The organism is Enterococcus sp. (genome assembly GCF_022711995.1).
Taxonomy (GTDB): Bacteria; Bacillota; Bacilli; order Lactobacillales; family Enterococcaceae; genus Enterococcus_D.
Genome location: NZ_JALAHI010000073.1, coordinates 1 through 57,671, shown reverse-complemented (window position 1 = coordinate 57,671; position 57,671 = coordinate 1). Strand labels below are relative to the sequence as shown.

51 protein-coding genes (1 of these 51 running past the window's edge) are annotated in these 57,671 nt (G+C 42.8%); 41 read left to right on the top strand and 10 right to left on the bottom strand.

What is annotated here, in order from left to right:
* The 8 genes from Q0A12_RS07180 to Q0A12_RS07145 all read left to right on the top strand — a co-directional run.
* A protein-coding gene (locus Q0A12_RS07180) for a carbohydrate ABC transporter permease (protein WP_291291978.1) crosses the window boundary here: on the top strand, nt 1–14 show its final stretch. 820 nt of this gene lie to the left of the window's left edge; 14 of the gene's 834 nt are visible here — the last part of the coding sequence; its start codon lies off the left edge, out of view; the stop codon is at nt 12–14.
* 67 nt (nt 15–81) lie between these two features.
* Entirely contained in the window at nt 82–1,206 is a 1,125-nt protein-coding gene (locus Q0A12_RS07175; RefSeq protein WP_291291977.1) for a glycoside hydrolase family 88 protein, read from the top strand.
* Between the two features lie 15 nt (nt 1,207–1,221).
* Nucleotides 1,222–3,078, top strand: a complete 1,857-nt coding sequence (locus Q0A12_RS07170; protein WP_291291976.1) for a DUF2264 domain-containing protein — start codon at nt 1,222–1,224, stop codon at nt 3,076–3,078.
* Nucleotides 3,079–3,090: 12 nt separating this feature from the next.
* Complete coding sequence (locus tag Q0A12_RS07165; RefSeq protein ID WP_291291975.1) at nt 3,091–4,281, top strand: glycoside hydrolase family 88 protein; 1,191 nt, start codon at nt 3,091–3,093, stop codon at nt 4,279–4,281.
* A gap of 16 nt (nt 4,282–4,297) precedes the next feature.
* Nucleotides 4,298–5,128, top strand: a complete 831-nt coding sequence (locus Q0A12_RS07160; protein WP_291291974.1) for a sugar phosphate isomerase/epimerase — start codon at nt 4,298–4,300, stop codon at nt 5,126–5,128.
* A 215-nt stretch (nt 5,129–5,343) separates the two neighbouring features.
* Entirely contained in the window at nt 5,344–6,180 is an 837-nt protein-coding gene (gene licT, locus Q0A12_RS07155; protein WP_291291973.1) for a BglG family transcription antiterminator LicT, read from the top strand.
* 23 nt (nt 6,181–6,203) lie between these two features.
* The gene (locus tag Q0A12_RS07150) at nt 6,204–8,036 is read left to right on the top strand and encodes a beta-glucoside-specific PTS transporter subunit IIABC (RefSeq protein WP_291291972.1); all 1,833 of its coding nucleotides are present in this window, start codon (nt 6,204–6,206) and stop codon (nt 8,034–8,036) included.
* A 28-nt stretch (nt 8,037–8,064) separates the two neighbouring features.
* Complete coding sequence (locus Q0A12_RS07145) at nt 8,065–9,498, top strand: glycoside hydrolase family 1 protein (protein ID WP_291291971.1); 1,434 nt, start codon at nt 8,065–8,067, stop codon at nt 9,496–9,498.
* A 179-nt stretch (nt 9,499–9,677) separates the two neighbouring features.
* Here Q0A12_RS07145 and add read toward each other — a convergent pair whose 3' ends face one another.
* The 4 genes from add to Q0A12_RS07125 all read right to left on the bottom strand — a co-directional run bounded on the left by add (nt 9,678) and on the right by Q0A12_RS07125 (nt 14,941).
* Nucleotides 9,678–10,688, bottom strand: a complete 1,011-nt coding sequence (add, locus tag Q0A12_RS07140; protein WP_291291970.1) for an adenosine deaminase — start codon at nt 10,686–10,688, stop codon at nt 9,678–9,680.
* Nucleotides 10,689–10,877: 189 nt separating this feature from the next.
* Complete coding sequence (ald, locus tag Q0A12_RS07135) at nt 10,878–11,987, bottom strand: alanine dehydrogenase (protein WP_291291981.1); 1,110 nt, start codon at nt 11,985–11,987, stop codon at nt 10,878–10,880.
* A gap of 205 nt (nt 11,988–12,192) precedes the next feature.
* Nucleotides 12,193–12,924, bottom strand: a complete 732-nt coding sequence (locus Q0A12_RS07130; protein WP_291291969.1) for a C39 family peptidase — start codon at nt 12,922–12,924, stop codon at nt 12,193–12,195.
* Between the two features lie 61 nt (nt 12,925–12,985).
* Nucleotides 12,986–14,941 carry an ABC-F family ATP-binding cassette domain-containing protein gene (locus tag Q0A12_RS07125; protein WP_291291968.1) on the bottom strand — a complete coding sequence of 652 codons (1,956 nt, stop codon included), beginning with the start codon at nt 14,939–14,941 and terminating at the stop codon, nt 12,986–12,988.
* Nucleotides 14,942–15,156: 215 nt separating this feature from the next.
* Between Q0A12_RS07125 and Q0A12_RS07120 the strand changes: the two genes are divergently transcribed.
* Nucleotides 15,157–15,834, top strand: coding sequence for a redox-sensing transcriptional repressor Rex (locus Q0A12_RS07120; protein ID WP_291291967.1), 678 nt, complete (start codon nt 15,157–15,159; stop codon nt 15,832–15,834).
* Nucleotides 15,835–15,900: 66 nt separating this feature from the next.
* Here Q0A12_RS07120 and Q0A12_RS07115 read toward each other — a convergent pair whose 3' ends face one another.
* A complete protein-coding gene (locus Q0A12_RS07115; RefSeq protein WP_291291966.1) occupies nt 15,901–16,269 on the bottom strand; it encodes a thioredoxin family protein in 369 nt (122 codons plus the stop codon).
* Nucleotides 16,270–16,471: 202 nt separating this feature from the next.
* Here Q0A12_RS07115 and Q0A12_RS07110 point away from each other — a divergent pair, with 202 nt between their 5' ends.
* The 6 genes from Q0A12_RS07110 (at nt 16,472) to Q0A12_RS07085 (ending at nt 20,403) form a co-directional block, all read left to right on the top strand.
* Complete coding sequence (locus Q0A12_RS07110; protein WP_291291965.1) at nt 16,472–17,410, top strand: permease; 939 nt, start codon at nt 16,472–16,474, stop codon at nt 17,408–17,410.
* A 3-nt stretch (nt 17,411–17,413) separates the two neighbouring features.
* Entirely contained in the window at nt 17,414–18,241 is an 828-nt protein-coding gene (locus Q0A12_RS07105; protein ID WP_291291964.1) for a TIGR03943 family protein, read from the top strand.
* Between the two features lie 165 nt (nt 18,242–18,406).
* A complete protein-coding gene (locus Q0A12_RS07100) occupies nt 18,407–18,673 on the top strand; it encodes an IreB family regulatory phosphoprotein (RefSeq protein WP_003127496.1) in 267 nt (88 codons plus the stop codon).
* Nucleotides 18,673–19,104, top strand: coding sequence for a Holliday junction resolvase RuvX (gene ruvX, locus Q0A12_RS07095; RefSeq protein ID WP_291291963.1), 432 nt, complete (start codon nt 18,673–18,675; stop codon nt 19,102–19,104). Before Q0A12_RS07100 ends, ruvX begins: the two co-directional genes overlap by 1 nt.
* Before the next feature lie 22 nt (nt 19,105–19,126).
* Nucleotides 19,127–19,453, top strand: a complete 327-nt coding sequence (locus Q0A12_RS07090; RefSeq protein ID WP_291291962.1) for a DUF1292 domain-containing protein — start codon at nt 19,127–19,129, stop codon at nt 19,451–19,453.
* Nucleotides 19,454–19,932: 479 nt separating this feature from the next.
* Nucleotides 19,933–20,403 (top strand): YbhB/YbcL family Raf kinase inhibitor-like protein, encoded by a 471-nt coding sequence (locus tag Q0A12_RS07085; protein ID WP_291291961.1) that lies wholly within the window; start codon nt 19,933–19,935, stop codon nt 20,401–20,403.
* Nucleotides 20,404–21,370: 967 nt separating this feature from the next.
* Here the strand turns inward: Q0A12_RS07085 and Q0A12_RS07080 are convergent.
* Nucleotides 21,371–21,865, bottom strand: coding sequence for an aromatic acid exporter family protein (locus Q0A12_RS07080; protein ID WP_366030993.1), 495 nt, complete (start codon nt 21,863–21,865; stop codon nt 21,371–21,373).
* A gap of 271 nt (nt 21,866–22,136) precedes the next feature.
* Here Q0A12_RS07080 and Q0A12_RS07075 point away from each other — a divergent pair, with 271 nt between their 5' ends.
* From Q0A12_RS07075 to Q0A12_RS07030, 10 genes are all read left to right on the top strand, one after another.
* Entirely contained in the window at nt 22,137–23,240 is a 1,104-nt protein-coding gene (locus Q0A12_RS07075; RefSeq protein ID WP_291291959.1) for an alpha-hydroxy-acid oxidizing protein, read from the top strand.
* A gap of 221 nt (nt 23,241–23,461) precedes the next feature.
* A complete protein-coding gene (locus tag Q0A12_RS07070) occupies nt 23,462–24,088 on the top strand; it encodes a glycosyltransferase (RefSeq protein WP_291291958.1) in 627 nt (208 codons plus the stop codon).
* Nucleotides 24,089–24,234: 146 nt separating this feature from the next.
* Nucleotides 24,235–24,741 carry a GNAT family N-acetyltransferase gene (locus Q0A12_RS07065; protein ID WP_291291957.1) on the top strand — a complete coding sequence of 169 codons (507 nt, stop codon included), beginning with the start codon at nt 24,235–24,237 and terminating at the stop codon, nt 24,739–24,741.
* 188 nt (nt 24,742–24,929) lie between these two features.
* On the top strand, nt 24,930–25,769 hold the full coding sequence (locus Q0A12_RS07060) for a DUF368 domain-containing protein (protein WP_291291956.1): 840 nt from the start codon (nt 24,930–24,932) through the stop codon (nt 25,767–25,769).
* A 929-nt stretch (nt 25,770–26,698) separates the two neighbouring features.
* The gene (locus Q0A12_RS07055) at nt 26,699–27,523 is read left to right on the top strand and encodes an alkaline phosphatase family protein (RefSeq protein WP_291291955.1); all 825 of its coding nucleotides are present in this window, start codon (nt 26,699–26,701) and stop codon (nt 27,521–27,523) included.
* A gap of 363 nt (nt 27,524–27,886) precedes the next feature.
* Nucleotides 27,887–29,659 (top strand): oleate hydratase, encoded by a 1,773-nt coding sequence (locus Q0A12_RS07050; RefSeq protein ID WP_291291954.1) that lies wholly within the window; start codon nt 27,887–27,889, stop codon nt 29,657–29,659.
* Between the two features lie 347 nt (nt 29,660–30,006).
* The gene (locus tag Q0A12_RS07045; RefSeq protein ID WP_291291953.1) at nt 30,007–31,491 is read left to right on the top strand and encodes an amidase; all 1,485 of its coding nucleotides are present in this window, start codon (nt 30,007–30,009) and stop codon (nt 31,489–31,491) included.
* Nucleotides 31,488–32,330, top strand: a complete 843-nt coding sequence (locus Q0A12_RS07040; protein ID WP_291291952.1) for a transporter substrate-binding domain-containing protein — start codon at nt 31,488–31,490, stop codon at nt 32,328–32,330. Before Q0A12_RS07045 ends, Q0A12_RS07040 begins: the two co-directional genes overlap by 4 nt.
* Nucleotides 32,330–33,001, top strand: coding sequence for an amino acid ABC transporter permease (locus Q0A12_RS07035; protein WP_291291951.1), 672 nt, complete (start codon nt 32,330–32,332; stop codon nt 32,999–33,001). The genes Q0A12_RS07040 and Q0A12_RS07035 overlap by 1 nt, the downstream gene beginning before the upstream one ends.
* An 88-nt stretch (nt 33,002–33,089) precedes the next feature.
* On the top strand, nt 33,090–33,731 hold the full coding sequence (locus Q0A12_RS07030) for a GyrI-like domain-containing protein (RefSeq protein WP_291291950.1): 642 nt from the start codon (nt 33,090–33,092) through the stop codon (nt 33,729–33,731).
* Between the two features lie 75 nt (nt 33,732–33,806).
* Here the strand turns inward: Q0A12_RS07030 and Q0A12_RS07025 are convergent, their stop codons facing one another.
* Nucleotides 33,807–34,985, bottom strand: coding sequence for an AI-2E family transporter (locus Q0A12_RS07025; RefSeq protein WP_291291949.1), 1,179 nt, complete (start codon nt 34,983–34,985; stop codon nt 33,807–33,809).
* A gap of 158 nt (nt 34,986–35,143) precedes the next feature.
* Between Q0A12_RS07025 and Q0A12_RS07020 the strand changes: the two genes are divergently transcribed.
* Both Q0A12_RS07020 and Q0A12_RS07015 read left to right on the top strand, forming a co-directional pair.
* Nucleotides 35,144–35,347 carry a hypothetical protein gene (locus Q0A12_RS07020; RefSeq protein ID WP_291291948.1) on the top strand — a complete coding sequence of 68 codons (204 nt, stop codon included), beginning with the start codon at nt 35,144–35,146 and terminating at the stop codon, nt 35,345–35,347.
* Between the two features lie 17 nt (nt 35,348–35,364).
* Nucleotides 35,365–35,577, top strand: coding sequence for a DUF2922 domain-containing protein (locus Q0A12_RS07015; RefSeq protein ID WP_291291947.1), 213 nt, complete (start codon nt 35,365–35,367; stop codon nt 35,575–35,577).
* A 69-nt stretch (nt 35,578–35,646) separates the two neighbouring features.
* Here Q0A12_RS07015 and Q0A12_RS07010 read toward each other — a convergent pair whose 3' ends face one another.
* Nucleotides 35,647–36,012 carry a PaaI family thioesterase gene (locus tag Q0A12_RS07010; RefSeq protein WP_291291946.1) on the bottom strand — a complete coding sequence of 122 codons (366 nt, stop codon included), beginning with the start codon at nt 36,010–36,012 and terminating at the stop codon, nt 35,647–35,649.
* Nucleotides 36,013–36,140: 128 nt separating this feature from the next.
* Here Q0A12_RS07010 and menB point away from each other — a divergent pair, with 128 nt between their 5' ends.
* Genes menB through menC form a run of 6 tightly spaced genes read left to right on the top strand, consistent with a single transcriptional unit; the run spans nt 36,141 to nt 43,383 of the window.
* Nucleotides 36,141–36,956, top strand: a complete 816-nt coding sequence (menB, locus tag Q0A12_RS07005; RefSeq protein ID WP_291291945.1) for a 1,4-dihydroxy-2-naphthoyl-CoA synthase — start codon at nt 36,141–36,143, stop codon at nt 36,954–36,956.
* Entirely contained in the window at nt 36,956–38,416 is a 1,461-nt protein-coding gene (gene menE, locus Q0A12_RS07000; protein WP_291291944.1) for an o-succinylbenzoate--CoA ligase, read from the top strand. Before menB ends, menE begins: the two co-directional genes overlap by 1 nt.
* Nucleotides 38,397–39,767: an isochorismate synthase gene (locus Q0A12_RS06995; protein ID WP_291291943.1), complete on the top strand. Its 1,371-nt coding sequence runs from the start codon at nt 38,397–38,399 to the stop codon at nt 39,765–39,767. The genes menE and Q0A12_RS06995 overlap by 20 nt, the downstream gene beginning before the upstream one ends.
* The gene (gene menD, locus Q0A12_RS06990; RefSeq protein WP_291291942.1) at nt 39,745–41,463 is read left to right on the top strand and encodes a 2-succinyl-5-enolpyruvyl-6-hydroxy-3-cyclohexene-1-carboxylic-acid synthase; all 1,719 of its coding nucleotides are present in this window, start codon (nt 39,745–39,747) and stop codon (nt 41,461–41,463) included. The genes Q0A12_RS06995 and menD overlap by 23 nt, the downstream gene beginning before the upstream one ends.
* Nucleotides 41,447–42,265, top strand: a complete 819-nt coding sequence (gene menH, locus Q0A12_RS06985; protein ID WP_291291941.1) for a 2-succinyl-6-hydroxy-2,4-cyclohexadiene-1-carboxylate synthase — start codon at nt 41,447–41,449, stop codon at nt 42,263–42,265. The genes menD and menH overlap by 17 nt, the downstream gene beginning before the upstream one ends.
* Nucleotides 42,266–42,279: 14 nt before the next feature.
* Nucleotides 42,280–43,383 carry an o-succinylbenzoate synthase gene (menC, locus tag Q0A12_RS06980; protein WP_291291940.1) on the top strand — a complete coding sequence of 368 codons (1,104 nt, stop codon included), beginning with the start codon at nt 42,280–42,282 and terminating at the stop codon, nt 43,381–43,383.
* Nucleotides 43,384–43,485: 102 nt separating this feature from the next.
* Here the strand turns inward: menC and Q0A12_RS06975 are convergent, their stop codons facing one another.
* Nucleotides 43,486–45,012: an AMP-binding protein gene (locus Q0A12_RS06975; protein ID WP_291291939.1), complete on the bottom strand. Its 1,527-nt coding sequence runs from the start codon at nt 45,010–45,012 to the stop codon at nt 43,486–43,488.
* 302 nt (nt 45,013–45,314) lie between these two features.
* Here Q0A12_RS06975 and Q0A12_RS06970 point away from each other — a divergent pair, with 302 nt between their 5' ends.
* The 3 genes from Q0A12_RS06970 (at nt 45,315) to Q0A12_RS06960 (ending at nt 49,022) form a co-directional block, all read left to right on the top strand.
* Nucleotides 45,315–45,968, top strand: a complete 654-nt coding sequence (locus Q0A12_RS06970; RefSeq protein ID WP_291291938.1) for a GntR family transcriptional regulator — start codon at nt 45,315–45,317, stop codon at nt 45,966–45,968.
* Nucleotides 45,969–46,090: 122 nt separating this feature from the next.
* Nucleotides 46,091–47,305, top strand: a complete 1,215-nt coding sequence (locus tag Q0A12_RS06965) for a glycine betaine/L-proline ABC transporter ATP-binding protein (RefSeq protein WP_291291937.1) — start codon at nt 46,091–46,093, stop codon at nt 47,303–47,305.
* Entirely contained in the window at nt 47,298–49,022 is a 1,725-nt protein-coding gene (locus tag Q0A12_RS06960; RefSeq protein ID WP_291291936.1) for an ABC transporter permease/substrate binding protein, read from the top strand. The genes Q0A12_RS06965 and Q0A12_RS06960 overlap by 8 nt, the downstream gene beginning before the upstream one ends.
* Before the next feature lie 199 nt (nt 49,023–49,221).
* Here Q0A12_RS06960 and rnhC read toward each other — a convergent pair whose 3' ends face one another.
* Nucleotides 49,222–50,157, bottom strand: a complete 936-nt coding sequence (rnhC, locus tag Q0A12_RS06955; protein ID WP_291291935.1) for a ribonuclease HIII — start codon at nt 50,155–50,157, stop codon at nt 49,222–49,224.
* 205 nt (nt 50,158–50,362) lie between these two features.
* Between rnhC and zapA the strand changes: the two genes are divergently transcribed.
* From zapA to Q0A12_RS06930, 5 genes are all read left to right on the top strand, one after another.
* On the top strand, nt 50,363–50,803 hold the full coding sequence (zapA, locus tag Q0A12_RS06950; protein ID WP_291291934.1) for a cell division protein ZapA: 441 nt from the start codon (nt 50,363–50,365) through the stop codon (nt 50,801–50,803).
* A 23-nt stretch (nt 50,804–50,826) separates the two neighbouring features.
* Entirely contained in the window at nt 50,827–51,381 is a 555-nt protein-coding gene (locus Q0A12_RS06945) for a CvpA family protein (RefSeq protein ID WP_291291933.1), read from the top strand.
* 70 nt (nt 51,382–51,451) lie between these two features.
* Nucleotides 51,452–53,815, top strand: coding sequence for an endonuclease MutS2 (locus Q0A12_RS06940; protein ID WP_291291932.1), 2,364 nt, complete (start codon nt 51,452–51,454; stop codon nt 53,813–53,815).
* A gap of 94 nt (nt 53,816–53,909) precedes the next feature.
* A complete protein-coding gene (gene trxA / locus Q0A12_RS06935) occupies nt 53,910–54,224 on the top strand; it encodes a thioredoxin (protein ID WP_291291931.1) in 315 nt (104 codons plus the stop codon).
* A 157-nt stretch (nt 54,225–54,381) separates the two neighbouring features.
* Nucleotides 54,382–56,601 carry a L,D-transpeptidase gene (locus Q0A12_RS06930; protein WP_291291930.1) on the top strand — a complete coding sequence of 740 codons (2,220 nt, stop codon included), beginning with the start codon at nt 54,382–54,384 and terminating at the stop codon, nt 56,599–56,601.
* Nucleotides 56,602–57,671: the final 1,070 nt, after the last annotated feature.

Here is a 57,671-nt window from a genome sequence, read left to right as displayed (position 1 = left end):
CTTCAAATAAATAAATCCTATGCTTGATGGGTTTTCTGTTCTTGTGCATACTTGTTCTAAAAAGAACCAGAAGGAGATTGTATGGATAAACAACTAAATCTTTGGATCGATGATTGTCTCGAAAAAGCAGTAGATAAAATCAAGGCATCCGTTTATCGCTTAGGAAATAAAATTCCTTATATCGCTTATGACGGAATTTATACTGATGTAGTTGAAGAACGTGGTATCGATTGGTGGACCAATGGATTTTGGAGTGGTATTCTCTGGCAAGCGTATCATTATACCGATGAAATAATTTTTTTTGAAAAAGCAAAACAACAAGAAAATAGACTGATGGATGCTTTGAGCAATTTTCGCGATGTTCATCATGATGTTGGCTTTCTTTTTCTGCCTTCTGCAGTTGCCCACTACCGCAAAACCAAGGATGAACAGTCGTTTTATACAGGACTTCATGCAGCCAATCTGCTTGCTGGACGGTTTAATATTGATGGTAATTATATCGTTGCATGGAATGATGATAAACCGGGATGGATGATCATCGACTCGATGATGAATTTGCCGCTTCTGTATTGGGCATCTGCAGTTACTGGTGATCCTCGCTTCTATAAAATTGCGGAGCGTCATGCAGAAACAACGGCCCGATTTCTTGTTCGTCCTAATGGTACAACTGGACATATTGCTTGTTTTGATCCGGAAAATGGTAGTTTTATTCAGTATATTGCTGGACAAGGATATAGCGCTGATTCGGCTTGGAGTAGAGGACATGCATGGGCACTCTATGGATTTATTTTAAGTTACCGACATACACAAAAAACAAATGATTTGTTGCTTGCAAAAGAATTAGCTAATTCTTTCATTCGTTTTGTTAAGGAAACAGAATACATTCCAAAAGCTGATTTTCTGACTCCTGAAAATGAACAAATTTTTGACACGAGCGCTGGACTCTGTGCTGTTTGCGGCTTGCTAGAGCTTTCAAATTGGGTGATTAAAGAAGAGAAGGAATACTATAAGAGTTATGCAATAAAAATTTTGCAGGCAATCGTATCTGAATATGCAGATTGGAATACGAAAAGCGATGGCATTATCGGTGGTGCTACAGAAGCTTATCATCGGTATTTGACACAAAACGTTCATGTTATATACAGTGATTATTTCTTTTTTGAGGCATTATTGCGCCTAAAAGAGAAGCATCTATTTATTTGGTAGAAGGGAAAGTATTGGATGGGAAATTACTTTTATAAGGGAAGCAAAGAAGAATACTTTCAATTGTTCAAAAGAATCAATACGCCACTGAGACCTTTTTATAGTCAAAGTGGAGCTAGAATCAAATATATTCATAATGGTGTAGGCTATGGCAATAAAATAGCTGAGATTGAAGGGTTTTCCAGAGTCCTTTGGGGAGCTGGGCCAGCATTCAATCAGTTAGATCAAGAATGGTTTCAGATGATCGTATCTGGTATCAAGTGTGGAACAGATCCAAACCATCCTGATTATTGGGGCGAGATAAACGATCGGGACCAAAGAATCGTGGAAATGCCAGCGATTGCTTTGGCATTGATTTACCATGAAAACTTACTCTGGAACCAGTTTTCTTCACAGGAACAACAACAAATTGCTAATTGGCTTAGTCAGATTTTAGAAAAAGAATGCGCAGATGGAAATTGGCAATTTTTTAAAGTAATCGTTGGAACAGTCTTGAAACGTCTGGGTTTTTCAATCAATGATCGAGATTATCTGGCTGCCTTTGAAAAAATTGAGGATTGTTACTTGGGAGAAGGCTGGTATCGAGATAGTTCACGAGGTAGGCAGGATTATTATAATCCATTTGCTTTTCATTACTATGGGTTGGTTTATAGTGTTTTAGAACCTGATGCAGAGATAAGCGCTATTTATCAGCAACGAGCGTTACGTTTTTCTAAAGACTATCACCATTTTTTTGCCGAAAATGGAGCCAACGTTCCATTTGGTAGAAGCATGATTTATCGGTTTGCCGTCTCTTGCTTTTGGTCGGCCATGGTCTGGGCGGGATTAACTCCCATTAGCTTAGGTGAAATGAAAGGAATTATCCAAAGAAATATCAGTTGGTGGCTTGAAAAAGAAATTTTTGACGAAAATGGGATTTTATCACTGGGCTACACATATGAACAATTAACTGTCACAGAGCCATATAATAGTACACTGTCTCCACTATGGCTTAATAAATTGTTTCTGTTACTTGATTTACCGGATAATCATCCTTTTTGGACAACAAAAGCGATTCCTCTGAAAGCAAGGCAAGAAACATATCCTTTGAGCAAAGCGAAGATGATCGCTATGCATGACGGACAGCATACTGTATTTTTGAACGCTGGGCAAACAGGTGTTAACTATCATTTGTTGTCAAATGAGAAATATTTAAAATTTGCCTATTCTAGTTATTTCGGTTTTTCGATCCCACGTTCCTATGAAACGAAAAGCAGCTTTGCAATGGACTCAATGATCGGACTTCGCAGAAGTTACTCTCATGACGAAGCATCAATTGATAGGTTGGAAGGAAACTATCTTGTCCGAAACAATGTAGAAAACAGTCGAGTAACGAATACCTATAGTGCTTCTACTTGGAGAATTCCTGATGGTTCTTCAATCCGCACTTGGCTGATTCCTTTTGACGGTTGGCAAATCCGCGTTCATCGTTTGTTCTTAAAGAAGGACTATATGGTTTATGAGACCGGCTTTGCATTAAGTGCACCTCCGGAGATAGACACAAAAGTAGCATCTTCTGAAAATGAACACTTTGCTACAAATAAAAATGGTTTTACTGGATTAAAAGTTTTTTGTTGGCCTCAGAGTTATAGACAAAGTCCTGTTACTTGTTACCCAAATACAAGTATCATGACTTGGGAAAATACATTTCTTCCTGGTGTAGAGTGCTTGCTGACTGCAGGAGAACATTTCTTGATCACAGGGATATACGGACATCCCTCAAAAGACCATGCAAAACAAAAATGGGCCCAAAAATTTGATATCACGTTTTTATCAGACAGCATCGTGAGAATTGCTAACAATGATAGAGATAAAACAATTAATTTGGATGAGTAAAAGGATGATTAGATGATAGACAATGTAAAAATGGAAGAAATCAAAAGAATAGAACGTTTTGCAAAAGCTTCCTTTACTAAAAATGATATCAATAATGAGATAGTAAGGTGCCAAAGTCACATTCAACAGTTGCTAAAACGCATTTCGAAGGTTTCCGAAGAGTTTCCAGCGGAATGCCCTGAGAATGATCTTTATCCACTGCGAGAGAATATTGGCTGGACAGAGGGGTTTTGGTCCGGCATTATCTGGCTTTTATTTGAAGAAACACAGAAGGATTATTATAAAAAATTAGCCTACGACATTGATCAGAGCTTTATTGAACGCATCCAGAAGCAAATTGTGACGGATCACCATGATTTAGGCTTTCTGTTTTCTCTCTCAACAGTTGCTGAGTATAAATTGACCGGTTCTGCTCTAGCCAAAGAAGCATCGATTACGGCTGCTGAGACGTTATTAAATCGGTACTGGCAAAAAGCTGGAGTTATCCAAGCATGGGGAAGTGCAAATGAACCTAGTCAACAAGGAAGAATGATCATGGATTGTTGTATGAATCTTCCACTTTTATATTGGGCCAGTGAAGAAACCGGCGATATGAAATTCAGTGAAGCAGCCAGTAATCATATCAAAAATGCAGCAGATTATTTAGTTCGAGAAGATGCCTCCACATATCATACATTTTATATGGATGTTGAAACAGGGCAACCTAAGTATGGGAGCACGCATCAAGGCTTTAATGATGATTCTTGTTGGGCAAGAGGCCAAGCATGGGGAGTATACGGTTTTGCTTTGAGTTACCGTTACCTGAAAGATCCCAAATACTTTGAGTTAAGTAAGAAACTAGCAAATTATTTTATCAATCGCTTGCCGGAAGATCTTATCTGTTATTGGGACTTGGATTTTGTTGAAGGCAATCAAGAACGGGATACCTCCAGTATGGCTATCTTGGTTTGTGGACTGTTGGAATTGTTAGAATATGATTTGTTCAATAGCCAAGAAAGACAATTATACTCTCGTATTGTAAGTAGCATTATGCTATCTTTAAAGCAGAACTATTCGACGAAAGCTGAGGCCGATGGCTTTTTGACACAATCTGTTTACAATATGCCGAAAGGGAATGGTGTCAATACGCCATCCATTTGGGGGGATTACTATTATTTAGAAGCCCTCATCCGCATGAAGGGTCATTGGCTTTCATTATGGTAAAGAAAGGACTGAAAAGATGTTTAATCTCGCTGTTCGAGGGCACGACTTAACAAAGGCTCGTGACCCGCAAGATCTCGCCTATGAAATCGCTGAAAAAGGCATCAAGAATGTTCAATTTGCACTAAATGCTTCATTTCCGGAACTTAGTGCTGCTGCCCAGATCAATCCAGGAATGGGAACTTTTTTCAAAAATGAATTTGGGCAACAAGGGGTTCAAGTGGCATTACTAAGCTGTTATAGTAATTTGATTCATCCGGATGCGGATGAACGAGAAAAGATTTTGCAAAAGTTTGAACGCTATCTTTTTCATGCACGCTATTTTGGAGCGTCAATGGTTGCTTCGGAAACGGGTTCCGTTATTCCCACACTTGGTTACACGGAAGAAAATTTCACAGATGAAGTTTTCGATGACCTTGTAACTGTTGTACAGCGGTTGGTAAAAACTGGGGAACGTTGTCAAACAATGGTTGGGATCGAAGCAGGATTAAATCATCCTCTATTTTCCAATGACCGAATTCAGGAATTGATCGCAAGAGTTCCTTCTGATTTTCTGGGCATCGTCTATGACCCTACCAATCTCATCACTCCGGAAACGGCAAGCAAACAAGTGGAAATCGTTGCAGAGGCCTTTGAGAAATTTGGTGAACGAATTGTCTGTCTCCACTTGAAAGACTATGTGATTGAAGAGGATCGCATTGTTTCTGTCCCTTTAGGAGAAGGAATCATTCCTTATCAAGCCGTTTTACAAATCGTTGACCAATACAAACCTTACTGCTATGTCGTATTGGAGGGAACGAAAGATGAAGGAATCAAACGGGCGGTGGCTATGATTGAGGAATTAGGATAAGCGCAGTCCTTGGGCTCACTGATTAGAAGGCCTCAGTGGGCGGATTAAAAGAAAGGGTTTACAACTTTTTTTCTCTGTGTTATTATATAGAAAATTAAACATCCTTGGATAGGATGGTCATTGTTTTTTAACAAGCTAAACCTATCTGTGAGTACACGTTTTTTGTCGTACCCACAGATAGGTTTTTTTGTGTGAAAAGGAGGGGGAAAAATGGAATGAAGATTTTTCGCGTGTTGAACAATAACGCTGTCAGCATTATTGGCGAAAATGAACGGGAGCAAATTGTTTGTGGACCGGGAATCGCATTTCAGAAAAAGAAAGGGGATGAAATAGACGAAACAAAAATAAATAAAAAATTTGTTATTCAAAATGATGCGATGAATCAGAAGTTTCAACAGCTATTAGCAGATATTCCTTTAAAGCATATCGAAGTGGCAGATGACATTATCAGCTATGCGAAAACCCACATAGGGAAACGCTTGAATGAAAGTTTGATTATTTCTTTAACGGATCATATTTATACTTCCTTGCGAAGGTTTCAAGAAGGCATCGAATTAAAAAATGCATTGATTTGGGATATTAAACGATTTTATAAAGATGAATTTGATGTTGGATTAGAAGCACTGGCAATTATTGAGAAACAATTCAATGTACGACTGCCCAAAGATGAAGCCGCATTTATTGCGAACCATATCGTAAACGCAGAATTGGATAGTTCTGTTGACGATATTTCAGAAATGACGAAGCTGATGCAGGAGATATCAAATATTGTTAAATACTTCTTCAAAATCGAATTAAATGAAGAAAGTGTTTATCATTATCGATTTATTACACACATAAAATTTTTCGCGCAACGGGTTTTGACTAAAAGTCAATACGGTGAGGAAGGCGACGGTTTGTTGCAGATACTAGAAATCAAGTATCCAAATGCTTTTCAATGCGTGAAACGAATTGAGACTTACATCGCTTCCCACTACAATTATCAAGTTTCAGATGAAGAAAAATCGTATTTGATCATTCATATCGAGCGTTTGGTTTATAAAAATACTTAATAAGAGAAGAAAGGTTGATAAAAATGGCAAAATACACAGCTTTAGCAAAAGATATCGTCGAAAATGTCGGCGGAAAAGAAAATATTGTGGCATTAGCCCATTGTGTGACCCGTTTGCGCTTTAACTTGAAAGATGAAGGAAAAGCAAATGATGACGTTTTGAAGAATATGGAAGGCGTCGTAACTGTTATGAAAACCGGCGGTCAATACCAAGTCGTGATTGGCAATCACGTGCCTGAAGTTTACCGAGAAGTGACTGAAGTGGCTGGTATCGCTTCTCAAAGCAGTGGGAGTAGTGAGAAGAAAGCGATGAGTTTCAAAGAAAAGTTTTTTGACTTAGTCACAGGTATTATGTTACCTTCCATTGCTTTACTTTCGGCATCTGGGATTATTAAAGGAATAAATACAATCTTAAGTGTGACTGGCTTGTACGGGATGGATAGCTCGTATTATGAATTAATGAATGCGATTGGCGACGCTATGTTCTTCTTTCTACCAGTGGTGCTAGGATTAAATACGGCTCGCAAATTGAATGTCAATCAATTTTTAGGTTTAGTCACCGGGTTGATACTTTGTTATCCTGCTATCAATGGCATCGATATGAATTTTTCCGGTTTTCAAATGAATGCCACCTATACATCATCAGTCTTACCAGTCATTTTGATTGTCGCACTTGAAGCGCCTTTGGAACGGTTTTTCAATAAAGTGATTCCTGATGTGGTCAAGACCTTTATTGTTCCGATTTTAGTCTTACTGATTGCAATTCCAATTGGGTATATTGTGATTGGTCCACTTGCAAATATGTTAGGGTTCTTCCTAGGAGATATTATGCAAGCAATCATCGCTTTCAGTCCAATCGTGGCAGGTCTGGTTGTCGGAGGATTTTGGCAAGTCTTTGTTATGTTAGGGGTCCATATGATGCTATTGATTCCATCGATCACTGCATTGGTTTCTGGAACACCGGATAGCTTCATGCCATTACTTGGTAGTGTCAGCTTTGCTCAAACAGCAGTTGTATTGGCTATTTGGCTGAAGAGTAACGACCGCAAGTTAAAAAACATTGCCTTTCCGGCGTGGATCTCAGGAATTTTTGGTGTGACGGAACCAGCGATTTATGGTGTCACGCTGCCCCGAATCAAAATGTTTGTCTTATCTTGTATCGGAGGTGCGCTGGGGGGCGCAATCACCGGATTTCTGAATGTAAAAATGTACACTATGGCTGGTATGGGCATCTTTTCTCTTCCAGGAGCAATCAATCCTGAAACCGGCTCTATGTCGGACTTGATCAATCTGGTCATTGGAATTGTTGTCGCATTTGTGGTTAGTTTTATCGCTGCTTATGTTCTTTACAAGGACGATGTGTTGGAACCAAAAACTGCTGAGAAGCCATTAAATCGCAAAGAACAAATCGTCACACCGATCCAAGGGGAAATCTTGCCATTGAGCGAAATCAAAGATTCAGCTTTTTCTGAAGGTCTTCTAGGACAAGGATTTGGTATCGAGCCTTCAGAAGGGAAAGTATTTGCCCCTTGTGATGGAACAATCATGACACTTTTTCCTACGAAACATGCCATCGGACTGATTTCTGATAATGGTGCAGAAGTATTGATCCACGTGGGATTGGATACAGTGAAATTGGATGGTCAGTATTTTGAAAGTCATGTCGAAAAAGGACAGCATGTGAAACAAGGAGAGTTACTTTTGAGTTTTGACATTGCGGCTATCAAAGCTGCAGGTTTTTCTGTTCAAACACCCGTTGTGATCACCAATACGCAAGATTATGTGGATGTTGTATCGATGGTCAATGAGAAGAAACGTTTTGAATCAGGACATGAGATTTTGACACTGATTAATTGATAAAACAAACGAATAGGAGAGTGGAAAAATGAGTTATCCAACAAATTTTTTATGGGGCGGCGCAGTAGCAGCCAATCAATGTGAAGGTGCCTGGAATGTAGGTGGAAAAGGGGAAAGTATTTCAGACCATATGCGAGGGGGCAGTCTGACTAAGAAAAGACAATTTGATCGCGAGATTTTGCCAGAGGAATACTACCCTAGTCATCAAGCCATCGATTTTTACCATCATTACAAAGAAGACATTGCTTTGTTTGCAGAAATGGGTTTTAAAGTCTTCCGTTTATCAATCGCTTGGAGTCGAATTTTTCCTAATGGTGATGAACTTGAACCGAATGAAGAAGGATTGAAATTTTACGATCAAGTATTTGATGAATGTTTGAAATACGGCATTGAGCCATTAGTTACTTTGAGTCATTTTGAGATTCCGTACCAGTTAGTAAAAAAATATAATGGTTTTGCTGATCGTCGAGTGATCGATTGTTTTGTTCGCTACTCGACAACAGTGATGGCGCGCTACAAAGACAAGGTGAAGTATTGGTTGACTTTTAATGAAATCAACTTTGCCTCTATGCCTTTTGGCAATTTGAATGTGTTGGGAATATTAGACGAAGAGACAGTAGACCCGTTTGATCCTGTAGATGACCTACAGCGTCGCTATCAAGCCCTTCATCATGTGTTTGTTGCTAGTGCGAAAACTGTTGTTGAAGGACACAAAATCAATCCGGAGTTTCAAATTGGCTGTATGCTGGCACATATGACCTTTTATCCACTAACACCTAACCCAGAGGATGTGTTATTGGTTCAACAATGGGACAATCACTTTAATAATTATTGCGGGGATGTTCAAGTAAAAGGAAAATATCCGTTCTTTATCAAGGAATATTTTAAGAAAAACAATGTGACTATTACTTTTGAGCCGGGAGAAGAGCAATTGTTGGAAGAGGGCAAGGTTGATTTTTATTCGTTCTCTTATTACTCCTCAAATTGTGCCAGCGTTGAGAACGGAAAAGAAATGACTGCCGGTAATCTCTTAGGCGGCATCAAGAACCCGTACTTGAAAGCAAGTGAGTGGGGCTGGCAAATCGATCCTACAGGATTGCGGTTTACATTGAATAAGCTATATGATCGCTATGAAGTGCCACTGATGGTGGTGGAGAATGGCTTAGGTGCCGAGGACACCATTAATGAGGCAGGCGAAATCATTGATGATTATCGCATCGACTATTTACGCCAACACGTGATTGCGATGGATGAAGCAATCGAAGATGGCGTAGAGTTAATTGCTTATACGATGTGGGGCTGCATCGATTTGATTTCTGCTGGAACTGGTGAAATGAAAAAACGGTATGGGTTTATTCATGTCAATAAAGAAAATGACGGCTCAGGTGATTTAAAACGGAGAAAGAAAAAATCATTTGACTGGTACAAACAGGTGATTGCCTCCAACGGGAAAGATATTTAAGCACCCTATTTCACTGAAATAAAAATGAGAAACAAGACGAGAGAACGCTAGTGCATCAACAGTAAGGGGTCATTCAGAATGGATGATCCATTACGAGGATGTACTAGCGTTCTCTTTCATATGTGTGAGCTTTTGCGACGGCTTTTTTGGTCCATCAATGGTACCCTTCACTCATTGGGTTACTGGATTTTCCAGTTGCCAATTTTATCTAATAATGTTTCTTTTACTTTTTCACTGGCAAAGGAGTGGCGGGCGGCGGTCTCATTCAATAAGCGCAGTTCGCTTTCTGACATTTGGCAGTGACGGGTCATGTGCAAGTATTCATCAGTCAATGTTGTTTTAGAAACGGTGCGGTTATCTGTGTTTAAGCAAAAAGGAACGCCTGCAGTCAGCCACTCTCTGAAAGGATATTGGTGATAGTCCGTGATGGCTTTGGTATGCACATTGCTAGTAGGACATCCTTCAATGCAGATTCGATTGTGGGATACAAATTCTTGAGCTTTCTTATCCCCTTTCAAAATGATGCCGTGACCAATACGTTTTGCGCCACTTTCGATTGCTTGGTAAACATTACGGATACAGCCGCATTCCCCGGCGTGTAGGGTTAACTGCACCTGTTCCTCTACGAAAAGTTGGTAAGTCGGGGCTAATTTGGCGACATAGTCGTCTTCTTCTGGACCAGCCAAATCGATACCCACGACTTTCTCTTCAGAAATAGACTCCGAAAAAATTTGGGAGATTGCAGCAACGGATTCCTGACGCATCCCGATGATCAAAAGATTCCCTTTTATCGGATAGATGGACTCCGCACGAGCGATCCCTCTGGCTACTGCTTGAATCGTTTGCGGACAGGAAAGCCCCTGTTCCATTGACTGACTAGGAGCAAAGCGGATTTCGATATACGCGACGCCATCTTCAAAGGCTTGTTCCATGACATCAAAGGCGGCTGCTTCTAAAGCAAATTCACTTTGCAAGTAAGGGAGAACAAAATCAAAGCGTTCCAAATATTCATTAAGATCGGAACAGTCTTGGGGGGCTTGCATCCGTTCTTCAAGAATCGACAGCTCTTGAGGGATAGGCAGGTTCTGCTGATTGGCAATCTTAAGTAATGTTTCTGGGCGAATCGATCCATCCAAATGGCAGTGCAATTCTACTTTAGGAAAGGCTTGGATTTGGCTTTTTGTTAACACGTCATTCCTCCTCGCATACCCAGGGTACGCTGAATTTTTTATGTATGAATATAGCATAGATCGCTGTTATGTACTAGCGAAAAAAGGAAATTCTCATGATAAAAAGCCCATCTCAAAAAATAGCCGCTGCCAGAGGAAGAGTGATCCCTGACAGAATAGGCATTTCTTGAGATGGGCTTTTTGCTGAAACTAAATCAGTTCTGAGAGTTCAATGGCATCGATCGCCAGATCTTGTGCAGCTTCCTTCAACGTGAAGTGACCGTCAAATGCGATAACACCACGGGCCAAAGCAGCATTGGTCCGTAATGCTTTTTCCGGATCCGCGGCTAATTGTTTGGCGTAAGGCAATGTGGCGATACTCAATGCTAATGTAGCGGTCTGAGGTACTGCACCAGGCATATTTGCCACTGCATAATGGATCACTTCTTCTTGGATATAGGTGGGATCATCATGGGTGGTGACGCGATCTTCCGTTTCAAAAATTCCTCCTTGGTCAATAGCGATGTCCACGATCACGGATTTTTCTGCCATTGCTTTGACCATCTCACGGCTGACTAAGTTCGGCGCTTTTTTGCCTGGCAGCAGGACGGCACCAATGACTAAATCAGCTTGTCGGATGGCTGCTTCAATGTTGAACCGATTAGAGAAGAGTGTTTGAACTTGTCCCCCAAATAGCTGGTCCAATTCTTGCAAGCGGGGGATAGATACATCGAGAATCGTCACTTGTGCGCCAAGTCCCAAGGCCATTGCTGCGGCATTGGTTCCCGCAACCCCACCACCAATAATCGTGACTTGCCCTTTGCGAACACCTGGTACACCGGATAGGAGAATCCCTTTGCCACCGTAAACTTTTTCTAAAAATTGTGCACCGATTTGAACAGCCATCCGGCCGGCAATCTCACTCATCGGTGATAATAATGGCAATGCGCCATTAGCTAGCTGGACATTTTCATAAGCAATCGCTCGTACTTTGGAAGACATTAGCACCTTTGCCAAATCTGGATTGGCAGCCACATGCAGGTAAGTAAACAAAAGTAGTCCAGGACGTAAATAGGGATATTCTTCGGGGAGCGGCTCTTTGACTTTCATTACCATGTCCGCTCCCCAGGCATCTGCAGCAGTGGAAACGATCGTTGCGCCCACTTCCCGATAGGCTTCATCTGCAAACGTCGAGCCGATACCGGCACTTGTTTCAACCAAGACCTCATGTCCTTCTTGTACCAATTCGTAGACGCCAGCCGGCGGTAATGCCACGCGGTTCTCATTGTTCTTGATTTCTTTTGGGATACCGATTTTCATATGTTTCACACCTTCCTTTCTTCCATTATAAAGGAAAGCGGAACCATTGTAAGTGGAAAGCGTCGATTCTTGGAAGATGATCGCAACCGTTGCACAAGAAACAGCTACTTCTTTTCCAAGATTCCTCATAAAAAACGACCGACGAATGGGCAAAAGAAGCAGAATCCTGCATTTGTCTTTTGATCATCTGTCGGCCGTTTGTTATTTATAAGCTGCTGCCATCGTTTGTAAAGGTCCAAAAATGTAAACTTTGATTGGCAATTTCTTCCAGTGAATAGGGCGTGCGATAATGGCTCTTTTCCGGTGTGTCGTTTGGATCTAAAACGACAATATTGTCATCTTGCATACCAGCCAATACCATCACATGACCAGTATCAGTAAAATCACCACTGGTCACCGAAACGATCACGGGATGTCCAAAACGGAGATAAGTCGCTACTTGATTCGTGTCCGTACCTAAATCATGGTACGTATAGCCAAATGCATCACCAAAATCGGAGAAAATCCGCCAATCGGTTCCTTGCTCAGCGACATAATAGCTATCTTGTGCCCAATCCAGAACTTCCAGCGGCGAAACGTCATCCTCTCGCAAATAAGCGAGTACCATAGAAAGAGAGAGCAGGGCGCAGCCGTTATCGCGTAAAGTTTGCGTACCATCTGAGCCATAGGAAAAATCTGCCCATTCTTCATTGGTTTGCAGATAAAGAGGTGTTTGAATCCCAACATCCAGTAAGGAATCATTTACTTCATCATTAAAATCAGATTGGTCATAAGCCGCTTCCATCATGTCATAATCTTCAACAACATATTCATCGGAGCTGTAGCTGTGACTAGAGTAACTGAACAAAGAAAGACGAACAAATGCAACAAAGAGCATACCCAGCCCCACCAAAACAAGCAAAAGATTTCGCCTGTTTGGATTCCCATTTTTTTTCATAGCTTTCCTTCTAAAGTAACGAAAAGTCTTACTTCAAGTAAAGCAAAGGGAAAGAAGATTGTCATCCGCCTGTAGACTGATTCGTGTCACTTGTTTCTAGTTCTTCCAGTTCCAGACTGGCGTTTTCCCACGCTTCCATTAGTTGTTCTTGGGTGGCATGGGCTGTTTCCATTGCTTGATTCAGCGCAGATAAACGAACATGATCGTTTAACACATCAGGCTGTGTCATCGCCTGTTCAATTTCCTCCAGCTCTGCTTCGATTTTTGCCATGTCTTCCTCAATTTGAGTGACTTTTCGCTGCAACGAACGCAGGGCTTTTTGTTGTTCTTTGCTTTGGAAGAAAGACTGTTTGCCTTGTGAAATTGCTTTTTCCTGAACCACCGTTTCCTGTAAGGCGGCTAATTCGGTTTCTTCCAATTTCTTCTCCAGGTAATAATCATAATCCCCTAAGTATAATTTGCTGCCAGATTCAGACAACTCGATCACTTTGGTCGCGATTCGATTGATAAAGTAGCGGTCATGAGATACAAAGAGCAATGTGCCTTCATAATCGATCAAGGCATTTTCCAGCACTTCTTTGCTGTCGATATCCAAGTGGTTGGTCGGTTCGTCCAAAATCAGGAAATTGTCATGATCCATCGCCAGTTTTGCTAAAGCGACCCGCGCTTTTTCGCCACCACTGAGCAATGTGATGGGCTTTTCGACATCTTCCCCAGAAAACAGGAAACTGCCTAAAATCGTACGAATCTCTACTTCTGGCGTAGTCGGATGTTCATCCCATAACTCTTTCAAGATCGTTTTAGTGGAATGAAGGTCGGATTGGGTTTGATCATAGTACCCAATCGAGACATTGGCACCTAACTGTACATCTCCCCGAATCAAAGGGATTTTGTGGATCAGCGACTTCAGCAGGGTTGATTTGCCAATCCCGTTTGGTCCCACCAATGCAATGGCATCTTTCCGGCGGACATCCAAGTCGATTGGTTCGGACAAAACCGTTTCTTGATAACCAATGGCGGCATCTTCTACTTGCAGTACAACATTACCCGAAGGTTTATTGATAGAGAAAAGGAAGTTTGCAGATTTTTCATCTCCTTGAGGCCGATCGATCCGCTCCATTTTTTCTAATTGCTTTCGTCGGCTTTGTGCGCGTTTAGTGGTCGAAGCACGCACAAGATTCCGAGCGACAAAATCTTCTAACTTGCTGATCTCTTCTTGTTGTTTCTCAAAAGCTTTCCATTCACTTTGCAGCTGCTCGGCTTTCAACACAAGATACCGGCTGTAATTGCCTTTGTAATGATGCATTTTCCGCCGACTTAGTTCATAGACCTCATTGACGACTTTGTCTAAGAAATAGCGGTCATGAGAAACAATCAAAAGGGCACCGGAATAGCTTTGAAGGTAGCCTTCTAACCAAGATAATGTATCAATGTCCAGATGGTTCGTCGGTTCATCCAAAATCAAAATATCCGGCTTTTGCAGCAACATTTTTGCGAGTGCCAAACGTGTTTTTTGACCACCGGACAATGTCTCGATGGATTGTTCATAAAACGTTGCATCGAACTTAAAGCCGTGAAGTACCGAGCGAATCTCATTTTCATACCCATAGCCATTTTTGTCTGCAAATTCATGCTGTAATTGATCGTACTCTTTCAATAGCGCTTCATAAGCAGCAGAGGGTTCGGTTTCTGAAATGGCAATTTCAACGGTCCGCATTCGCTCTTCCATCTGACGAATCTCAGCAAAAGCAGTCAACATTTCTTCCCAGACAGTGGCTGTACTGTTTAAGCCAGTATCTTGGGCTAGATAGCCAAGAGTCGCCGCTTTATTTTTGGCAATCGTTCCTTTATCCGGGCTTTCAATCCCGGCAATGATTTTTAACAGCGTCGATTTTCCCGCACCATTTCGTCCCACAAGCGCAATCCGCGAATGGCTGGCAATCTCGAGGTGAATATTCTCAAATAAAACTTCAGCGCCAAACAGTCTGGCGATTTGATTTGCTTGTAATAGTATCATACGTATTCATTCCTATTCTTGAAGTCACTTGTCTCCTTGGTTGCAATACTATCAGTCTATCATATTTTGTGATAAACAGCGATTATGAAAAAAGGATGATTGTATCATTAAATAAAAAAAATTTCAAATTGTGAGCAATCAAATTGATTTTTGAGCAAACTATTTGATATGATAGCTACATCACACGTGAATTTTTCACAATGGGGGAGTTTTTCTTGAAAGATCATCAAATTCCAAAGGCAACAGCGAAACGTCTGCCTTTGTATTACCGCTATTTACGCATCTTACACAACGCTGGCAAGTTGAAGGTTTCATCAACTGAACTAAGTGAAGCTGTCCAAGTGGATAGCGCAACGATTCGTCGCGACTTCTCTTATTTTGGGGAATTGGGAAAACGTGGCTATGGATACGATGTTGAAAGCTTAATGCAGTTTTTTGCTAAAACATTGAATGAAGACCATATGACTAATGTCGCGCTAGTAGGTGTTGGTAATTTAGGTAGCGCGTTGCTAAAATATAAATTTCATCAAAGCAACAGCATTCGGATCAGTGCTGCCTTTGACGTAAATGAAGATATTGTAGGTAGAATCGTAGACGGTGTTCCGGTCTATCCAATGAGCGATATGAAAGAACAAGTCAAGATTCAACAGATCGATGTTGCCATTTTAACGGTTCCTGCACAATATTCGCAAGACTTGGTCAATGAGCTTGTGAAGGCTGGAATCAAAGGCATCTTGAACTTTACACCTGCACGAATCACTGCACCAAAAGGCGTCTTGATCCAGAACGTTGATTTGACGAATGAGTTGCAAACACTGATTTATTTCTTGCATTCTGGCAATGTCTTAACGACAGATGAGTCGGAACATCAGGAAACTGCTGATTCAGAATAAAAAGCTATAAACACTGTCGCTCCACTTCGCTTTCGCAACTGCGAGAGCGGGGGAGCGACAGTGTTTTTATTGTGTCAGCTGATCAAAGAGGTCTTCATAAGAAGGTGTCTCCAACTTGCTGAAGGCAGCGGTGTAGCCAGCAGTCACTGTCGCCAATTTTTTGAAGTCGATGATGCGGGCTTCACGATGCCGTTCCTTTCCTTCAACATATAAAAGGACGACTGGAGCCGTCAATGCGGCAAACTGTCCAGCTGCTTCTGGAACAGCAACGACATCGATGGCATAAAGAGGCACGTGCTGCTCGAAGGCTAACTTTTCGATACGAGGCTTATCAGCTAGGCACACACTGCAAGCAGGTTGTGAGAGATACACAAGTGCCAATGGGACTTCGTTTATCTTCGTCAGCAGTTCATCTAATGTATTCATTTGTATCATGTTGATCCCTCCCCGCAGATAATACCTCTAATGTACGTTCTGGCGGGGCACTTTGTCAAAGAAATGGTCACCATCATTAAAAGGACAAAAGCTAAAGAAGCTTTAAGGTGCCAACAAAGACCGTAAAAAACATTGTGCATTGAAGCAAAAAAACGTATAGTAGTTCCAGCGAAATTATTTTTTGATAAAGAAGGTTGAATCTATGTTACAAGGCTTACCAAATTCTGTTTTGCAGATGAGTGTGATCTTTCTCTCCATCGTCATTGAAGCACTGCCTTTTGTCTTGCTAGGCTGCTTGATTTCTGGCGCATTGCAAGTTTTTCTGACACCGGAACGAGTCACGAAAATCCTGCCAAAGAATAAATTGGCTTCGATTGCGATGGGGTGCGGACTAGGGGTTTTTTTTCCGTCTTGTGAATGCGGGATCGTGCCAATCGTCAATCAATTCGTCAAAAAAGATGTTCCCGTCCACACAGCTTTTGCCTTTATGCTGACTGCACCAATTGTCAATCCTATTGTGATTTTTTCGACATTCATTGCTTTTGGCAATTCGGCAAAATTCGCTGTCTTACGAGTGCTGGGCAGTTTACTAGTGGCAATGGTGGTAGGTATCTGGTTGGCTTATTTCAGTAAGCAGGAAATTTTGAAAAAGCAGTTGAGCACAGCTTCAACGGAGCACCATCAAGGACATCACCATGATCATGCCCATGTTCATACCCATGATTCAGAAGCGAAGGAAAGAAAGTGGACGCACCAAATGCGGCATTTATTGCAACACAGTATCGATGAATTCTTTGATACTGGCAGATATTTGATTATTGGCGGATTGATTGCAGCAGCGATGCAGACGTATCTGCCAACGGGAATGATGTTGACATTAGGTTCTACAAAATTTTTGGCCGTGCTGGTGATGCTCGTTTTGGCATTGACGATGTCTTTGTGTTCTGAAGCCGATGCATTTATCGGATCTTCACTGCTTAGCTTATTCGGAGCTGGTCCAGTCGTGGGCTTTTTAGTCTTTGGTCCAATGGTGGATATCAAAAACCTATTGATGATGAAACGCTATTTTACCGGTCGATTTATTGCCACGATGGTCGGTCTGATTGCTGTGGTGGTCTCAATTTATGCATGGGTGGTGTAAAGAATGATCCGTTTTTTGATTTTATCTGGCTATTTTGAGCTAATGATGTATTTGCAAGTATCCGGTAAGCTGAATCAGTTCATCAATGTCCATTACCGTTATCTAGCGATTCTTTCAATGATTGCCTCACTATTTTTAGCATTGGTTCAGCTGTATTTCTGGGTGAAACAAACCCCTGATGAACATGAAGATGCGCATCACCACGGACTTGAAAAAAAATCTCAGCGCATCATTGCGTATTTCTTATTAGCATTACCAATCATTGTTGGCCTGTTTTTCCCGACGGTCAGTTTGGATACGACTATCGTCGAAGCGAAGGGATTCAATTTTCCTTTGAGTGAAGAATCTGTCGGCGACCCTGAGATGAATACCCAATACCTTAAACCGGATACGAGTCTCTATTACAATAAAAAAGATTACAATGAACAAATGACGACTTCTTTAGCCAAATATGCTGATATGCAGACGATTGCTGTCACTGATGAGAATTATCTGGAAGTCATGGAATTGATCTACACGTACCCAAGCGAATTTATCGGGAAGAAAATCAGCTATGATGGCTTTGTTTATCACGCAGAACAAGATGATCGCAATGAAATCTTTTTGTTTCGCTTTGGCATCATCCATTGTGTAGCTGACTCCGGCGTTTTCGGATTACGCGTCGAGTTGCCCGAACAAACAGTGACCGAGAATGATCAATGGCTGCATATTGAAGGAACGATTCAGTCACAATACTATCAACCTTTTAAACGAGATCTGCCCATGGTAGTTGTAGACCAAGAACAAACCATCGAGGCACCGGCTAATCAATATGTTTACCGGTCATTCTAGCAAAATGAGAGAAATATTGCTTTTTTTGAAAAAGTTCACAAAAATATCATAAAGCTTTGTTATAATAAAGATAAGCTAGCGCAGATGTTTGTAGTTTTGCAAAACGTCGAGTACAATAGAGACGTATAATGTGCTAAAAAACAACACAAAGAGAGGTGTCGTGAAATGGGTTTTACAGATGAAACAGTTCGGTTTGATTTTGATGATAGCCGTAAGAAAGAAATCAGTGAAACATTAGCTATTGTGTATCGTGCATTAGAAGAAAAAGGATACAATCCAATCAATCAAATCGTCGGTTATCTCCTTTCTGGCGACCCGGCTTACATTCCTCGTTATCGGGATGCCCGGAATTTGATTCGTCGTCATGAACGAGATGAGATTTTAGAAGTTTTGATTCGTTATTACTTAGGAAATCACGGGATCAACCTATAATGAGAGTCATGGGTTTAGATGTTGGTTCACGAACAGTAGGGGTAGCTGTTAGTGACCCTATGGGATGGACAGCGCAAGGGATCGAGATTATCCGCATCAATGAAGATGAAAATGACTTCGGTTATGACCGTCTTGGCGAATTAGTCAAGGAGTATGAAGTCAATCGCTTTGTGGTCGGATTACCCAAGAATATGAACAATACGATTGGTCCGAGAGCAGAAGCTTCTTATGCCTATGGCAAGGCAATCGAAGAACGATTTGGCTTACCTGTCGATTACCAAGATGAACGTTTGACAACTGTTCAAGCAGAACGGATGCTGGTGGAACAAGCCAACACATCGCGAGCCAAACGAAAGAAAGTCATTGACAAATTAGCAGCCGTAATGATTTTACAAAATTATTTAGATGGTGCTGGAAAACAACTGTTTTAGTTTACAGAAAAGAGGAAAAAATATGTCAGAACATACGCATGATCATAACCATGATCACAATCATGACCATGAAGGTCACGAACACATTACATTGATCGATGATCAAGGCAACGAAACATTATACGAAATTCTTTTGACAGTAGATGGACAAGAAGAATTTGGACGCAATTACGTGTTGCTTTATCCAGCTGGTGTACCAGAAGAAGAAGATGTCGAATTGCAAGCCTATGCCTACGTTGAAAACGAAGACGGTACAGAAGGCGAATTAGAGCAAATCGAAACAGAAGCTGAATGGGATATGATTGAAGAAGTCTTCAATACATTCATGGCTGAAGAAGAATCTGAATAAAGAAATGATGGCTGAACCCTTGATAGATAAGGGTTCAGCTTTTTTTAGTTTGAAAATAATGATTTTTAAAAGCAACGATACCATAAAATGACTCGGGCAGTTATGGGAATCGTATAGGGGCGAGGGTTATCCTTTAATAAGGGAATTCTTACTAAAATAGCTCATCATACAAATAAGAAGCGTGGTTTGCTGGTACTCCACACCATTCCTAGTTTTTTGTTGGCGAGCAAAGTTTCCTTTGGTCGTGGCTGAGGTGTCTGTCACTGGCCTACGCACAAGCGATGAAATAGAGTAACTCTTTTTTCATTTCTGGTAGCAGCTGTCACTTATTCACGCTCTCTTTAGTGGGTCCTCATTGTTCCTATTCTGTCGATCGTTGCTTTTTATTACTGAAATGATAAACTAATAATATGTAAGCCGATTTTCTTCGTTTTGAGAACCAAAAGCTAGTACCAGGTCTTTTTTAGGAGGATAGTATGATGGCTGTAAAAAATACGTTGATCGTAACAAGTGTTTTTGTGGATGGCGGAAAAATACCGATTGAATATACTGGGCACGGCAAGGATATTTCGCCGAAACTTTTTTTGTCGGAAGTGTCTGATAAAGCGAAAACACTTGCGGTGATCATGGATGACATCAATCATCCCATTTTTAAGGTGTATAACCATTGGACGATTTGGAATCTACCTGTGACACAAGAAATACCGGAAGGCATACCACATGGAGAAATCCTAAGTGATTTTGGAGGTGCTGTTCAAGGAATTGGCTATGGACGGCATAGGTATAGAGGGCCAAAACCACCTTTTGGAGCGACGCATAAATATCACTATCATGTCTATGCGCTGGATCGTCGTCTTGATCTTAAACCAAAGAGTAAAAAAGCGGATTTGTTACATGCTATGAATGGACACATTCTACAGCATGGTTGTCTCACTGGTGCATATAAGTGAGCTTTTAATTAAGTAGTTTCTTTAATAAATGAGGGCGTCAATGAAACGATTATTTAGTAGGATTATCCAACAAGTGACGGAGAACCTCGCGGTTAGATAATTTTTTTCAAGGAGAACTAATGATAAAAGAAAATTGGCAACCAGGCTCAGTGAAAGACGAACACTAAATTGCTGTGTCGTATTTCGCTCAGTTTCTTGGAAAGTTTCTTAATTTATGTCAAAATTTTGAATGGGAGTTGTTCAATGATGAATAGGAATCAGAAGAAACGACGTGCGGGGGTGATTGGATTGTTTGTCCTTTTGCTAATCATATCCTCTCTAATACAACAAATGAAGTATTATGGAATAGCTGCAGTAATCGGGATAGTACTAATGATTCTGGCTGTGATAATTTTGTGGCGATATCTCTTACATCACCATATCATTACTATAACCTGGTCAAGCATGACCTATGAACCAACTTCTTACAAGAGTGAACGCATATTTTTATTTAGCCTCGTTGCATTAGTAGCACCCATCCTCAGGCTCCATGATCTAACCCTTTATGATGGCATTATTTCTGTTGCAGCAATAGCGGTAGGCATCATTGGCTTCATATTAAATGAACGCAGACTAGCAGAAAAAGTTAGAAATTAAGAACGAGAAAATTACTTGAAGTGATCCGTTTTTTTTTGCTTTCCTCACGTTGATTAACAACTAACTAAAAAGCTAATCAAAACCAGTGAGGCGAAAGTCTAGCCGGTTTTTTTATTTGAATTGTTTAGTTGCTGAGTGACTATAGATCAAGGCTGAAAAAGGACAGACATGGAACTGTCTGCTAGGTCTGATAGGTTTGATCTTGTGGAGGAATCTTTTTAGCTTATGCTTTGTCCCATTAGGAAAATTGTTTTGGTAGTGAGGTGGAATGGCTAGCCGGTCACCAAAGCAAAAACGTGCCGAGAAATTACTCTAGGCACGTTTTTTTATCTTATTCTTCTGCTATTTTGGCTGATGCGGGTAAGCATCGATTGACGACGATTGCGACGGCCATACCAATGAAACTATCGATCACGCGATTAAAGGCGTAAAGATAGGATTCCGTTTGTGGAACCATAAATAAAATCGTCAAAAGGGTGGCGCAGGCGCCGACTGTGCCTTCATGGTAATCGAACTTTACTAATAAAGCGATCATCACCATGATGACCAAAGGGATCGATAGGAGTTGAACAAATTGTGTGTAGCCAAAAAATTTGAAGAGCCCGATACAGACGATCGATGCCAATGCCCCAAAGGTATTTCCGGCAATTCGATGTCTGCCATACTTGACAGTCGTTCCGTGGTCTTCTCGCAGTGTAAAGACTGCGGTGATTGTGGAAACGACATAAGTCTCCCGTTGTAATAGAAAACTGAGGAGAATACAAATAAAAACGCTGATGCCCGTTTTTAAATTTCGCAAACCAAACTTTAATCCTAATAAGCGCAAAAATGCCATCCTTTCATGAGTGATTCTCTTAAACGTTACAAACGAGACATATTATACCATAAGACGGATAGGTTAGTGAAAAAAATCCGGAAAGGGTTGAAGGAAAGGCTTTCTTTTGTGAATTTTTTTGGATCAAAGGCCCAGCGAACGTTCTTCAAAGCGAAAGAAAATACTGGAGAGCACTATCCCTAGAGCGAATCAGTTGCCTCGAGTGGTAAACAAGCGTACCATAATATTGTAAACGTTATCTTATTGGAGAGCAGGGATAGGCATGGAAAAAATTTATCAAGCAAGTACAGCAGAAGGCGCAGTTGATTTTATCAATATGCGAGATTTAGAAGAAGCGGCAAAAGAAGTGATTCCAAAAGGGGGTTACGGTTATATTGCCAGTGGCGCGGGGGATACATTTACTTATCGAGAAAATGAACGCGCATTCAACCATAAGTTGATCATTCCTCATGTCCTCAAAGACATTGAATTACCTGACACTAGGACGACTTTTTTCGGGGATACATTGAATGCCCCAATCATCATGGCTCCTGTAGCCGCTCATGGCTTAGCCAATGTCAGTGGCGAGAAAGCATCGGCAAAAGGCGTGGCACGGTTTGGCACGATCTATATAGCGAGTTCTTATGCGTCTTGCACATTGGAAGAAATTCGAGCAGCTGGTGGAGAACAAGCACCTCAATGGTTCCAATTTTATATGAGTAAAGACAATGGAATCAATCGGGATATTTTGGCGATGGCAAAACGCAACGGAGCCAAAGCCATTGTTTTGACGGCGGATGCAACAGTTGGCGGCAATCGTGAAACGGATCGCCGGAACGGCTTTACTTTTCCGTTAGCTATGCCAATCGTACAAGCATATCAGTCAGGAATCGGTCAAACAATGGATGCTGTTTACGGCTCCTCCAAGCAAAAACTAAGCCCTCAAGATGTGGCATTCATTGCCAAAGAATCTGAATTACCGGTGTATGTCAAAGGTGTTCAGTCAGAAGAAGATGTGGCACGAGCGTTAGATGCCGGAGCCAAAGGCATCTGGGTCTCCAATCATGGCGGGCGTCAATTAGATGGTGGACCTGCTGCGTTTGATTCCTTACAGATCGTGGCAGAGGCTGTTGCTGGCAGGGTTCCTATCGTCTTTGACAGTGGTGTGCGCCGTGGACAGCATGTCTTTAAAGCAATCGCTTCTGGTGCTGATCTGGTGGCAATTGGCCGCCCAGTGATTTATGGATTGGCTTTAGGTGGTGCAACTGGCGTTCAACAAGTATTCGATTTCTTCAAAAAAGAATTAGAAATGGTGATGCAGCTAGCAGGAACCCAAACGGTTGCAGATATTCGCCAAGCAAAACTACGGGACAATCATTTTATGTAAAAAACTTGACTAAAAAATCCGAACCCTGCTGCCTACAACTAGAAGTGTAAAAGGTAGCAGGGACCGCGGATTTTTTTGTTTGGCACTTGTCTTTCCTCTAGGGAAGGCTGGCGGTGAGATAGGCGGATTACTTTTTTTTCATTCATAGAATGTATATGATTTTGAAAAGTGAAGCGAACCCTGTACACTTAAATTAACGTCATAAAAAAGGAGCGGGTAAAATGATTCCAAAAATCATTCATTATTGTTGGTTCGGAGGCAATGAATTAGGGGAAAGCGAAGAGAAGTATATCGAAACTTGGCGTAAATTTTGCCCTGACTATGAAATCAAACGCTGGGATGAATCAACGATCGATCTTTCAAAATTTGGTTCATACTTGCAAGAAGCCTATGAGCAGGAAGAATGGGCCTTTGTTTCAGATGTTGTTCGCCTGTATGCGTTAGTGACAGAGGGTGGTATTTATATGGACACCGATGTCGAAGTAGTGAAACCGTTAGATGACCTATTAAATTATGAGGCATTTATGGGATTTGAAATTGAAACAAAAATTTCCACTGGCATCATTGGTGCTGTGCCTCACCATCCGTTCATGGAGGAATGGTATCATGACTATGATGATCGTGAATTTGTGCGTGCAGAAAAAACGGAAGACGTGGTGACCAATGTGATTCGAGTCACCGAATTGCTTCAGGAATATGGTCTACAGCTGAACAATCAACGTCAAACGGTGAAAGGCGTGGAAATTTTTCCACAAATGACTTTCTCACCAAAAAGCTATATCACTGGCGAAGTTGAGGAGGATCCTTCTACAATGGTGATCCATCAATTTTCCGGCTCGTGGTTATAAGCCGATCTTTTCAGAACAAATCCTTCGTTATGCAGGGGCCTAGTGACCGTTGACTAGGTGCTGCTGACGAAGGATTTTTTGTTGTCTTTGGCTATGAATTATGCCACAATAGAACGAAACGAAAAGTAGCGAAGGAAGTGTTTATCATGGAAATAATCCAATGTACACCGGTTGATCTTGCGACATTGAGAGCCATTAGTATTGAAACCTACCAGGACACATTTGCGCCTTTTAATACGGAAGCAAACATGCGGGCTTATTTAGATGCTGCCTATCAACCAGAAAAATTAGCAAAAGAACTGAACAATCCTCAGTCTGCTTTTTTCTTTTTAAATGAAGAGGCTGTTGCAGGGTATCTCAAACTTAATTGGGGGACCGCTCAAACAGAAACAATTGCCCCAGAGGGTCTTGAAATCGAGCGTATCTATATTCGCAGTGAGTACAAACGCCGTGGTTATGGGCAGCAATTACTGACCTATGCAGAGGAAGTTGCTAGATCAAAGCAAAAGACGTCCCTGTGGTTAGGGGTTTGGGAACACAATGAGAATGCCTTGGCTTTTTATCATAAGATGGGCTTTCAGCGAGTAGGCAGTCACTCTTTCTTTATGGGAGACGATGAGCAGACGGATTATTTGATGGAAAAACCGCTGTGAAAAACCGCTGATCCTTTTGATCTTGAAAGATATGAGAACCATGGGTTCTGGCGGAAGAGCTTGGTCCAGAAGCCAAGAAAAAAGACCGTCTAAGATGGAAATCTCTTTTCAATTTTCACCCCTTCCAGTATAGTAATAAATGATGCAATGAAAAATAGCTTTTACTGTGAAAGATTAAGGAGACAAGGATGGAACAAAAAACAGAAAGTATATTATCACGTTTTTTAAAAGGAGTCGTTATCGCGTTAGGATTTATCCTGCCAGGGGTATCTGGAGGGGTTCTCGCCGCTATTCTGGGTATTTATGAGCGTATGTTGCGCTTCATGGCCCATTTAACGAAAAACTTTAAAGAGAATCTGCTCTTTTTCTTACCGGTAGGAATCGGTGGGATCGTGGGGATCGGCCTTCTATCAAAACCGTTAGAATGGTTGCTCCAAAATTATCAAATCATCGTCTTATGGGGATTTGCCGGCGCAATCATTGGTACATTGCCTGCATTGGCAAAAGAATCAACCCTTAAAAGCAAACGGACCACGGGGGATATCCTTTGGTTCTTTGGTACGATGATCATCGGCTTTTTATTTTTGTACTTCATGGGAGACATTTTAGGAACGATCCCAGCAAACTTCTTAGGGTTTGTTGTAGCAGGTGGATTGATTGCGCTAGGTGTATTGGTACCTGGTTTAAGTCCTTCCAATTTACTGCTGGTTTTAGGTCTCTATGATCCTATGCTCAAAGGCTTCAAAAGCTTCGATATTTTAGGTGTTTTCTTGCCGATTGCAATTGGCGGATTACTGGTGATGCTGCTGTTCTCAAAATTGATGGAATGGCTCTTGGAACACTTTCATTCAAAAGTCTATCATTTTATTTTAGGGATCGTGACGGCATCAACGGTGCTGATCGTGTTGCCGCCAGTTGCCGATTATAGTGGATTTACTTGGCTGACAGCAGTCATCGGTGTGATTCTGTTTGCTTTAGGGTACTGGCTAGGGGCTTGGATGAGTCAATTAGAGGAAAAATACAAATAATTTCTGCGGGACAAAAAAACAATCGGTCAAATGATCGATTGTTTTTTTATGGAATAGAAACCGAGGCAACCTTTGTCTGGATAGCGACGTTCACGCTGACTATCCTCACTCCCCCTTGGAAGATAATCAGGAAACGTCGCCGGAAAAAGGGGGCAGGATCGAGCGGGCCAACTTACATCTGTTCGCTAAGCGCCCAAATTTAAAAAAGGATATATAAAAAGAGGTATCGGACGATCCTGCCCAATACCTTTGTCATAGCGAAATAAGCAGACCAAGCGTGCTGATTTACCTAAAAAGAGGTAGAAATCACCCCAAAAATTGGGTACAATAAACACGTTGATGTACTGCATTGACTATGGCAAACTTGATGGTCAGTTACAGCTGACAAATCAAGGCCCTATTCCTTAGTTGCCGCTAAGGGATGGGGTGCCTTTTTTTGGTTTCTATTCGCTTTTATTTTATAGAAAGCACGGGTATAAATCAAGGGAACGTTTCCAAATTTAATGAAAAAAAGTAAGTATTTCATTATATAATCAATAAAAGATAACAAAAATACCTAATTTTCGTCAATAATGTTGAAAACAGGCAAGTCAACTATCTTTGCTGGAAGGACAATCGCTAGGAAGATCCATGCGTTCAAAAGTGAATATTTTTTTGAGACAAGGCATCGGAAGGATGCTTTTTTTGATACTTTTCTTACTCGCCTAGCATTAAGGACTGGGGAAAAATTTACCAACTTAACAGGAAATTTTCAGAACGCTTACTAGATGTTAACGACCACTTGATAGGATGGAGATAATGAATTAGTGAGGTGAGAGCATGAACCACGAACAATTAGAGTTGCCAATCAGAAAAATGGCGATTGGTGCGGTAGAGATTAGTCAAACGAAGTCGAGGGTGGAAGAGGAAAGAAGCAGTGGAGGGGGAGTATGCCAGCTAAAACACAGATGACTGAGAAGCTGCTTTTGCTGGTTTTGGATGGCTGTCGCTACGATATAGCGATGGAACAAATGGGTGTTTTGAACCATTATGTGGATTACAAGCAAGCCCAATTGATCAAAGTTCTTGCGGAGATGCCTAGCAGTTCACGGGCATTGGATGAAGTGCTGGCTACGGGAGTCCCCAGTTACCGAAATGGTATTTTGGCTAACGCAGATATCCGACTTTCTAAAGAACGCTCGCTTTTTGATCTGGTTAAAACCGCAGGTGGCATAACGGCAGCCGCTGCCCATTATTGGCAAAGCGAATTATTTAATCAAGCCCCGTATGAAATGAAAAGAGACCGCATCCAGCATGATCCGCAAAAGGGGATTCAGCATGGGATCTTTTACAATGACAATCAGTATCCGGATTCTCATGTGTTTGCTGATGGTCATTTTTTATTGCGTACCTACCAGCCGCATTTGTTGCTGATTCAAGCAAGGAATATCGCTGAAACAGGGCATCGGTACACATCTAATTCAAAAGAATATCGGCAGTCAGTTAGCCAAGCCGATCAATTGATCGGTGTCTATCTGCAGGATTGGTTAGCTGCAGGTTATCAGGTGCTGGTGACTGCCAGCCATGGGATGGATGAATATGGCTTGCATGGTGGGAGTACCGCAGCCCAACGGGAAGTACCGCTGTACATTTTTTCAGATATTTTTCCGCCAGACTGTGGAATCGAAAAGATGAATCAACTGGAAGTAGCGCCATTGATTTGCAGTTTGTTGAAAATCGATACATCGGAACGCATGCAGATTGGCCGTAGCTGACTGATGAAAAACAAAGCGGCATTTTGCGCGTTCCACGAGTCCATCTACCGCTCTTTGATTTTCACTTGGCGGCACTAACCCAAAACGATCCATCACTAGTGTGACAAGAGAAAAAAACGAGCTTACGGAAGTTGAAGTTGCGGCAAGACACGCAAGAAGCTGGATTCGTTGAATCGTTACTCTGCTGCCCTGTTGCAAGAATTTTTAAAGCCTTTCCATGTGAGACGAGAGGTGCGGAGGGGGCAGATTTTTTGGACAAACAAGATGATTTGTCCAAAACGGCAAAAAATGGCGGTTGTTATTTTTGTCACAAATAGAAGATACTGCTACCATGGATTCGTACCAATATTAGGAGGGGATCATATGAGATATACAAACGGAAATTATGAAGCTTTTGCAAGAAGCAGAAAACCGAAAGATGTCGAAAAGAAACAGGCCTATATTGTTGGTGGCGGATTAGCTGGATTAGCAGCAGCAGTCTTTTTGATTCGTGACGGACACATGGAAGGAAAGAAAATCCATGTGCTAGAGGAATTGTCTCTTTCAGGCGGCTCACTCGACGGCAAATTTATTCCTCATGATGGCTTTGTTACTCGAGGCGGCCGTGAAATGGAAAATCATTTTGAATGTTTATGGGATTTATTCCGTTCGATTCCATCATTGGAAGTGGAAGATGCCTCCGTCTTAGATGAATTTTATTGGTTGGATCATGACGATCCAAACTCATCCAATTGCCGGATCATTCATGATCGTGGCCAACGAGCAGCAGATGATGGAGAATTTACTTTATCAGCAGCAGCCCAAAAAGAGTTGGTCCAACTATTTATGACTTCAGAAGATCAGCTGGTTGGCAAACGGATCGAGGATGTTTTCGGAGATGAATTTTTTGAATCTAACTTTTGGCTGTATTGGTGTACGATGTTTGCTTTTGAAAAATGGCATTCTGCCATCGAAATGCGAAGATATGTTTTAAGATTCATTCACCATATCGATGGATTGCCTGATTTCACAGCATTGAAATTTACTCGTTACAATCAATATGAATCGTTAGTGAAACCATTATTGGCTTATTTGGATGCACAAGGTGTTGATTTCCAATACGAAACCAAAGTCATGAATATTGACGTGAAGATGACCGAGGGAGAGAAAATCGCGCAAAGTATGACACTGATGAAAAATGGCAAGGCGCAAGAAATTACTTTATCCCCCGATGATTTGGTCTTTGTGACCAATGGTTCGATTACGGAAAGCTCAACAGAAGGGGATCACCATACACCAGCACCTATTACCCATGAGTTGGGCGGCAGTTGGAATCTTTGGAAAAACTTGGCAGCACAATCCCCTGAGTTTGGTCGTCCCGAAGTTTTCTATGACAATTTACCTGCAGAAAGCTGGTTTGTATCGGCGACAGTCACATGGCAAAACTTTGATATCGAACCTTACATTTCTCGTTTGACCAAACGAAAATTACGGACAGGAAGAGTAGTGACCGGTGGGATCGTCACTATCAAAGATTCCAATTGGATGATGAGTTTTGCGACCCATCGTCAACCTCATTTCAAAGAGCAAGGCGATCAGCAAACAGTTACTTGGGTTTATGGACTATTGTCTAATACGCCAGGGAATTATATCAAAAAACCGATCGAACACTGTTCCGGACAAGAAATCGTTCAAGAATTGTTGTATCATTTAGGGGTTCCAGAAGATGAAATTCAACGAATCTCCAGCGAATCTTGTTCAGCGATTCCTGTCTATATGCCTTTCATCACCTCTTACTTTATGTTGCGAGAACCTGGGGATCGTCCACTCGTGATACCAAATGGCTCCCGTAACCTTGCTTTCATTGGCAACTTTGCTGAAACGCAACGGGATACTGTCTTTACGACTGAATATTCTGTGCGCACGGCGATGGAAGCTGTCTATCAATTATTAGACATCGAACGAGGGGTCCCAGAAGTCTTTGCTTCTGCCTATGATCTACGGACTTTGGCAAATGCGATTTACTATCTATCCGACAAAAAGAAACTGACGGAGATGGAATTGCCATTTATTGAACGTAAATTGGTGGAAGGATTTGTGAAGAAGACAAAAGATACCTATATCGGTGAGATTCTTGAAGAAAATCATTTAATTTAACACATCAGCATCCTGTGGCATCTGTCAGTATTGAATGATCCAAGTAGGAAAAGGGGAGAAAGTTACCTTTTTCTGCTTGCGAGCAGACTGTTCTCTGACGGATGTCACAGTTTTTTTGCGCTTTTTTGTCTGCTGTGACAGCGCTGAATTCGTATGAGGTAAAACCAGTAAGCTAGAAAATAGGAATCGCTCCCATAAAAAGAACGCCAGTGAATAATACAGTCTGTTATTCTGTTGTATTTGTGTTGAGTTTTACTTCCCTTTTTGATATATTAGTTGTTAATTAAAAAGCTTTTTTTAGATTTGGTACAGATTTTATAATTGTTATGATGAAAGGTGGGAGATTTATGCAGGATGCAACCTATTGGGCAGAGCAGTTAGCGCTGGGAAAAATCAGTTTTTCAGAATTGACCGCGCAGATTGAAGCCAACCTTCAGCAGATTGATCCAACGTTGAATGCACTGGTTTCGTTTGATCGGCAAGCAGCTATCCAGCAATTTGAACAAAATCCGCAAGCAAAAACGGCTTTATTCGGTGGACAACCAATACCACTGAAAATTTTAGGTCAGAGCAAAGCCGGCTGGCCGACTACTTCGGCAGCTGCATTGTTTGCGAATGCAAAAGCAGAAGAGACAAGTTCATTTGTCAATGGGTTGGAACAGTTGGGATTGATTCCCCTCGGGCAGACCAATGCCCCAGAATTTGGTTTCAAAAATGTCACTGATCCAGTATTGTATGGGCCAACTCGCAACCCATGGCAGCCAGCCTATTCGGCAGGGGGATCCAGCGGGGGTGCAGCGGCAGTTGTAGCAGCGGGCTTATTTCCGATGGCTGCGGCCAGTGACGGGGGAGGCTCCATCCGGATTCCAGCTTCTTTCAATGGACTGATTGGTTTAAAACCAACCCGTGGCGCGATGCCAGTAGGTCCTCAAGAATGGCGCAGCTGGCAAGGGGCTTCGATCAATTTTGCATTGACGCTTTCAATGAGAGACACGGAGAGTTTATTTTATGGATTACGGACATCCCAACCAGCCGCGCCGTATCAAGCACCAAGGATCGAATGGAAACACCATGGGCCTAGCCAGAATCGGACATTACGGGTAGCTTACACCACGGATTCGCCAGTGGGCAGCCCCGTTTCGCAGACTGCTGTCTCCGCTGTTAAGAAAGCGGTTGTATTTTTGGAAGATCAGGGACATCAAGTCACCGAAATTCCTTATCCTGTGGATGGGCAAAGGATGATGTCTAGCTATTATCGCATGAATGGCGGCGAGACAGCGGCGATGTTTGTGGAGATCGAGGCACTGCTGAAACGACCAGTGGAGCAAAAAGACATGGAGCTGATGACTTGGGGACTGTATCAATATGGTAAAAAATTAGCAGCTGCAGACTATATCCATGCCTTACAGCATTGGGATCAATTGGCAGTAACGATGGAAACGTTGTTTGCCGATTATGATCTGTTCTTGACTCCTACAACGGCACAAACAGCACCATTGATTGAAGAGGATTTGCAAAGCGATCCGATTCGTCGGGAACTGCAAGCAATCGAAGGACAAACAATGAGTGCTGCCGAGGAATTGATTTATCTGATGTTCGACAAAAGCTTGGCACTGACTCCCTATACCCAACTCGCGAACCTAACAGGACAGCCAGCGATCAGTCTACCAACAGCGATCAGTGAGGAAGGCCTGCCATTGGGGATTCAGTTTATGGCCTCAAAAGGCCGTGAAGACGTGCTTTTCCAAGTGGGGGAGTTATTTGAGCAAGCAGGACAATTTCATTTACCAAAAAAACAATCAAAGATTGATTTCCTAGGAGGAACAAGATGAAGAAAAACAAGAGAAATCGTTGGAAAACTCTCGTCGCATTAGGGGCCTTTGCGTTGTTATTAGGGGCTTGCGGAAAGACTAAGACAGAGGACGATAGTTTAAGTCGTGTCCAAGAAGCAAAAGAATTGACTGTGGCTACTTCAGGCACGTTATTTCCTTCTTCTTATTACAATGATGACAATCAATTAGTCGGCTATGATGTGGATGTTGCCAAAGAAGTAGCCAAACGGATGGGGGTCTCGATCCAGTTCAAAGAATACAATGTGGACGGGCAAGTAGCCTCTTTGACCAAAGGGGAAGCGGACTTTGCCGCCAATGATTTTGGGCTGAGCGGCGACCGTGCCGATAAGTTTCGTCTGTCTGAACCAATCAAATATTCGTTTGATAGCATGATCGTCCGCAAAAGTGATGATTCAGGCATAGCCTCATTAGAAGATTTAGCAGGGAAAAAAGCAGCGGGGGAACCCAATACCAGTTACATGAAGCTGGCTGAAGAATATGGTGCGAAACTGGTGACCTACGATAATGCGACCAATGATCAATATCTAACAGATGTGGCCAACGGACGGACCGATGTGATCCTTAATGATTATTATCTGCAAAAAATGTCGGTGGCAGCCTTGCCAGATATTCCAGTAAAAATCTTGGAGAATGTTTATTTTAATCCTAACGAAACCGGCTTTCTTTTTGCTAAAGACAATCAAGCGCTACATGACGAAGTCAATCGTATTTTAAAAGAGATGAAGACAGACGGTACATTAAAAGAAATCTCCGAAAACTATTTCCAAACAGATGTATCTGTCCCCTCTGACAAAGAGATTCAGAAGGTTGAGAAGTAATGTATATTCCAACACTTGATTTGCCGCTGATGTGGGAATCGCTCCCTTTTTTACTGACAGGGTTATCCTATACGTTAGGGATTGCTGTTGCCTCTTTCCTCATAGGAAATGTGTTGGGGCTATTACTGACTTTTCTGGGAATGCTTGATAATCCATGGCTCAGAGGAATCGTTCGAGGCTATCTCTCCTTTTTGCGAGGGGTACCGGCACTGGTGCTGTTGTTCTTGCTTTATTTCGGGCTTCCGGTTCAGTTACCGGCATTGACTGCGGCAATCATTTGTTTTAGTTTGACCAGCAGTGCTTTTATTGGAGAAATTTATCGAGGGTCGATCGCCGGAGTGGATCGCGGACAATGGGATGCAGCGTATGCTCTAGGATTGAGTTTTTCTAAAACATTGCGGCTGATCATTTTGCCTCAGGCCTTTCGCATCTCGGTCCCTGCATTGAGCAATGTTGCGATGGACCTGTTAAAAGGCACCTCGTTGGCGGCAATGATCACCATCCCGGATATTTTCCAAAAAGCCAAAATCGTTGGCGGCCGGACGTTTGATTATATGTCGATGTACGTGTTAGTGGCGATCATTTACTGGTTGTTGTGTATTGGGATCGAAGCAATTCAGCATCGACTGGAACAACGATTTGCAGCCCGCTTTGAGAGTCGAAAAAACTGATTTTAAAAAGAGCCAACAAAAAATCGCCGGTTGGATTAGTTATGAACCAATCTCTTTGTGGTACACTTTACAAAAAGGAGTTTGGACAATGAAATATGAGTGGCGTAAGCAAGAAAAAGCATTCTATCTTCCCAAAGAACCCCAGTTGATCGAAGTGCCTAATTATCGGTTCCTAACGCTGACTGGGAAAGGTAATCCTAATCGTCCTGAATTTTCCGAGCAAATCAGTGCCCTTTATGCGATGGCCTATGGTTTACGGATGGGCTTGAAAAAAGGCGCCTTTGGGAATGGGCCTTTCGAGTATACGGTATACCCCTTGGAAGGTGTTTGGACATTACCGGAAAAACCACAAGGCCCCATCGCTAAAGAAGAATTGATTTACAAAATCATGATTCGGCAACCGAAACAAGTGACGGCGGATTTATACGCTCACCAGTTGACACAAGTCATGAAGAAAAAAGACAATCGTTTTTTGGAACAGATTCGTTTCGAAGAATATCGAGAAGGCTGGTCTGTGCAAGCTTGTCATATCGGTTCTTTTGACACCGAAACCGAAACGTTTGCGAAAATGAAAAGCTATTGCGAAGCCCATGAGTTATCTATTGTTCCCACGATGGGCCATTATCAGCATCGGGAGATCTATCTGTCAGATTCGCGAAAAACAGCTCCAGAAAAAGCGAAAACGGTCTTGCGCTGGCGTGTAGCCACTCCAAGCAAGGAAGACGCTTAACATAGTCCAACGGTAGAGAACTAAAGAAAAGACAAAATGAAAGAGAGAACGGCTCAAACGCTGTTCTCTCTTTTTTTACTGATCCTCTTTTAAATAATCTTCGCTGGTAAATTCGCTGTGAAAATATTTGCCTTCGTCGCCGTAATAGGTATTGTATCGTTGTTTGAATTTACGGAATCCATAGACCACTAACACCTTTAAGAGACAATAAATCGGTATTCCGAAAACTACGCCGACGATTCCCATCAAATCTCCCATGACCAATAAAACCACGAGAATCGTGATTGGATGGATCTGTAAACGATCCCCCATCACACGAGGCACGACTAGATCCCCATGCAGCAGTTGTACCGCAAACCAAGCAATCAAAAACTTGATCAGCATACCGGTGGAGTCTTGTGCGGCAATGAAGAGTCCTGGAAAAAAGACAATAAATGGCCCGATATAAGGAATGATACATAAAATACCGGCAGCAATCGCCAGAATGCTCGCATATTCTAAACCAATCAGTAAGAAAATCACCCAGTAGATGGCGCCTAAAATAAGCGAAGAAATAATCTGCCCCTTTAAAAATGCCCCAACTTGCAAGTCAGCGATTTTTACGATTGCATTGAAATCTTTACGAAACCGGGGTGGAACGATGGACAGAAGAGAAAAATAAAACTTGTTGGGATTTCTCAGTAAGAAAAACGCGATGATCGGTCCGGTAAACAACGCGATAAACAGTGTGGAGATGGTCGAAAAAATATTGCTGAGACCAGCAGCGCCTGTTTGCCAATAATCGCCAATGAAATCCATGATGTTGTTGGCAATTTTTTGCAGAGTTTCTGTGATCTGATCCACTTGGGCGCCAAAGGGAGTATTCGCCAAGAATGAATCTGCATTTTTCTCAAAATCACCCATTAGATTTGGGAACTGATTGATCAAATCGGTTGTTTGCTTCTGGATGATCGGATAAAGTTGAAAACCAGCCAAAACGATCACTAAAAGAATCAGCAAGTAGATTCCTCCAATGGAAACGATTCGGGGAATTTTTTTCGCTTCTAGTCGATCAACCAATGGATTGAAAAGATAATACAAAATCAAGCCAACTAAGAATGGGGGGATAAGGGTTGAAATAATGACCAGAAAAGGATCAAATAGAAACGAAATTTGTTTCAGCAAAAAAACTGCAATCGCACAGAGGATGATCAATCCTAGTACATAGTAACTTGTTTTTCCGCCTAAAAATTGGATCAAACGATTCTTTTTCATTGCAGAGCCTCACTTTCTTAGTTTCATTATAACGAAAGCCGTTCTTTCTGTAAAAAAAGAGAGAGCCTGAGTAAATTTATTTTTACTTTTGCTTTTCTGATTCGTTTATAGATATGTAAGGGCGCCACTTACAAAACAACTAGAGGAGGAAACAAGCGATGAAGACCAAAACCACTACCCGATTGACGATCAGAATCCAAACACCGGAAGCAGAAAGCCCAGTTAGCCAGACAGTCAATCAAGTCATGAATGCACCAGAGGAAGCCAAAATGATTGCTTTTGGGGAGGCGCTAGCGGGATTTTCTAAGCAGGCATCTTTAGCTAGTGTGGTAGAAACGATCCAGAATGAATACGTAAAATAACGAGAGGAGAAACAGAGATGAAGAAGCTTCATGCACTATTCTTGACTAGTGAGGGCAAAAAACACACATTGCAGCCAAAAGTTTTTGATGAAGAGATAACAGCAGATGAAGCACGAACTGCAATGGAGAACATTACAAAAATCGGTATCTTTGAATCAGATGGTGTTCGTTATTACGAGGAGCTGTCTGGCGCCAAAATCGTAGAGACGATTGAGACGCCATTGTTTTGAAATTAAGTTGAAGAGTTTATCAAGAAATACTCGATAATCAAGAAGAAGTACTGCAACCAGTACTTCTTTTTATTTGCTAACAGCAGTTAATGTACAACGGCCGACAGCCGTTTTCGTACTGTCGGCTTGTCTAATCGTCGCTTGCCAAGTTTGGATCGTTCCACCGATACGATCAGGCAAGGCTTCTACCGTCAACTTTCCTTGTGAGACGGCTTTTAAATGATTGACTTGCAGGTCGATAGCGGCGGCAAATTGGTCTTTCGCCACTGCTTGATTGGCGCCAAGACTGCAAGCTGTTTCGATCAAAACCGCGTTGATGCCACCGTGGAGAATACCGAAAGGCTGTTTGTGCTGATCACTGACAGTCAATGATAGTCGCACACAATCAGCCGTTGTTTCTTCAATCTGGATGCCTAAATAATCGAGTAAGTTCATGGGTCCCCCTGCTTTTCTGAGAATTTGATGACTTGATTATAACAAAGGTTTGACAGAATGCAATTTCTAACGATAATAGACAAGAAATGTGTATAATAAACAATAAGTGATACGAGGAGGAATCTGTAATGAGAGAATGGAAAACCTTAAAAGAATACGATGAAATTTTATTTGAACAGCACGGCAAAGTGGCGAAGATCACGATCAATCGTCCAGAAGTTCACAATGCCTTTACACCAAAAACGGTGTTTGAAATGATCGATGCTTTTTCAATTAGTCGGGATGATCCGGGAATTGGTGTGATCATTTTAACAGGTGCTGGCGACAAAGCCTTTTGTTCTGGTGGGGATCAAAAAGTTCGCGGACATGGTGGCTATGTGGGAGAAGACCAAGTTCCCCGTTTGAATGTTTTGGACTTGCAACGGTTGATTCGCACATTACCAAAACCGGTCATTGCAATGGTCAAAGGCTGGTCCATCGGTGGCGGAAATGTCCTTCAATTGGTTTGTGATCTAACGATCGCAGCGGACAATGCCAAATTTGGTCAAACAGGACCGAATGTCGGCAGCTTTGACGGCGGCTACGGATCCGGTTATCTTGCGCGAACGATTGGTCATAAAAAAGCCAAAGAGGTTTGGTTTATGACGAAACAGTATACGGCAGAAGAAGCTTTAGCCATGAACTGGATCAACACTGTTGTTCCGCTTGATCAAGTGGAAGATGTAACGATGGAATGGGCAGAAACCATGCTGCAAAAAAGTCCATTGGCTTTGCGTATGATCAAAGCTTCAATGAATGCCGACACAGATGGTTTAGCCGGTATCCAACAGCTTGCTGGCGATGCGACCTTATTGTATTACACAATGGATGAAGCCAAAGAAGGCCGCGATGCGTTTAAAGAAAAACGTCAGCCTAATTTCGACCAATTTCCTAAATTCCCTTAATGAATGGCAGTTGGCTGCAAAGGCAAGCACAACTTCATCCAGAGCGACCAGCTTTTTATTGGCAAGATAAAAGCTGGTCGTTTGCTGCCTTGCAAAAAGAAGTCACCGCTTATGCTTGCTATTATGAAGCGCGTATTCCTCAAAGTATTGAGAGAGTAGCGATTTTTAGTAATAACTCGCCAGAGATGTATTTCTCGATTCTGGCTCTTTGGGAATTAGGAAAGCAAGTGCAGCTTTTGAACACTCGCTTAACTGAAAAAGAGCTTCACTATCAGTTAGCTGATGCCCAATGCTCTTGGGTGATCAGCAACCAAGGGCTGGCATTGTCCAGGATTCATGTTTTACCTTTTGGAAAGCTGAAAGGGAGTCTGACGGTTGCTGCTTCGGTTTATCAAAAGAATCAAGTGGCATCGATCATGTATACTTCCGGCACCACTGGCAACCCTAAAGGGGTGCCGCAAACTTTTGGCAATCATTGCGCCAGTGCGCAAGCCACACAGATCAACTTGGCGGTGACTGCATCGGATTGCTGGTGCTGTGTGGTTCCGTTGTACCATATTAGTGGCTTATCAATTTTATTGCGTTCCTTGGTTTTAGGGATCAGTGTTCGCTTGTATGACCGTTTTGATCCGCCACAAATTGCTGCTGATTTAGCTGCTGGTAAAGCAACAATCGTATCTTTTGTTACGAAAATGCTGACAGATCTTCTGCCATTGACTAAAGATACTGGTTATCCTGCATTGCGTTATATTCTTTTAGGTGGCGGACCGATCGCCAAATCTGTATTGAAGCAGTGTCAAGACAAGCAGTTAGCGGTTATCCAGTCCTATGGCATGACTGAAACTTGTTCGCAAGTCGTCGCTTTGCCTCCAGAGAAAGCGGAAGAAAAAATCGGCTCTGCTGGCCTACCGTTAGCTCAAGTCAATCTGCGGATTCAGCCGCAGTCGGAGGAAACCGGGTCAGTGACGAAAAACGCCGAAACATTAGGAGAGATTCAGCTTCAAGGACCGGCGATCGTTTCGCATTATTTAAATAATCGCGGGGGGGACCAATGGACCTCTGATGGCTGGTTTGCGACTGGAGATCTTGGCTTTTTGGATGCTGAAGGGTATTTGTATGTAGTATCCCGTTTGAGCGAATTGATCATCTCCGGCGGCGAAAATATTTATCCAGCCGAAGTGGAGCAGGCGTTGGTTAGCCATCCTGCCATTGATGAAGCAGCAGTTGTAGGAGAGCCAAGTGGAAAATGGGGCCAAGAGCCGGTGGCTTATCTCACCCTTCACGCGCCCCTCACAGTACAAGAAGTGACAGCTTATTTGGATTCCCAGCTTGCTCGGTATAAACAACCTCGTCGCTATTATCAAGTCAACGAGATGCCTCGGACAGCTAGCGGGAAAATAGTCAAGCGAATCTTGCTGACAGAAGAAAGAGTGAACTACATTGAACAGCAAATCAAATGAGTATCAGGCAGCATTAGCTGCTGGAAAAAAGGTTTTCAGTTATTATTACCCACTGACACCTTGCGATTTTATTCAAGTATATGCAGCGGCCCACCCATTTACCGGTGAGCGCTATTTTTGGCGGTCCCCAGATCAAACCACCTGTTTTTTGGGGATTGGCTGTGTAAAACGCTACGAGAACCCCTCTTTGACAGATTTTGAGCAGCAGCGCCGTGAATTGAAAGAACAACACTTTCAACCAGCTGAAGACGATATGTCTGCGGCATTGTTAGGTGCTTTTGCTTTTGATGAACAAAATCAACCGACAGAGTGGGGAAATTTAGGCAATGGTCTTTTTGTGTTACCAAAAATTCTTTTTAGAAAAACCAACGATTCTTACGGAGTGGTCTTGACTGCAGAAGTTGACGAGACAGCTGATGTTGCAGAGGTGCTGCAGCAGTTTGCTGATTTACAGGAACTTGTTGCACAATGGGTCACCCAAACACACCAGCCTGTGGGGGCTTGCTTACTGCAGCAAACAGAATTAGACGTCCCCCAATGGGTAAAAGCGGTGGATGAAACGGTCTCAGCGATCCGCTCATCGCAAACGGCTTTGGAGAAAGTGGTTTTAGCACGACGGATGAAAATCACTACCAAGGAGGAGATCGATTCCTTTGCGGTGTTGGCTCGACTGGCAAAGCAACAAACCAATACTTATCTCTTTGCTTTTGAAGATCAGGTTTCATTTATTGGTGCCACGCCAGAGCGCTTGTTAAAAGCGACGACTACGCATTTTGAGACAGTCAGCATTGCTGGGTCTGCCCCTCGTGGCAAAACACCAACAGAAGATCAGCAACTGGCCGATGCACTATTAACAGATCCTAAAAATACCCATGAACACCAAGTAGTGGTCAATCGTCTGGAACAGGCGTTGTCTTCCTTATTGGCGGAAGGGTTCCATTCCGAGGCGCGCTCGATCATTAAAAATCGCGACATTCAGCACTTATTTGTGCCTTTGTCTGGCAAGCGCAAACCAACTGTTGCTTTTTTAGAAGCAGTCGCCCAACTGCATCCCACTCCAGCGCTAGGTGGGGAGCCAAAAGCGGATGCATTGGCATGGATTCGTACGCATGAACCGGCAAGCCGAGGATTATATGGCGGACCGATCGGCTGGTTAGGTATTCAAGAAGACATCGGAGAATTTGCTGTAGCGATTCGTTCTGGTGTTTTTGATGGCTCAGAAGCCATCCTTTATGCAGGCTGCGGGATCGTTGCCGATTCCGTGGCAGAAGAAGAACGACAAGAGACAGCATTGAAATTCCAACCGATGGTAAGAGGAGTGATAGAAAATGAATCAACAAGTCATGACTGATTATCTGTTGGCAGCGATCCACGGATTCAAAGCTGCTGGCATAAAACGAGCGGTGATCAGTCCCGGATCGCGGTCGACACCCCTAGCATTACTCTTGCATCGGGATCCGGCAATCGATTGCTGGATCGATGTCGATGAACGTTCCGCTGCTTTTTTTGCATTGGGTATGACCAAAGTCGATTTGCAGCCGACACTTTTGCTATGTACATCCGGGACAGCTGCAGCCAACTACTATCCTGCAATTTGTGAGGCAGAAGCTACGAATCTGCCGTTGGTGGTCTTAACGGCGGACCGACCACCGGAACTGCGTGGTGTTGGTGCGCCGCAAGCGATGGATCAACAAAACCTCTATGCTTCTCATGTGAAAAAAATGGTGGAAATGACTGTGCCGGAGAATACCCCGGATATGTTGCAGTACAGTTTTTGGCAGGCAGCCACGACAACCATTGAAGCAGTAACACAACCTCGTGGCCCCGTGCATCTGAATTTTCCTTTGCGGGAACCGTTACTACCTGACTTCACGCGGACTTGTTCGATCCAACAAACTATCGCTTACCCTCGGACACAGCAATTACTGCCTGCCGCTGTTTTGACAGAACTGGCTCCTTTGTTCACAAAAAAAGGACTTCTAGTGGTGGGGGAAAGTTTGACACCTTCTGAAGCAGAAAAACTCCATGAACTTGCCGATCATCTGGGCTGGCCGCTAGTGGGGGATCCGCTGACGAATTTGGCTACTTGCGGGACAGCGTCTGCCCATTTTCTCTCGCAAGCCGATTTGATTTTTCCTCAACTAAATGTGGAGATGATCCCGGAAGTCGTGATTCGTTTTGGACGCTTGCCAGTGACAAAAAATGTCTTGCTCTGGTTGAGTAAGTTACCAGCAGGCATAGAGTGGCTTTTTGTGGATGAGTCTGGTCAATGGCAAGATCAATTGCATCGTTCCGCTTATTTGCTGCAGCTGGCAACGGAAGATTTTGTGGCACAAGTAAGCCAGTTGCCGAGCCGGCCACAGCCAGAATGGTTTCAACCATGGCAAAATCTGCAAGTCGCGGCGGAAGAAGCACTGGCGGCAACACCTTCTTTGGCGGAGTGGAATGAAGCGGCTGCTGTCCGAATTTTGCAGCAAACATTGGGAGATGAGGCTCAATTGCTCTTAGCAAATAGTAATGCTATTCGCTTTGTTGACCGCTACGGAACTGTTACAGACAATACCTACCAAGTATTTGGCAACCGAGGGGTAAATGGTATCGATGGATTAATTTCGACGGTTGCTGGGATCGCAGCTGCCAGCCAAAAACCGACCTATTTGCTGATTGGTGATCTCGCATTCTTTCACGATATGAATGGTTTGCAATTGCTGAAACATTATCAACTACCAGTCACGATCATTTTACTGAACAATAATGGTGGCGGGATTTTTTCTTTCTTATCGCAAAACACCTTGTCAGAAAGTGACTTTGTGCCGTTATTTGGCACACCATTAGATCTTGACTTTCAGCAAGCAGCCAAGCTTTATGGTGCAAAATGGCACGGGCCAGCAACATTGGCTGATTTTGCCTCTCGTATTGAGGAATCATTAACGACTCCTTGTTTTCAAATCATTGAAGTTGCAGGACAGCAAAAAGATCCTGTGATCGCTTGGCAAGCCTTGCAAGAGGCGTTTCAAGAAAGGATTTCTGATGAAAATAAAGATTAACGGGGTGGACTATTCCTATCAGTGGTATCAGCCCTATGTAGCTGAACTGCCGACTGTTGTTGCTTTACACGGATTCACAGGCACCTCAGATTCTTTTCGTCGAGCTTTTGCTACGACAGCCTTCAACGTCTTGGCCATCGATTTGTTGGGGCATGGTGGGACCGCAAGTCATGTGCATCCATTACGCTACGAGCTGCCTCAAATGGTAGCGGATCTGGCAGAAATCCTAAATCGTTTATCGATTCCTCGTTACTACCTCTATGGCTATTCGATGGGCGCCCGTACCACATTGGCTTGGAGGGTGGCTTTTCCGGAAAAAGTTGCCGGATTAATCATGGAGAGCGGTTCGCCAGGGCTAGAATCAGAATCTGCCCGTCAGCTTCGTCGCCGCAACGATCGGCGCTTAGCTTTACGTCTGCTTCAGGGGTCACTGGTGGACTTTGTTGATTATTGGCAAGAATTGCCGCTGTTTGCCAGTCAAAAACGATTGCCAAAGGAAATACAGCAACAAGTACGGCAGACACGTTTGAGCCAGCAGGCGTTTGGTTTGGCGATGAGCTTGTCCTATAGCGGGACAGGAAAACAGCCTAGCTATTGGCAAAATTTGGCAGACATTGATTGCCCATTTCTGGCTCTCACAGGAGAGTGGGACGAGAAATTTTTCCGGATTGCTCAAGAGATGCAGCAGAAACAACCAGCGTTAAAGATTATCTCGGTACCAAAAGCCGGTCATTGTGTCCATTTGGAACGTCCTGATATCGTCGCTGCTGAAGTGGATACGTGGTTGACCGCGCACGAATAATGAGGAGGAAGCAAATGAAAATCGTCAAAGCAGAAAGGATCGCTTGCCAACTTCCTTTGAAACAACCGTTTGAGACAAGCTATGGTCGCTTGACGGAAAAAGCATTTGATCTGATTTTATTAACCGACCAAGATGGAACGGTGGGAGTGGGGGAACTCGTGGCTTTTTCACAGCCGGATTATATTGAGGAGACCTTAGATTCAGCTCGAACAGTCATAAGCCGGTTTTTGTTGCCATTGCTGACAGGAGAAATTCAGCATCCCCGGGATGTCTGGTCCCTGTTTCAAACCGTTCAAGGGAATTTTATGGCCAAATCAGCAGTGGAAACAGCCATTTGGGATTTGTATGGCCGTCAAAATCATTGCAGCCTGACCTCTTTTTATCCTTCAACAAGGGACAAACTCTCGGTAGGCGTTAGTGTCGGGATCCAAGCAACAACAGAAGAGCTCGTCGCTCAAGTGGCTGATTATGTCGCGCAAGGCTATCAGCGAGTCAAAATCAAAATCAAACCGGGGATAGACTTAGAACCATTGGCAACTCTGCGCCAAGCTTTTCCTGATCTGTTGTTGATGGCCGATGCCAATGGTGCTTACGAAGATCAGCCAGAAAAAATTGTCGCATTAGACGAATTGGGGCTAGCGATGATCGAGCAACCGCTGAAAATCAGAGATCTCGTAGGGCATCGCCGTCTACAGCAACAGTTAAAAACACCACTATGTCTAGATGAAGACATTCGGACAGCCGAAGATGTCGCCGTTGTGGCGGCATTAGATAGTTGCCGGGCGATCAACTTAAAAATTCCCCGAGTAGGAGGAATCACCGAAGCACTGCGGATCGTTTCTGCCTGTCAACAGTACGGGTTAGAAGTCTGGTTAGGCGGCATGTTTGAATCGGGGGTAGGGCGAGCAATGAATCTACAATTTGCCAGTCAAGCACCCTTTCATTTTCCTGGCGATCTTTCTGCTTCCGATCGGTATTTTTACGATGACATCGTCACTGAACCAGCCATAATCGAAGCGGGATCTCTTAAAGTGCCAATAGGAGTTGGAGCTGGCTTTACGTTAGATGAAAAAAAACTAGCCGATTATTGTGTTTCCCGCCATCGTTTATTGGGCTGATTGCCTACAATCTTTTCTAATACTAATCAAAAAGCAGTACCCAAAAGGCACCTCCCATAGCGACTATGGGGGTGCCTTTTAGGTACTGTAATTATCACCAGGCTAAGCCTGTTCCTTAAATTCTTTCTCAATTTGCAAACGGCGAACTTTCATGGTTGCCGTCCGGGGAATCTTTTCAAAATCCCATAGAATAGGCTGGTTCAAACGAGGAAGGTCTTCCACCGCTTTCCACCAAGCTGCCCAGTCCATTTCACGGTTTGGTGCTAAGGCAATGATTGGTTGCGGAGAATTTTCTTTGTCACGAACGATCACGACCTCCGCTAGGAAATCCAATGTATCTAAAAGGAGATCCTCCAAGGCTAAATTGCTGTCGATGGATTCAATCAAATCCACTTGACGGTCTTTCAAAAATAAATGGCCTTCTTCATTCATGCTGCCATAATCGCCGCTATCCCACCAATCGCCATAAACGTTTTCGTTGAAACGCTGATCTTCTTTATAATAAGTCAATGCCCGTCCTTTGGAAAGGAAATGAATGTGTCCGTCGGTATTGGTAGGCAATACATTGCCAGCGGCATCTGCGATCCGCGCTTTGGTCAAATCTTCTAGGCCAACCCCCATATCACGAGCATCATTGCTTTGGATGCTTGCTAATGTATGGGCTTTAAGGATCATTGGTCCGCATTCGCTTTGACCATAGACTTGCAAGAAGATCGCATCTTGAGTGGCTGAAGTCTTTAAGAAAGCAGCCATGGTCTGATTGTTGATGGCATCGAAAGTAGAATGGTAATAACGAATTCCAGCAAAAGCTTCCGGATGCTCTTCAGCGACAAAGCGCCATTGCACAAAATTATTCGGATGAGTTTCCAGGGCAATTGGCGGATTTTCTTTCAGCATCCGCACCACATGAGGGCCGTTCGCACTAGCAAGAGGCATCATTGGGAAGCCCATGGACATCAAAGAAGAAATCCCGATATTAAAGCGAGAATGAACGGGTGAGATATGGAATGCCACCAATTTTGTCTCGGCAATTTTTGTGAAGACGGTGCGCTGCCATTTTGTCCGCCAGCCCATGGAGTTGGCAGAATGACAAATCAATTTTGGAATTCCGGTAGTACCGGAAGTATGAGTCATGTATGAAATTTGATCATGAGGCAATTCGGTTTGAGCAACAGGTTCAGCAGGTTGCAGCAAAAGGTTGCGAACAGCAATCTGTTTGTTTGAATTGCTATTTTTAACGGCGGCGACACGGCTTTCTGTCTCTTCATCAAAAAGAATATACGGATCTTCTAGCCGATCAACGAACACTTCGATGGTTGAAGCAGGAAAATGGTAAGAAATCATTGCTGGGACAGCACCTAGATAAGAAGCTGCAGTTGCTAACAAATAGGTATCAAATTTTGATGATTTGTAGATAATGATCTTGTCTCCGGCTTTGACGCCTAAATGTGCCAGTTGATAGGCTCGCTTTAAGATGACTTCGTGGCTGGACTGATAGGTGCTGCGATAACCTAATTCAGGAAAAGCAGGCAAAATTTCATCGTGAATGATTGGCACGTCTGGATAAGCTGCAGCAGCATCGCGATAGTTGCTGTAAAGATTCAATGGTTGATACGCTAAAATAGACAAAATAACACACTCCCTTAAACTGTTGATGGTACGTTGATGATTCGCTAGCGGATAAAAGGAACCTTCTAAAACTATGCCCATTTTAACATAGCACATTTTAATCGCCTAGTTGCTTTGATAAATTATTCACAAAAATTTGCTTATCTCAAGGGGGCTTTCCGCTGGTTCTTCTTCTCTTAAGAAAGACCCTGGGAACCATTCTTTTAGTAAAGGGGAAGTGGACATGCTGGTTTCCTGTAGGGTCATAGTTGTCAGCGCAGTTTTTTATTGCTATCATGAAAAAAAAGCAAAGGAAGATCCCAATGGCCAAAAAAATATCCAATAAAAAACATATTTCACTTCCAAGGTACCAGCAGATCGCTGTTGAGATCGCAGAAAGAATCGTTGAAAAACGCTACGAAGTCGGACAAAAGATCCATGCACGTTCGACTTTAGCCAGTAATTTCAATGTATCACCAGAAACAGCTCGGAAAGCGATCAATGTCTTGGTGGACTTGGGGATCATGGATGTGCGTCACGGAAGCGGTGCGTACATTGCTTCAAAAGAAAAAGCCCAATCTTTTTTGGATCAGTACAAAGATGTTCAATCGATCCAAGAGATTCGGAAAGACATTTTAGAAAGTGTTGAGCGCCAACAACAAGAGTTGGATAACTTTTCAGAACTGTTAAATGTCCTCGTGCAACAAACGAAAAAAGTGCATAATATCAGCCCCTTTTTACCTTTTGAATTATTACTGAAAGAAGATGCTCAGCACTTAGAGAAAAGTGTGCATGAGTTGAATATTTGGCAGGTAACAGGGGCAACGATCGTAGCCATCCAAACAGAACAGGAGCTGCTACTGTCACCAGGACCTTATGCCAAATTCAGTGCGGGAAACACGATTTATTTTGTCGGAAATGAACTAGCATTGCAACGCATGACAAACTTTTTTTATCCACAGACAGACGCCATTTGAAACGCATAAGTGAATGCCATCTCGTTACCTGAGGTGGAATTTTTTTTTGACAAAGTGACCACATGATGTTAGGGTAGTATGGTCACTTTCGTGAAATTTTTCAGAAAAAGGAGTCAGACTACGTGAGTAAAGTTAAGGTTGCACATTTAACAAAAATATTTGGCAAAAAGAAACAACAAGCATTTGCCATGATTCAAGAACAACGGAGTAAGAATGAGATCTTAGAAAAAACTGGCGCCACAGTTGGTGTCTATGATGTAAATTTTGAAGTCAATGCAGGCGAAATTTTCGTGATCATGGGCCTTTCTGGTAGTGGGAAGTCCACATTGATTCGTTTATTGAATCGCTTGATCGAACCATCTGGTGGGGACATTTATATTGATGGGGAAGACATTGCCAAGATGAGCAAAGAGGAACTGCGGGAAGTCCGGCGCCATAAGATCAATATGGTTTTCCAAAGCTTTGGCTTATTTCCTCATCGGACGATTCTTGAGAATACAGAATATGGACTTGAGGTGCGAGGAATTCCCAAAGAAGAACGAGTAGCCAAAGCAGAAAAAGCGTTAGCCAATTCTGGGCTGCTGTCTTTCAAGGATCAATATCCTGATCAATTGTCTGGTGGGATGCAGCAACGGGTGGGGCTAGCTCGCGCGTTAGCCAATGATCCAGAGATTCTGTTGATGGATGAAGCTTTCTCAGCATTGGATCCATTGATTCGGCGAGAAATGCAGGATGAATTGTTGGAATTGCAAGCCAATGTACAAAAAACGATCATTTTTATCACTCATGATTTGAATGAGGCGTTGCGAATCGGTGATCGGATTGCTTTGATGAAAGATGGTCAGATCATGCAGATTGGTACGGGAGAAGAAATTTTAACCAACCCTGCGAATCAGTATGTGAGGGATTTCGTCGAAGATGTCGATCGCTCGAAAGTTTTGACGGCTCAAAATATCATGGTGCCAGCGTTAACGACAACGATCGAAATCGATGGTCCGAGTGTTGCTCTGAATCGGATGCGGAAAGAGGAAGTTAGTATGTTGCTGGCGGTAGATAAAAAACGTCACTTGAAAGGGAGTTTAACGGCTGAGTCAGCTCGAGAAGCCCGGAAAAATAATCTGACTTTGAAAGAAGTCATTGATAAAAACGTGCAGAAAATTGATAAAGATATGCTGGTGACAGATATTTTTAATTTGATTTATGATTCCCCAACCCCGCTGGCTGTGGTCGAAAATGACCGTCTAATCGGTGTCGTGATTCGAGGCAGTGTGATTGAAGCACTGGCAGAAACCGATTCGCCATCCGTGCCAGAGGAAGGAGTGATCGTCAATGGGTAATTTTCTTCAACAAAGAATTCCAGTTGCGGATTGGGTAGAGAATTTCACGGACTGGCTCACCGGGACCTTTAGCGGCCTGTTTTCTGCATTGCAGTCTTTTGGCCAGTTTGTGATGGATGGAATGACCAATACATTGCTTTTTGTGCCACCATTAGTCATGATCCTGCTGCTGACAGTCGCCGCCTTTTTTGTTTCAAGTAAAAAATGGGGACTGACGGCATTTACATTTGTGGGACTGCTGTTTATTTACAACCAGGGATTGTGGACCGACTTGATGAACACTGTCACATTGGTTCTGCTCTCAAGTTTGGTGTCGATCATCATCGGTATCCCGTTAGGCATTTTAATGGCAAAAAGTGAAAAAGCCCAAAGCATCGTCACCCCGCTATTGGACTTCATGCAAACGATGCCCGGCTTTGTCTATCTGATTCCGGCCGTCGCTTTCTTCGGGATCGGCATGGTTCCAGGGGTCTTTGCCTCAGTGATCTTTGCATTGCCGCCAACGGTTCGGATGACCAACTTAGGGATCCGCCAAATTCCTCGTGAATTAGTCGAAGCTTCGGATTCATTTGGGGGAACCGGTTGGCAAAAATTGATCAAGCTAGAATTGCCCTTAGCGAAAAGCACGATTTTAGCTGGGATTAATCAAACCACGATGCTAGCTCTTTCAATGGTGGTGATTGCTTCAATGATTGGAGCCCCTGGTCTTGGACGAGGCGTTCTGTCGGCATTGCAGCGGGCGCAAGTCGGAAATGGATTTGTTAGTGGTGTTTCATTGGTGATCTTAGCCATCATTATGGATCGGTTTACCCAGAATTTGAATAAATCCGCGCATAAGAAAAATACGGTAGCCGCTAGCCGCAAACAAAAGCGCCTCTTCGGCGGCATCGCTGCTGCAGCTGTTGTTGCACTGATTGGTGCTTCTGTCGCGTTCGGTGGTGTTTCAGAAAACAAAGGAACCGTCAATCTGGCATATGTCGAATGGGACACAGAAGTGGCTTCAACACACGTGGTAGCTGAAGTATTAAAGGAAATGGGCTATGAGGTCAAAACGACGCCTTTAGACAATGCGATCATGTGGGAATCAGTTGCCAAAGGTGAAGTGGACGGCATGGTCTCTGCTTGGCTGCCTGCGACTCATCAAGCGCAATACAAACAGTACAAAGACCAAGTAGAGAATCTGGGACCGAATTTAGAAGGTGCCAAGCTGGGGCTCGCAGTTCCTAGTTACATGGCAGTGGATTCCATTGCGGATCTGTCAGATGAAGCAGGAAAAACCATTACCGGTATTGAACCCGGTGCGGGAGTGGTAGCTGCTGCGGAGAATACCGTTGCAACCTATGACAACCTTTCTGATTGGAAGGTAGCAACCTCTTCTTCCGGTGCAATGACTGTCGCGTTAGGTCAAGCCATCAAGAACAAAGAAGACATCGTGATCACCGGTTGGTCTCCTCATTGGATGTTCAAAAAATATGATTTGAAATATCTAGATGACCCCCAAGGAACGATGGGCGAAGCGGAGAGCATCCATACGATGGTCCGTCAAGGATTAGCAGACGATCTGCCAGAAGTTTATGAGGTATTGGATAAGTTCCATTGGACGCAAGCAGACATGGAAGAAGTCATGCTGGCGATCAACGAGGGAACTTCTGCAGAAGATGCTGCCAAAGACTGGGTCACCAATCATCCAGAAAAAGTAGCTGCTTGGACGAAGTAAGTTTGGCAAGCAGAGAGTAAAAAGAGTTCACGGAACTGGGACATAAGTCATCATCCAACAAGTTAAACCGAATAATATACGATTGCGATAGATTCCTACTTTTGCGACGAGGAGTCCCTGCACCGCAGGAGCAATACTAGTTACTATTCGGATAGTGTTACTTGTCGGAGACTTACGGCATAGCTCCGTGAACCTTTTTCTATTGAGGATATCCAGCAATTTTTTGTGCTTTCTCGGTGTTGGCGAAGTGTAGCTTGGCATACTTGGCTAATAAGGGAAGCCCACCTTTTTGTAAAAGCCGAGCGGCCACTTGATCGGACTTGCTGCCAGCTCCTGAAGGAAGCTGTACCCCGACTTCTTGAGAGGCTTTCTCTAGTTCGTCGAGAAAAACGGTACGACACAAGATCGATGCTGCCGCAACAGCCAAATGATATTGCTCGCCTTTCGTCGCAAAAAACAATTTTTCCGTGACTTGATTTTTTTCGGATTTCAAATAGTTGCGATAATTTTTTTCGCTGGTAAACTGATCAATCAAGATAGCATCCGGTGTCTCCGGTGCGATCTTTTGCAAGAGCAAACGTATGGCTTGATTGTGCACTGCGACTTTCATGCGAACCGTGTTGTATTTAGGTTGGATCTGATTGTATTTCGTAGGATCAACCGTTAGTAATTGATAAGGCACAAGTTTTTCGATTTTGGGGGCCATTGCCCGAATTTGGGAATCAGTCAACATTTTGGAATCTTTGACACCCAATGCCTTCAGTGCCGGCAATTGCTCTTTGCTGGCATAGACAGCACAAACCACTAAAGGACCAAAATAACTCCCGTTGCCAACCTCATCACTACCGACGACACTCAGTTGAGAAAAGCCTGCAGGCAAGGAAGATAAAGCAGCTTTACTGCTGGAAGCAGCCGAGTTTTGGGCGACGGCAGCATCACTCCAGCGGGCAGCCTCTGCTTCTGCCCGGTCTCCTTGGAACATGACTTTGCCCGAAGTATAGGCAGTGATCGTTGTTTGACCTTTTTTGGCGACAAAAACGGTATAAGGAACTTTTTTATTCAATAGCGCGTGATGATAGTCCTTCATCATTTCTGCGATAGTTTTTTGAGACACTTTGATGACAGTCGTACTCATTGTTTTCCTCCGGTTTACACTCAGGTTTTTTGAAAAGAAACTCCTCTTAGATTCTACCATAGGTAAAAATTTTGCGAAGCCTCTTTCTAAAAAAACGATTGGCATGGAAATTACATCGGAAATCACGTATAATAAGTAGGAGTTTGCGATACACGTACAGAAAGTGATAAAATAGTACAGAACAGCAATGGGAGGAATCATTCCTATGACGGAGCAAAAGAAACGTTATAAAGCAGTAATCGCCAATCAAAGCTACACGATCATTGGGCGTGAAAGTAAACAACATATGGATATGGTGACGAAATTAGTCAACGACCAATTGAGAGAAATCATGGATTTATCTTCCCAAGTAGATAAAGAACAAGCAGCGATTCTCTTAGCGGTCAATGCGATTTCTGATCAGTTAAAAAAACAAGAGCAACTATTGAGCTTGCAAAATAAAGTCGAAGATTTACGCAGTCAGGCCATCAAAGCGACCGAGTTGGAGAATCGAATCAAACGAATCGAAGCCATCGAATCGGAAGCGCGAAAAGTGTTGGATGAGACTGGTCGCGGAGATGTAGAGATACATAATCATGTGGAAGCGCAACAAATACTGAATGAACAACGTAAGCGCAAAATTCAAGAAAAAGCAGCTCATGGTTAAAAAGGGGCAGAAAGGACTCTGAAATGATCGGATTTTTGATTCTGGTTCTTTTGCTAGCGGCATTTTACGGTGGCGCACGGCGAGGGACTTCATTGCAGCTGGTCTCCGTTTTGGGATACCTTTTTTCTTTTTTTGTTGCAGTGGCCAAGTATCAGTCTCTAGCAAAGAAAATTGAATTATATGTTCCTTATATGTCTGTGACAGCAGATTCGAAGTTAGTCTTTTATGACCCTGAACTTGCTTTAGACCTAGACAAAGCCTACTATGCAGCTGTCGCTTTTATTATGATCCTTTTTGCTGGTTGGCTCGTGACGAAACTGATTTGTATTTTTGCCGATGGGTTGCGTTTCAAGCGTCTACGTTTTTTGAAAGGGTATGATTGGGTCGCAGCAGGAATTTTAAATACAGTATTGGCTTATATCAATATTTATTTCTTTTTAATGATCCTCTCGATGATTCCTTTAGCTACCATTCAAAATTTATTTGATAAGAGCAGTACGGCGCATTTTATCGTTGAAAGTTCGCCAATCATTTCTAATTACTTTTATCGTTTGTGGATCACTAATGTGATTGGTTAGTATAAGGCAGCTGGTCATTCGAACCGAGCTGCTTTTTTCTTAAGTAAAAAAATGAAAAGCAGGTGAGACTATGAATAAAAAAATCCTTGATGTGTTGGCTTTTGATCAAGTGAAGCAATTGGTAGGCCAGTATTTAGTGACCGCCCAAGGAAAAGAAGAATTAGCCAAATTAACACCGTCTGCAGATGTCCATCAAATTTCCACCTGGCTGGCAGAAACAGAGGATGCCTTAAAAGTACAACGATTACGAGGTGGGATCCCTGTTCCAAAAATTGAAAATATTCGTCCGCAAATGAAACGTATCGAAATCGGAGCGGATCTTAATGGTGTAGAATTGGCCCAAGTAGGTCGGGTTTTGGTGACAGCCAATGAATTGAAGCGTTTCTTTGATGATCTGTCTGACAGCGAGATTGAGTTTGCTCGATTGTATGAATGGGAAAAGCAGCTAGTGACGCTGCCAACCCTTAGCCGTCGTCTAAAAGAAGTGGTGGATGAAGACGGTCGATTGACAGATGATGCGTCACCAGAGCTGCGGAACATTCGCCAAAATATTCGTCGCTCTGAACGAACGATCAGAGAAACACTGGACGGTCTCCTCCGGGGCGGAAATGCCAAATATTTGAGCGATACGATCGTCACGATGCGCAATGAGCGTTATGTGATTCCAGTCAAGCAAGAATATCGCGGCGTGTTCGGCGGAGTTGTCCATGATCAGAGTTCTTCAGGACAGACGTTGTTCATTGAACCAAAACAAGTAGTGGACCAAAACAATCGCCTGCGTCAGCACCAAATTGCTGAGCGAACAGAGATTGAACGAATCTTAGCAGAACTTTCCGCAGAACTAGCACCTTATCAACGGGAAATCTTGCACAACGCCTACGTGATCGGGATGATGGACTTCATGAATGCCAAAGCACGTTTTGGGAAAGAATTGCAGGCAATCGTGCCGGCTATCAATACAGATAATCATGTCGTTTTCAAACAAGCAAGACATCCGCTGATCGATCAAGAAAAAGTCGTTCCCAATGATATTGCAATTGGTGAAGACTATCAAGCAGTCGTGATTACCGGTCCGAATACCGGTGGGAAAACAATCACATTGAAGACATTGGGATTGCTTCAGATCATGGGACAGTCAGGACTGCCAATCTTAGTCGATGAAGAGAGCCAAATGGGCATTTTCCAAGAAATTTTTGCTGATATTGGGGATGAACAATCCATCGAACAAAGTTTATCTACCTTCTCTTCTCACATGACGACGATCGTCGATGTTCTTAAAAAAGTCGACCATACCAGTTTGGTTTTATTCGATGAATTGGGAGCGGGGACCGATCCGCAAGAAGGGGCAGCGTTAGCGATTGCTATTTTGGATGAGCTTGGTGCACGGTCTGCCTATGTCATGGCGACAACCCATTATCCCGAACTGAAAGTGTATGGCTACAATCGTGCCAATACCATCAATGCTTCAATGGAGTTTGATGTCGATACCCTAAGCCCAACCTATCGCTTGCTGATCGGCGTGCCTGGTCGCAGTAACGCGTTTGAAATCTCCAAGCGTCTGGGCTTGGATACCCAGATCATTGAACAAGCCAAACAAATCATGGATGGCGAAAGTCAAGACTTGAATGAAATGATCGCCGACTTAGAAAACCGGCGCAAGATGACGGAAACAGAGTATTTGGAGATGCGCCATTATGTAGAAGAAGCAGAAAGACTGCAAAAAGAATTGAAACAAGCCTATAGTTACTTCTTTGAAGAACGCGAGGCCGAGCTAGCCAAAGCACGGAAGCAAGCGAATCAAATTGTTGAAGAAGCCAAAGAGGAATCAGAGAAAATCATTTCGGATATCCGCAAGATGCAGCTAAGCAGCGGACAGAGCCATGTCAAAGAACACGAACTGATTGCTGCCCGCTCAAAATTGTCTGATCTTCATCAAGAAGAGCATCTGCAAAAGAACAAAGTCCTGCAGAAAGCCAAAGCTGCGAAAACATTGAAGGTCGGCGATGAAGTGCTCGTTACTTCCTACGGTCAGCGGGGGATTTTGATCAAAAAGATGGGACAAACCCAATGGCAAGTACAATTAGGCATTTTGAAAATGACGCTGCCGGAATCTGATCTTCAGCCGGTAGCACCTGCCAAAGAACCTGTTCAGCGAGTCGTGCATACGGTCCGTTCAGCAGAGGCTGCCCACGTTCCAAACCAGCTGGACTTACGAGGCAAACGCTATGAAGAGGCATTGAATGAGGTGGATCAATACCTTGATGCGGCGATTCTGGCCAACTACCCGCAAGTGACGATCGTTCATGGAAAAGGAACCGGCGCATTGCGACAAGGGATTACGGAATATTTGAAAAATCATCGTAGTGTCAAAAGCTTTGAATTTGCTCCAGCAAATCAAGGTGGGAATGGAGCAACGATCGTAAAATTTAAGTAATCGTTAAGGCTTCTTACCTTTTGTAAGCAGAGGATTTCAAAAAAGCACATGAACATGCTATACTTTTTGTAGCAATTAAATGGAGGCGAACAATATGGCAACAGAAATTACAGATAAAACTTTTTCAGAAGAAACCGATAAAGGCTTAGTCCTTATTGATTTTTGGGCAACATGGTGTGGTCCATGTCGAATGCAAGCACCAATCTTGGAACAATTAGCGAATGAATATGAAGAAGACGAATTGAAAATCGTCAAAATGGATGTGGATGAAAATCCTGAAACACCTGCTTCATTTGGCATCATGTCAATCCCTACGCTATTGTTGAAAAAAGACGGTCAAGTAGTGGACAAAGCAATTGGCGTTCATACAAAAGACCAATTGAAAGAAATGATAGCAACTCACATGTAAGCAACTATAAAAGGAAACAGCGGTCTTCAGTGATCGCTGTTTTTTTTGAGTAGTTTTACGCGTGGATTTCTAGGCACAATGGTATAATACAAGTAAGAGTAAGGGGAACGTTTTCCTATTGGGAAATGGTTTAACGAAATGAAAAGGGGAGATGAAAATGAAAAAGAATAGAAGTTGGGGATATCGATTGTTCTGTGTCCTATCGTTGGTCAGCGCACCGCTCCTATCCACAAGTGTGACCCATGCTGAGATGACAGAAACAGACACTTCTTTAGTCGGCCAAACGCTTACATCAACCACTACAAGCAGTTCCACTACGGAAATGACTGTCTCATCAACTACGCCAACAACGTCTTCACAAGCGACAACATCAGAATCAACATCAGAAACAACGACCAGTTCTTCAGCAGGGACCGCAGAAAGCAGCAGCTCTTCTGAATCGACAGTTCCTTCTACAGAAGAAACAACGGATAATCCGGAAACACCAGCGATCCATGTAAAGAAACTGACGGAGTCAAAACGTTATGTCAAAATCAAAACGTTTCCAGCAAGCACCACAAAAACGCAAGAAACGGATAGCCGTACGTTATATGCAATCAATCAATTACAATTGACAGCCGCAGGGACAATCACTGATCTTGCAGGTCATGTTTATAAAAGTATCCAACGGTACCAAGACGCAACCACAAATAAAGAATATGTTGAGCTGCTAGATGATCAAAACCAAGTGATTGGTATTGTTGAAGCAGCGTCTGTTACAACAGCAAATGGATTGTTTCAAACGGAAAAAAAATACGCCACCGTGCAAAGTGCCAATTATCCGCTGTGGAAAACGCCCTTTTTTGATACTCAATTAGGCATGACAAAAGCGATCAATCAGCAAACGTTTCAAGTAAAAGAAAGCTTTAAGCAAAAAGACGGGTCGATTTTTTATGCCCTTTCTACGGATAAAAACCAATTTATCGGTTGGGTCAATGCCAAAGGCGTAGCAGAGGCCAAAACCCCTGGAGGAGTGTGGCAATCCGAATCCAAGTATGCCACGATCATCAGTGGCAACTACACATTATGGCAAAATTTTGATTGGTCAGCCAAAAAAGGAAACACTGCGGCGTTAAATGGCAAGACTGTTAAAGCCAAAGGGAAATACCGCCATATCAATGGTGCAACCTATTACTCGTTATATGATAGCAAGAATAAGTGGTTGGGCTATATCAATGCTTCCGGTGTCAAAACTACTTCAAATGCGCAAGGGGCATATCAAAATTATGGCAAGTATGTCACTCTAACAAAGAAAAATTATACGGTTTGGGGCAATTTTAACTGGTCCAGTAAAAAGAACACAACCTCTTCGTTATATGGAAAAACCTATTTGGCAAAAGGAAAATATGAACATTGGAATGGCGCAACTTACTACTCATTATATGATTCCAACAACAAATGGATCGGCTATTTAAATGCTGGGGCAGCCACCGTGGCGAAAAATCGGGGAGGCATATGGCAGAGTGAAAACAAAACGGTCCAAGTGAAAAACAAGAACTATACGTTGTGGCAAGACTTGAATTTTTCGAAAAAGAAAGCTTCCAGTGCTAGCTACATGAACAAAAATATCAAAGTCACCGGGAAATACCAACACTATAATGGCTCTACCTATTATTCGTTGTATTTGAACAATCAATGGATCGGCTATATCAACGCTACTGGGGTGAAAAATGCCCATACTATCTATTCTCAGAGTACGATTAGCCGCTATGTGGTCGTCAACAATGGCAGCGGGAACTTCTTGAATGCGGCTGATCCGAACAGCAGCAAACTAGGGAAAAAGAGCAGCTACAAGGGATATATGGCGCAAGCCACCAAATTAGCTAAAACCAGTGACGGCAATTATCTATACCTGGTTTCACCTGCAGGAAAAATTGGTTGGATCAAAGAAAGCCAAACCTATAGTGTGAATGACAAATTCTGGATGTACACTACAGGGGGCAAGTATCCTTCGTTGAATGTCAAAAAATTGAACATTGAAGTGTCCATCAGTAAACAGCGAGTGTACATTAAGTCAGGCGATAAAGTCATTTATACCATGCTTTGTTCTACAGGAACTGTTTTTACGCCAACGCCTTTAGGCAATTTTAGAATTCAGCAGGAAAAAGGTTCTGCCTTTTCTGGCGCAGCTTATTACCGTTCTTTCAAAGATCATGGGGTATATTTATTCCATACCGTTCCAACAAGTATTGCATGGTCAACCAATTCATTTAGTGCTGTAGAAGGAAGAAAACTAGGTCAGCGGGCTTCTCATGGCTGTATCCGTTTGGCCGTTCCTGATGCAAAATGGTTTTATTACAACATGCCTTACAATACTCCCGTAAAAATCGTTAAGTGATTTCTAAAAGCTGTATCAAAAGTGATTCAACAAACCGCATATCTATCAGACAGCGGAATCTTTCGTGGCAGTCACCAGTTGTTTCTCTCGTTTTCACAAAGCGATCCCGTTCTCTCAGTTAATTCAGATTTTTGTCTTTTCGACATTTAGTGCTGGCAGAGACACGTACAACTAAAAATTTCGGTAAAATCAGCTAGGCGTTTTGATTGATTCTCAGCCAAAAATGCTGAGCTATAGGGCAACGAGTGTTGTTTTGTTAAATAACCTAAAGGGGAATGCTTCGGCATTTCCTTTTTTTAGCACTAAGCCAACTTGCATCGTTTCGTTGGTTCACCTTAAAATAAAGAAAACTAAAAATTCTTTCCGGCATTGAGATATATCAGAAAGTCTTAGCACTACTGCTAAACCATCAACAATGATTATTAAAATAGGAGTGTGTCATGAAAAATAATAAAATTTTTTGCGGCATTTTTTTAGCCGTATTACTTTTGAATTGGGGACTGTCTGCTCTAAGCGATCGACCTTTCAGATGGTGTATAACGGTGGGGTTATTCGTAGGTTTTTCAGTTGTCTTTCATGTTCATTCAAGTAGAAAAAAGACGACAAATAAAGGTGATCATAGTAAGTAATGTTTTTATTGCCAGACCAAATATCTTTTTGTGAAAAATACTTAGTGTTCTCACTGAGAAAGAGTAACACTAAATATTACAGAGTCTGTTTTACAAGGTTAGCTGATTTTTTGCCTATCGTCTCACACTGATTCATTTCATGTAAAAAGTAGTATCGGGAACGTGGAAAGAAAGCATCCAAATTAAAATGAAAACAACGTATTTACTTTGTGGGCTGTCCTTTTTTGTTGGCGTAGGTATTGAACGGGTCTCTCGTTGGTGATGGGAAAAAGGCGATGGCTAAAGCAAGTTTGTCACTAACCAGTACCTCCTGAGCTACAATGAAGGGAAAAAAGTAATTGGGAGTAGGTCTGACTTTGGTACTCAAAGTTGTCTAGATTGATAACAGCGAGTAAATTCGACGAAAAATGGACGAAATTTTAGTCCAGTTAGTAATAAAGT

What these genes read in the sequence shown, in the direction of transcription:
- Q0A12_RS07065 (WP_291291957.1), top strand. Translation starts at nt 24,235, where the DNA reads ATGGAAATAATCCAATGTACACCGGTTGATCTTGCGACATTGAGAGCC.
- menE (WP_291291944.1), top strand. Translation starts at nt 36,956, where the DNA reads ATGAATGGCAGTTGGCTGCAAAGGCAAGCACAACTTCATCCAGAGCGA.
- zapA (WP_291291934.1), top strand. Translation starts at nt 50,363, where the DNA reads ATGACGGAGCAAAAGAAACGTTATAAAGCAGTAATCGCCAATCAAAGC.
- Q0A12_RS07085 (WP_291291961.1), top strand. Translation starts at nt 19,933, where the DNA reads ATGGCTGTAAAAAATACGTTGATCGTAACAAGTGTTTTTGTGGATGGC.
- Q0A12_RS07130 (WP_291291969.1), bottom strand. Translation starts at nt 12,924, where the DNA reads ATGAAAAAAAATGGGAATCCAAACAGGCGAAATCTTTTGCTTGTTTTG.
- Q0A12_RS07010 (WP_291291946.1), bottom strand. Translation starts at nt 36,012, where the DNA reads ATGAACTTACTCGATTATTTAGGCATCCAGATTGAAGAAACAACGGCT.
- rnhC (WP_291291935.1), bottom strand. Translation starts at nt 50,157, where the DNA reads ATGAGTACGACTGTCATCAAAGTGTCTCAAAAAACTATCGCAGAAATG.
- Q0A12_RS07045 (WP_291291953.1), top strand. Translation starts at nt 30,007, where the DNA reads ATGCAGGATGCAACCTATTGGGCAGAGCAGTTAGCGCTGGGAAAAATC.
- Q0A12_RS07110 (WP_291291965.1), top strand. Translation starts at nt 16,472, where the DNA reads ATGTTACAAGGCTTACCAAATTCTGTTTTGCAGATGAGTGTGATCTTT.
- licT (WP_291291973.1), top strand. Translation starts at nt 5,344, where the DNA reads ATGAAGATTTTTCGCGTGTTGAACAATAACGCTGTCAGCATTATTGGC.
- menD (WP_291291942.1), top strand. Translation starts at nt 39,745, where the DNA reads ATGAATCAACAAGTCATGACTGATTATCTGTTGGCAGCGATCCACGGA.
- Q0A12_RS07170 (WP_291291976.1), top strand. Translation starts at nt 1,222, where the DNA reads ATGGGAAATTACTTTTATAAGGGAAGCAAAGAAGAATACTTTCAATTG.
- Q0A12_RS07020 (WP_291291948.1), top strand. Translation starts at nt 35,144, where the DNA reads ATGAAGACCAAAACCACTACCCGATTGACGATCAGAATCCAAACACCG.
- Q0A12_RS06940 (WP_291291932.1), top strand. Translation starts at nt 51,452, where the DNA reads ATGAATAAAAAAATCCTTGATGTGTTGGCTTTTGATCAAGTGAAGCAA.
- Q0A12_RS07055 (WP_291291955.1), top strand. Translation starts at nt 26,699, where the DNA reads ATGCCAGCTAAAACACAGATGACTGAGAAGCTGCTTTTGCTGGTTTTG.
- Q0A12_RS07050 (WP_291291954.1), top strand. Translation starts at nt 27,887, where the DNA reads ATGAGATATACAAACGGAAATTATGAAGCTTTTGCAAGAAGCAGAAAA.
- Q0A12_RS07100 (WP_003127496.1), top strand. Translation starts at nt 18,407, where the DNA reads ATGGGTTTTACAGATGAAACAGTTCGGTTTGATTTTGATGATAGCCGT.
- Q0A12_RS07025 (WP_291291949.1), bottom strand. Translation starts at nt 34,985, where the DNA reads ATGAAAAAGAATCGTTTGATCCAATTTTTAGGCGGAAAAACAAGTTAC.
- Q0A12_RS07030 (WP_291291950.1), top strand. Translation starts at nt 33,090, where the DNA reads ATGAAATATGAGTGGCGTAAGCAAGAAAAAGCATTCTATCTTCCCAAA.
- menC (WP_291291940.1), top strand. Translation starts at nt 42,280, where the DNA reads ATGAAAATCGTCAAAGCAGAAAGGATCGCTTGCCAACTTCCTTTGAAA.
- Q0A12_RS07160 (WP_291291974.1), top strand. Translation starts at nt 4,298, where the DNA reads ATGTTTAATCTCGCTGTTCGAGGGCACGACTTAACAAAGGCTCGTGAC.
- Q0A12_RS07165 (WP_291291975.1), top strand. Translation starts at nt 3,091, where the DNA reads ATGATAGACAATGTAAAAATGGAAGAAATCAAAAGAATAGAACGTTTT.
- Q0A12_RS07035 (WP_291291951.1), top strand. Translation starts at nt 32,330, where the DNA reads ATGTATATTCCAACACTTGATTTGCCGCTGATGTGGGAATCGCTCCCT.
- Q0A12_RS07105 (WP_291291964.1), top strand. Translation starts at nt 17,414, where the DNA reads ATGATCCGTTTTTTGATTTTATCTGGCTATTTTGAGCTAATGATGTAT.
- ruvX (WP_291291963.1), top strand. Translation starts at nt 18,673, where the DNA reads ATGAGAGTCATGGGTTTAGATGTTGGTTCACGAACAGTAGGGGTAGCT.
- Q0A12_RS06945 (WP_291291933.1), top strand. Translation starts at nt 50,827, where the DNA reads ATGATCGGATTTTTGATTCTGGTTCTTTTGCTAGCGGCATTTTACGGT.
- Q0A12_RS07115 (WP_291291966.1), bottom strand. Translation starts at nt 16,269, where the DNA reads ATGATACAAATGAATACATTAGATGAACTGCTGACGAAGATAAACGAA.
- Q0A12_RS07075 (WP_291291959.1), top strand. Translation starts at nt 22,137, where the DNA reads ATGGAAAAAATTTATCAAGCAAGTACAGCAGAAGGCGCAGTTGATTTT.
- Q0A12_RS07145 (WP_291291971.1), top strand. Translation starts at nt 8,065, where the DNA reads ATGAGTTATCCAACAAATTTTTTATGGGGCGGCGCAGTAGCAGCCAAT.
- Q0A12_RS07040 (WP_291291952.1), top strand. Translation starts at nt 31,488, where the DNA reads ATGAAGAAAAACAAGAGAAATCGTTGGAAAACTCTCGTCGCATTAGGG.
- Q0A12_RS07070 (WP_291291958.1), top strand. Translation starts at nt 23,462, where the DNA reads ATGATTCCAAAAATCATTCATTATTGTTGGTTCGGAGGCAATGAATTA.
- menB (WP_291291945.1), top strand. Translation starts at nt 36,141, where the DNA reads ATGAGAGAATGGAAAACCTTAAAAGAATACGATGAAATTTTATTTGAA.
- Q0A12_RS06960 (WP_291291936.1), top strand. Translation starts at nt 47,298, where the DNA reads ATGGGTAATTTTCTTCAACAAAGAATTCCAGTTGCGGATTGGGTAGAG.
- Q0A12_RS07125 (WP_291291968.1), bottom strand. Translation starts at nt 14,941, where the DNA reads ATGATACTATTACAAGCAAATCAAATCGCCAGACTGTTTGGCGCTGAA.
- menH (WP_291291941.1), top strand. Translation starts at nt 41,447, where the DNA reads ATGAAAATAAAGATTAACGGGGTGGACTATTCCTATCAGTGGTATCAG.
- Q0A12_RS07090 (WP_291291962.1), top strand. Translation starts at nt 19,127, where the DNA reads ATGTCAGAACATACGCATGATCATAACCATGATCACAATCATGACCAT.
- Q0A12_RS07015 (WP_291291947.1), top strand. Translation starts at nt 35,365, where the DNA reads ATGAAGAAGCTTCATGCACTATTCTTGACTAGTGAGGGCAAAAAACAC.
- Q0A12_RS07060 (WP_291291956.1), top strand. Translation starts at nt 24,930, where the DNA reads ATGGAACAAAAAACAGAAAGTATATTATCACGTTTTTTAAAAGGAGTC.
- Q0A12_RS06930 (WP_291291930.1), top strand. Translation starts at nt 54,382, where the DNA reads ATGAAAAAGAATAGAAGTTGGGGATATCGATTGTTCTGTGTCCTATCG.
- ald (WP_291291981.1), bottom strand. Translation starts at nt 11,987, where the DNA reads ATGAAAATCGGTATCCCAAAAGAAATCAAGAACAATGAGAACCGCGTG.
- trxA (WP_291291931.1), top strand. Translation starts at nt 53,910, where the DNA reads ATGGCAACAGAAATTACAGATAAAACTTTTTCAGAAGAAACCGATAAA.
- Q0A12_RS06970 (WP_291291938.1), top strand. Translation starts at nt 45,315, where the DNA reads ATGGCCAAAAAAATATCCAATAAAAAACATATTTCACTTCCAAGGTAC.
- Q0A12_RS07150 (WP_291291972.1), top strand. Translation starts at nt 6,204, where the DNA reads ATGGCAAAATACACAGCTTTAGCAAAAGATATCGTCGAAAATGTCGGC.
- Q0A12_RS07175 (WP_291291977.1), top strand. Translation starts at nt 82, where the DNA reads ATGGATAAACAACTAAATCTTTGGATCGATGATTGTCTCGAAAAAGCA.